Origin of the sequence: Pseudomonas sp. XWY-1 (assembly GCF_002953115.1) — a bacterium.
In the GTDB taxonomy this organism is placed as follows: domain Bacteria; phylum Pseudomonadota; class Gammaproteobacteria; order Pseudomonadales; family Pseudomonadaceae; genus Aquipseudomonas; species Aquipseudomonas alloputida.
This window is the reverse complement of record NZ_CP026332.1, coordinates 3,868,986-3,924,581: the sequence shown is the minus strand read 5'-3', so window position 1 is coordinate 3,924,581 and position 55,596 is coordinate 3,868,986. Positions and strand designations below refer to the sequence as shown.

54 protein-coding genes, 4 tRNA genes and 1 pseudogene (2 of these 59 running past the window's edge) are annotated in these 55,596 nt (G+C 62.1%); 38 read left to right on the top strand and 21 right to left on the bottom strand.

The genetic code is table 11. The features are described 5' to 3' along the window. On the bottom strand, nt 1–272 hold the 5' end (the start) of the coding sequence (locus PRJ_RS18210) for a LysR family transcriptional regulator (protein ID WP_104962153.1). Its footprint begins 607 nt before the window's first position; 272 of the gene's 879 nt are visible here — the first part of the coding sequence; the start codon lies at nt 270–272; its stop codon lies beyond the left edge, outside the window. A gap of 102 nt (nt 273–374) precedes the next feature. Between PRJ_RS18210 and PRJ_RS18205 the strand changes: the two genes are divergently transcribed. After that, entirely contained in the window at nt 375–803 is a 429-nt protein-coding gene (locus PRJ_RS18205; protein WP_014591695.1) for a PACE efflux transporter, read from the top strand. A 39-nt stretch (nt 804–842) separates the two neighbouring features. On the opposite strand, the gene PRJ_RS18200 is transcribed toward PRJ_RS18205, so the two are convergent. The 5 genes from PRJ_RS18200 to PRJ_RS18180 form a co-directional block, all read right to left on the bottom strand. Next, the gene (locus tag PRJ_RS18200) at nt 843–1,892 is read right to left on the bottom strand and encodes a hypothetical protein (RefSeq protein WP_104962152.1); all 1,050 of its coding nucleotides are present in this window, start codon (nt 1,890–1,892) and stop codon (nt 843–845) included. Between the two features lie 151 nt (nt 1,893–2,043). Then, on the bottom strand, nt 2,044–2,712 hold the full coding sequence (locus tag PRJ_RS18195) for a GntR family transcriptional regulator (RefSeq protein ID WP_010953229.1): 669 nt from the start codon (nt 2,710–2,712) through the stop codon (nt 2,044–2,046). Between the two features lie 16 nt (nt 2,713–2,728). Then, a complete protein-coding gene (locus PRJ_RS18190; protein WP_010953230.1) occupies nt 2,729–3,427 on the bottom strand; it encodes a FadR/GntR family transcriptional regulator in 699 nt (232 codons plus the stop codon). A gap of 43 nt (nt 3,428–3,470) precedes the next feature. Continuing rightward, nucleotides 3,471–4,781, bottom strand: a complete 1,311-nt coding sequence (locus PRJ_RS18185; RefSeq protein WP_012053078.1) for a C4-dicarboxylate transporter DctA — start codon at nt 4,779–4,781, stop codon at nt 3,471–3,473. Between the two features lie 227 nt (nt 4,782–5,008). Continuing rightward, nucleotides 5,009–5,323 (bottom strand): helix-turn-helix domain-containing protein, encoded by a 315-nt coding sequence (locus tag PRJ_RS18180; RefSeq protein WP_010953232.1) that lies wholly within the window; start codon nt 5,321–5,323, stop codon nt 5,009–5,011. A gap of 266 nt (nt 5,324–5,589) precedes the next feature. On the opposite strand from PRJ_RS18180, the pseudogene PRJ_RS30720 reads away from it, so the two are divergent. The 3 genes and pseudogenes from PRJ_RS30720 to PRJ_RS18170 form a co-directional block, all read left to right on the top strand. Then, nucleotides 5,590–5,919: pseudogene (locus PRJ_RS30720) on the top strand (PAS domain-containing protein); the annotation flags it as partial. Between the two features lie 360 nt (nt 5,920–6,279). Further along, on the top strand, nt 6,280–7,155 hold the full coding sequence (locus PRJ_RS30715) for a methyl-accepting chemotaxis protein (RefSeq protein WP_371264237.1): 876 nt from the start codon (nt 6,280–6,282) through the stop codon (nt 7,153–7,155). Nucleotides 7,156–7,168: 13 nt separating this feature from the next. After that, entirely contained in the window at nt 7,169–8,857 is a 1,689-nt protein-coding gene (locus PRJ_RS18170) for a bifunctional diguanylate cyclase/phosphodiesterase (RefSeq protein WP_104962150.1), read from the top strand. Nucleotides 8,858–8,965: 108 nt separating this feature from the next. Here the strand turns inward: PRJ_RS18170 and PRJ_RS18165 are convergent, their stop codons facing one another. After that, entirely contained in the window at nt 8,966–10,714 is a 1,749-nt protein-coding gene (locus PRJ_RS18165) for a sigma-54-dependent Fis family transcriptional regulator (protein WP_104962149.1), read from the bottom strand. A 223-nt stretch (nt 10,715–10,937) separates the two neighbouring features. Between PRJ_RS18165 and PRJ_RS18160 the strand changes: the two genes are divergently transcribed. The 6 genes from PRJ_RS18160 to PRJ_RS18135 are packed head-to-tail and all read left to right on the top strand — an operon-like array spanning nt 10,938 to nt 16,860. Continuing rightward, nucleotides 10,938–12,032: an ABC transporter ATP-binding protein gene (locus PRJ_RS18160; RefSeq protein ID WP_104962148.1), complete on the top strand. Its 1,095-nt coding sequence runs from the start codon at nt 10,938–10,940 to the stop codon at nt 12,030–12,032. After that, on the top strand, nt 12,032–13,129 hold the full coding sequence (locus PRJ_RS18155) for an ABC transporter ATP-binding protein (RefSeq protein ID WP_104962147.1): 1,098 nt from the start codon (nt 12,032–12,034) through the stop codon (nt 13,127–13,129). The genes PRJ_RS18160 and PRJ_RS18155 overlap by 1 nt, the downstream gene beginning before the upstream one ends. Then, entirely contained in the window at nt 13,126–13,992 is an 867-nt protein-coding gene (locus PRJ_RS18150; RefSeq protein WP_049587533.1) for a carbohydrate ABC transporter permease, read from the top strand. Before PRJ_RS18155 ends, PRJ_RS18150 begins: the two co-directional genes overlap by 4 nt. A gap of 3 nt (nt 13,993–13,995) precedes the next feature. Further along, the gene (locus tag PRJ_RS18145; protein ID WP_003250228.1) at nt 13,996–14,796 is read left to right on the top strand and encodes a carbohydrate ABC transporter permease; all 801 of its coding nucleotides are present in this window, start codon (nt 13,996–13,998) and stop codon (nt 14,794–14,796) included. A gap of 12 nt (nt 14,797–14,808) precedes the next feature. Continuing rightward, complete coding sequence (locus tag PRJ_RS18140) at nt 14,809–15,081, top strand: DUF2160 domain-containing protein (RefSeq protein ID WP_003250230.1); 273 nt, start codon at nt 14,809–14,811, stop codon at nt 15,079–15,081. A 39-nt stretch (nt 15,082–15,120) separates the two neighbouring features. Then, nucleotides 15,121–16,860 carry an ABC transporter substrate-binding protein gene (locus PRJ_RS18135; protein ID WP_104962146.1) on the top strand — a complete coding sequence of 580 codons (1,740 nt, stop codon included), beginning with the start codon at nt 15,121–15,123 and terminating at the stop codon, nt 16,858–16,860. Nucleotides 16,861–16,985: 125 nt separating this feature from the next. Here PRJ_RS18135 and folD read toward each other — a convergent pair whose 3' ends face one another. Beyond that, on the bottom strand, nt 16,986–17,840 hold the full coding sequence (gene folD, locus PRJ_RS18130) for a bifunctional methylenetetrahydrofolate dehydrogenase/methenyltetrahydrofolate cyclohydrolase FolD (RefSeq protein WP_003250234.1): 855 nt from the start codon (nt 17,838–17,840) through the stop codon (nt 16,986–16,988). A gap of 269 nt (nt 17,841–18,109) precedes the next feature. Between folD and PRJ_RS18125 the strand changes: the two genes are divergently transcribed. The 11 genes from PRJ_RS18125 to PRJ_RS18075 all read left to right on the top strand — a co-directional run bounded on the left by PRJ_RS18125 (nt 18,110) and on the right by PRJ_RS18075 (nt 27,765). Continuing rightward, nucleotides 18,110–18,186, top strand: a tRNA-Arg gene (locus PRJ_RS18125). A gap of 41 nt (nt 18,187–18,227) precedes the next feature. Further along, a tRNA-His gene (locus tag PRJ_RS18120) sits at nt 18,228–18,303 on the top strand. Between the two features lie 52 nt (nt 18,304–18,355). Next, nucleotides 18,356–18,440, top strand: a tRNA-Leu gene (locus tag PRJ_RS18115). Between the two features lie 36 nt (nt 18,441–18,476). After that, nucleotides 18,477–18,552, top strand: a tRNA-His gene (locus PRJ_RS18110). A 188-nt stretch (nt 18,553–18,740) separates the two neighbouring features. Further along, entirely contained in the window at nt 18,741–19,040 is a 300-nt protein-coding gene (locus PRJ_RS18105; protein ID WP_104962145.1) for a DUF6388 family protein, read from the top strand. Nucleotides 19,041–19,288: 248 nt separating this feature from the next. After that, a complete protein-coding gene (gene tig, locus PRJ_RS18100) occupies nt 19,289–20,602 on the top strand; it encodes a trigger factor (RefSeq protein ID WP_014753846.1) in 1,314 nt (437 codons plus the stop codon). A 91-nt stretch (nt 20,603–20,693) separates the two neighbouring features. Beyond that, nucleotides 20,694–21,335 (top strand): ATP-dependent Clp endopeptidase proteolytic subunit ClpP, encoded by a 642-nt coding sequence (gene clpP / locus PRJ_RS18095; RefSeq protein WP_003259400.1) that lies wholly within the window; start codon nt 20,694–20,696, stop codon nt 21,333–21,335. Nucleotides 21,336–21,443: 108 nt separating this feature from the next. Next, a complete protein-coding gene (clpX, locus tag PRJ_RS18090; protein WP_003250242.1) occupies nt 21,444–22,727 on the top strand; it encodes an ATP-dependent Clp protease ATP-binding subunit ClpX in 1,284 nt (427 codons plus the stop codon). A 163-nt stretch (nt 22,728–22,890) separates the two neighbouring features. Further along, a complete protein-coding gene (gene lon, locus PRJ_RS18085; RefSeq protein ID WP_010953272.1) occupies nt 22,891–25,287 on the top strand; it encodes an endopeptidase La in 2,397 nt (798 codons plus the stop codon). Nucleotides 25,288–25,439: 152 nt separating this feature from the next. Continuing rightward, nucleotides 25,440–25,712 (top strand): nucleoid-associated protein HU-beta, encoded by a 273-nt coding sequence (gene hupB, locus PRJ_RS18080; protein ID WP_003250246.1) that lies wholly within the window; start codon nt 25,440–25,442, stop codon nt 25,710–25,712. 181 nt (nt 25,713–25,893) lie between these two features. Beyond that, a complete protein-coding gene (locus PRJ_RS18075; RefSeq protein WP_019438678.1) occupies nt 25,894–27,765 on the top strand; it encodes a SurA N-terminal domain-containing protein in 1,872 nt (623 codons plus the stop codon). Nucleotides 27,766–27,881: 116 nt separating this feature from the next. Here the strand turns inward: PRJ_RS18075 and PRJ_RS18070 are convergent, their stop codons facing one another. Then, nucleotides 27,882–28,922 (bottom strand): patatin-like phospholipase family protein, encoded by a 1,041-nt coding sequence (locus PRJ_RS18070; protein ID WP_026031953.1) that lies wholly within the window; start codon nt 28,920–28,922, stop codon nt 27,882–27,884. Nucleotides 28,923–29,099: 177 nt separating this feature from the next. Here PRJ_RS18070 and PRJ_RS18065 point away from each other — a divergent pair, with 177 nt between their 5' ends. From PRJ_RS18065 to PRJ_RS18055, 3 genes are all read left to right on the top strand, one after another. Further along, nucleotides 29,100–29,378, top strand: a complete 279-nt coding sequence (locus PRJ_RS18065; protein WP_003250254.1) for a lipoprotein — start codon at nt 29,100–29,102, stop codon at nt 29,376–29,378. Nucleotides 29,379–29,392: 14 nt separating this feature from the next. Then, nucleotides 29,393–30,172, top strand: a complete 780-nt coding sequence (locus tag PRJ_RS18060; RefSeq protein WP_104962144.1) for a CHAD domain-containing protein — start codon at nt 29,393–29,395, stop codon at nt 30,170–30,172. Between the two features lie 77 nt (nt 30,173–30,249). Next, nucleotides 30,250–31,047 (top strand): acyl-CoA thioesterase II, encoded by a 798-nt coding sequence (locus PRJ_RS18055; protein WP_104962143.1) that lies wholly within the window; start codon nt 30,250–30,252, stop codon nt 31,045–31,047. 41 nt (nt 31,048–31,088) lie between these two features. Here the strand turns inward: PRJ_RS18055 and PRJ_RS18050 are convergent, their stop codons facing one another. The 3 genes from PRJ_RS18050 to PRJ_RS18040 form a co-directional block, all read right to left on the bottom strand. Next, nucleotides 31,089–31,457: an Mpo1-like protein gene (locus PRJ_RS18050; RefSeq protein ID WP_004576795.1), complete on the bottom strand. Its 369-nt coding sequence runs from the start codon at nt 31,455–31,457 to the stop codon at nt 31,089–31,091. Nucleotides 31,458–31,532: 75 nt separating this feature from the next. Beyond that, nucleotides 31,533–33,011 (bottom strand): methyl-accepting chemotaxis protein, encoded by a 1,479-nt coding sequence (locus tag PRJ_RS18045; protein WP_064493428.1) that lies wholly within the window; start codon nt 33,009–33,011, stop codon nt 31,533–31,535. A gap of 126 nt (nt 33,012–33,137) precedes the next feature. Then, entirely contained in the window at nt 33,138–33,935 is a 798-nt protein-coding gene (locus PRJ_RS18040; protein ID WP_104962142.1) for a TatD family hydrolase, read from the bottom strand. 157 nt (nt 33,936–34,092) lie between these two features. Between PRJ_RS18040 and PRJ_RS18035 the strand changes: the two genes are divergently transcribed. From PRJ_RS18035 to greB, 4 genes are all read left to right on the top strand, one after another. Continuing rightward, nucleotides 34,093–35,499: a transglycosylase SLT domain-containing protein gene (locus PRJ_RS18035; RefSeq protein WP_104962141.1), complete on the top strand. Its 1,407-nt coding sequence runs from the start codon at nt 34,093–34,095 to the stop codon at nt 35,497–35,499. A 112-nt stretch (nt 35,500–35,611) separates the two neighbouring features. Continuing rightward, the gene (locus tag PRJ_RS18030; RefSeq protein WP_010953281.1) at nt 35,612–36,049 is read left to right on the top strand and encodes a DoxX family protein; all 438 of its coding nucleotides are present in this window, start codon (nt 35,612–35,614) and stop codon (nt 36,047–36,049) included. A 248-nt stretch (nt 36,050–36,297) separates the two neighbouring features. Beyond that, complete coding sequence (locus PRJ_RS18025) at nt 36,298–36,606, top strand: hypothetical protein (protein ID WP_014591670.1); 309 nt, start codon at nt 36,298–36,300, stop codon at nt 36,604–36,606. An 11-nt stretch (nt 36,607–36,617) separates the two neighbouring features. Next, nucleotides 36,618–37,106 (top strand): transcription elongation factor GreB, encoded by a 489-nt coding sequence (gene greB / locus PRJ_RS18020; protein ID WP_010953283.1) that lies wholly within the window; start codon nt 36,618–36,620, stop codon nt 37,104–37,106. A gap of 63 nt (nt 37,107–37,169) precedes the next feature. Here the strand turns inward: greB and PRJ_RS18015 are convergent, their stop codons facing one another. Beyond that, entirely contained in the window at nt 37,170–39,677 is a 2,508-nt protein-coding gene (locus PRJ_RS18015; protein ID WP_104962140.1) for an ABC transporter permease, read from the bottom strand. Then, nucleotides 39,674–40,360 (bottom strand): ABC transporter ATP-binding protein, encoded by a 687-nt coding sequence (locus PRJ_RS18010; protein ID WP_020192892.1) that lies wholly within the window; start codon nt 40,358–40,360, stop codon nt 39,674–39,676. Before PRJ_RS18010 ends, PRJ_RS18015 begins: the two co-directional genes overlap by 4 nt. A gap of 10 nt (nt 40,361–40,370) precedes the next feature. Here PRJ_RS18010 and PRJ_RS18005 point away from each other — a divergent pair, with 10 nt between their 5' ends. The 3 genes from PRJ_RS18005 to PRJ_RS17995 all read left to right on the top strand — a co-directional run bounded on the left by PRJ_RS18005 (nt 40,371) and on the right by PRJ_RS17995 (nt 42,416). Continuing rightward, nucleotides 40,371–40,976: an arylesterase gene (locus tag PRJ_RS18005; protein WP_020192893.1), complete on the top strand. Its 606-nt coding sequence runs from the start codon at nt 40,371–40,373 to the stop codon at nt 40,974–40,976. 58 nt (nt 40,977–41,034) lie between these two features. Then, nucleotides 41,035–41,325 carry a hypothetical protein gene (locus PRJ_RS18000; protein WP_014591666.1) on the top strand — a complete coding sequence of 97 codons (291 nt, stop codon included), beginning with the start codon at nt 41,035–41,037 and terminating at the stop codon, nt 41,323–41,325. Nucleotides 41,326–41,438: 113 nt separating this feature from the next. Beyond that, entirely contained in the window at nt 41,439–42,416 is a 978-nt protein-coding gene (locus tag PRJ_RS17995) for a L,D-transpeptidase family protein (protein ID WP_020192894.1), read from the top strand. 133 nt (nt 42,417–42,549) lie between these two features. Here PRJ_RS17995 and PRJ_RS17990 read toward each other — a convergent pair whose 3' ends face one another. After that, nucleotides 42,550–42,801: an Lpp/OprI family alanine-zipper lipoprotein gene (locus PRJ_RS17990; protein WP_003250288.1), complete on the bottom strand. Its 252-nt coding sequence runs from the start codon at nt 42,799–42,801 to the stop codon at nt 42,550–42,552. Nucleotides 42,802–43,308: 507 nt separating this feature from the next. Here PRJ_RS17990 and PRJ_RS17985 point away from each other — a divergent pair. Next, nucleotides 43,309–43,590, top strand: coding sequence for a GNAT family N-acetyltransferase (locus PRJ_RS17985; RefSeq protein ID WP_003250290.1), 282 nt, complete (start codon nt 43,309–43,311; stop codon nt 43,588–43,590). A 69-nt stretch (nt 43,591–43,659) separates the two neighbouring features. On the opposite strand, the gene PRJ_RS17980 is transcribed toward PRJ_RS17985, so the two are convergent. Then, entirely contained in the window at nt 43,660–44,736 is a 1,077-nt protein-coding gene (locus PRJ_RS17980) for a 3-deoxy-7-phosphoheptulonate synthase (protein ID WP_014591663.1), read from the bottom strand. Nucleotides 44,737–44,968: 232 nt separating this feature from the next. Here PRJ_RS17980 and PRJ_RS17975 point away from each other — a divergent pair, with 232 nt between their 5' ends. The 3 genes from PRJ_RS17975 (at nt 44,969) to cysB (ending at nt 47,641) form a co-directional block, all read left to right on the top strand. Then, entirely contained in the window at nt 44,969–45,916 is a 948-nt protein-coding gene (locus PRJ_RS17975) for a putative 2-dehydropantoate 2-reductase (RefSeq protein WP_104962895.1), read from the top strand. A 124-nt stretch (nt 45,917–46,040) separates the two neighbouring features. Beyond that, nucleotides 46,041–46,538, top strand: a complete 498-nt coding sequence (locus PRJ_RS17970; RefSeq protein WP_003250295.1) for a universal stress protein — start codon at nt 46,041–46,043, stop codon at nt 46,536–46,538. 128 nt (nt 46,539–46,666) lie between these two features. Then, the gene (gene cysB / locus PRJ_RS17965; RefSeq protein ID WP_010953293.1) at nt 46,667–47,641 is read left to right on the top strand and encodes an HTH-type transcriptional regulator CysB; all 975 of its coding nucleotides are present in this window, start codon (nt 46,667–46,669) and stop codon (nt 47,639–47,641) included. Nucleotides 47,642–47,810: 169 nt separating this feature from the next. On the opposite strand, the gene PRJ_RS17955 is transcribed toward cysB, so the two are convergent. The 5 genes from PRJ_RS17955 to PRJ_RS17935 all read right to left on the bottom strand — a co-directional run bounded on the left by PRJ_RS17955 (nt 47,811) and on the right by PRJ_RS17935 (nt 53,232). After that, on the bottom strand, nt 47,811–48,545 hold the full coding sequence (locus PRJ_RS17955; protein ID WP_003250299.1) for a phosphoadenylyl-sulfate reductase: 735 nt from the start codon (nt 48,543–48,545) through the stop codon (nt 47,811–47,813). A gap of 80 nt (nt 48,546–48,625) precedes the next feature. After that, the gene (gene pabB, locus PRJ_RS17950) at nt 48,626–49,966 is read right to left on the bottom strand and encodes an aminodeoxychorismate synthase component I (RefSeq protein WP_104962138.1); all 1,341 of its coding nucleotides are present in this window, start codon (nt 49,964–49,966) and stop codon (nt 48,626–48,628) included. A gap of 208 nt (nt 49,967–50,174) precedes the next feature. After that, nucleotides 50,175–51,155, bottom strand: a complete 981-nt coding sequence (locus PRJ_RS17945) for an alpha-L-glutamate ligase-like protein (RefSeq protein ID WP_104962137.1) — start codon at nt 51,153–51,155, stop codon at nt 50,175–50,177. Then, nucleotides 51,155–52,690, bottom strand: a complete 1,536-nt coding sequence (locus PRJ_RS17940; RefSeq protein WP_014591660.1) for an inactive transglutaminase family protein — start codon at nt 52,688–52,690, stop codon at nt 51,155–51,157. Before PRJ_RS17940 ends, PRJ_RS17945 begins: the two co-directional genes overlap by 1 nt. Nucleotides 52,691–52,695: 5 nt before the next feature. Next, a complete protein-coding gene (locus PRJ_RS17935) occupies nt 52,696–53,232 on the bottom strand; it encodes an ATP-dependent zinc protease (RefSeq protein ID WP_010953297.1) in 537 nt (178 codons plus the stop codon). A 306-nt stretch (nt 53,233–53,538) separates the two neighbouring features. Here PRJ_RS17935 and PRJ_RS17930 point away from each other — a divergent pair, with 306 nt between their 5' ends. The 3 genes in view from PRJ_RS17930 to prpC are tightly spaced (at most 60 nt apart) and all read left to right on the top strand, a layout consistent with a single transcriptional unit that may run on beyond the window. After that, nucleotides 53,539–54,255, top strand: coding sequence for a GntR family transcriptional regulator (locus PRJ_RS17930; RefSeq protein ID WP_003250308.1), 717 nt, complete (start codon nt 53,539–53,541; stop codon nt 54,253–54,255). Next, a complete protein-coding gene (prpB, locus tag PRJ_RS17925; RefSeq protein WP_012053054.1) occupies nt 54,252–55,142 on the top strand; it encodes a methylisocitrate lyase in 891 nt (296 codons plus the stop codon). Before PRJ_RS17930 ends, prpB begins: the two co-directional genes overlap by 4 nt. 60 nt (nt 55,143–55,202) lie before the next feature. Next, a protein-coding gene (gene prpC / locus PRJ_RS17920; protein WP_003250313.1) for a 2-methylcitrate synthase crosses the window boundary here: on the top strand, nt 55,203–55,596 show its 5' end (the start). It continues 734 nt past the right edge of the window; only the first 394 of its 1,128 coding nucleotides appear in the window; it begins with the start codon at nt 55,203–55,205; the stop codon falls past the right edge of the window.

The window sequence follows — 55,596 nt, the reverse complement described above, 5'->3', positions numbered from 1 at the left end:
AGCCCTTGGGACAGCTCCAGGGCATGAACCTGCAGCAGCCCCAGTTGTTCGGCAATCAGCCTGGCGTGTGGCTCCAGGGCCAAGGCCTGTGCGGTTGGGCGAACTTCACGCGGGCCACGTTCGAACAGGCTGTAGCCAAGTTCTGCTTCAAGGTTGCCAATGGCCATGCTCACGGCTGAAGGCACCCGCTTGAGGGCGCGCGCTGCGGCAGAAAACGAACCGTGGTCGAGCACGGCCAGAAACAGCTGGATGTTGTCGCTGGAAAAGTTCATGGCAGCCTCCTGTCAGTTGATCTGACAGCTGCTGACTTTTGCTGTCAAGTGCGTTGAAGCATGATCGCCCCCATCGCTTTTTGTCTTTGGAGGTAACCCCGGGTGCAGGGATTGAAACGCAAGTTGGTCTACGTGACTTTCTATGAACTGATCGGGCTGTGCATGTCGACCCTCGGGCTGGCCTACCTGTCAGATACGCAGGCGTCGCATACCGGGCCGCTGGCGGTGATGATCACCACCATCGCCATGCTCTGGAACCTGATCTACAACACCCTGTTCGAGTACTGGGAGAGCCGCCAGGCCAAGCGTGGGCGCAGCGTGGCGCGGCGGGTGGTGCATGCCATCGGCTTCCAGTTGACCCTGGTGGTGTACTTGATTCCGCTGATTGCCTGGTGGCTGGACATGACATTGCTGGAGGCGCTGCTGGTGGATATGGCGTTCATCATCCTGGTGCCGTGCTACACCTTTGCCTACAACTGGGCGTTTGATCGTGTGTTTGGCCTGCCACGTTCTGCCCTGGCCACAGCTTGATACAGCCTTGCGCTGCGAAAACGCCGGCACAGGCCGCCACTAAGGTGGCAGGCGAATGATCAAAGGCGCCTGCTGCTGCTCGACCTGCTGCTCCACCGGCCGCGGCGCACTGGCCAGCAAGCTGTCCTCAACCTGCCCCGACAGGTAATAAACCCCCGCCATGGCCCCGCTCTGGCGGTTCTCCATCAACTCCTGCCATTCCTGGTTCAACGCCACGTTCAGGATCACCCGCAGTTGTTCGACCATCTGCGGGTGGTCACGGTCATGGGTCATCACCCCGTAACCGGCTGCAGCAATCGAAATCATCGCCCCTGCCACCTTGCCCACTGCCGATGCCACGGCACTGGCGATACCGCGTGGGGCCAGGGTGGCGCCAAGCTTTTCGCTGGCCTGGGTGGCCACCGAGTTGAGCCCGACATCGGTCCGGCCAGGGCCTTTGCTGGCCTGCTGATGCAAGTGCTGGCGCATGGCTTGCCAGGCCGGCTGCTGGTCCAGTGACTTGGCCCGCAGCAGCTGATACAGGCTGGCATTGCGCGCATCCGGTGGCCCCAGGGCGATGGCGGGGATACGGTTGAGGCGCTGGCTGAACTGCTCGGGCGGCGCGTTGTACCGGCTGATGATCGCCGGCAGTTGCTGGCCGAGCAGTTGCAGGTACAGTTCGCAGGCGCGGTCGCGGATGTCCTCGGGGTTGATCTGCTCGGCTACCGGCTCGATCACCCGCGCGCGATACTGCTCCTGCAGGTACAGGGCCAGGCGTTTTTCTGCCGGTTCCCGACCCTCGCCACTGTCGAGCTTGTACCAGGCCACCTTGAGGGTCAGCCACTGCTGGGTCCAGTAACCCGTGAACCAGGGGATGAAGTCGCGCTCGGTGCGTTGTTGCACCTGCTCCTTCCACACCCGCATGGAGCGCCGGGCATAGTCGTTGGCCGAGCCGGCGGCACCGACCGAGGCATCGATCAGTTCCTGGTCGATGCGTTGCCAGGCCGCGGGGGTGAGTATTGTGGGCGGCGGCGGGGCAGGGGGGCGCTTGCTCGCACAACCGCCGAGGGCCAGCAGAAGGCAGAGCAACAGGAGGACTCGAGAACTCACGCGACCGCCTCCCTGGTAGAGGCTGGGGGGGTTCTCGAAGTATAGGGTGGGGTTGTTGGGGCTGCTTTGCAGCCCATCGCCCGCTCAGCAGCGCTGCAAATGGTTGCGTGAGCGCGGCCTGCGTCAGAGCGATCGCGTCAGCCTGGTCGGGTTATTCCAGGTCCAGCTTTTCTTCCAGTCGGTCAAGGTGCCTGTGCATCAACTCCAGGGCCGCTTCGGCATCACCTTGCTCCACGGCATCGATGATTGCCGCATGCTCTTCCCACGCGCAGTGATCGCAGCAAGGCGATTCGTAGCGAGCGATGATCAGCGAGGTCATCGGCACCAGTCCATTGAGAAATCGCGCCAGTGGCGCATTGGCCGCCACCTGCGCCAGTTTCAGATGGAACTCGCCGCCCAGGCGGATCGCCGCGCAGCGTTCGCCACGCTCATGGTGCTGGCGCTCGCGCTCTACCAGTTGCCGTAACTGGCGTACCTGCGCCGGCCGGGCGCGTTGCGCGGCCAGGGTGATCAGCGTGGTTTCGGCCAGACGCCGGGCACTGAGCACCTGACGTGCCTGGTCCGGGTCAGGCGCAGCCAGATGCGCGGTGTGGCTGGGGCGCTGGACTACCACCTGCTGGTCGGACAGGCGCCCGAGCACACGGCGGATCACCGTGCGGCTGACACCAAAGGCATGGCCCAGCGCCTGTTCGGGCAACAGACTGCCCGGCGGCAGGCGCTGTTCGAGAATGGCGTCGAACAGCCGCGGATAAATCTGCTCGGCCGACAGGCGGGTTTCGCCGGCCGCGAGCAGGGTAGGCAAGTGGGGGACGGCGTTCATGGGCACTCTCCTGAGGTCATGGATGCGGATGTTCGTCCGGGATATTCAGCGCGATGCCCATGCGCAGCCCTTCGGCCACGATGTGCTGACGCATCTGGGCACTGGCCTGGGCGCTGCTGCGTTCGCGAATGGCGCGCACCACCGCTTCGTTTTCCTTCAGCCGCGCGGCCAGGTGCTCGGGCGAGTTGCGCAGCATGTCGGCGCTTTGCTTCAGGGCATTGCCGGTCTGCTGCACCACGCTCTGGAAAATCGGGTTGGTGGTCAGGGCGAACAGCGCTTCATGGAAGGCAATGTAGGCTTTGACCCCGGCCTCGCTGTCATCGGCCTCCAGCGCTTCGCGCATGTCCATCAGGGTCAGGCGCAACTGGCCGATGTCCTGGCTGTTGGCCGACTGCGCCACCAGGCCGACGATGAACGGTTCGAGTGTGTAGCGCAGTTCCAGCACGTCGGCCAGGCTGGCCGCAGCACTGGTTTCCACGCCCGACGGCTGGGCATCGGCATCGAGCACCAACACGCCCTTGCCGGGTAACGAGCGCACCAGGCCCAGTGTTTCCAGCACGGTTACCGCTTCGCGCAGGCTGGGGCGGCTGATGCCCAGTTGTTCGGCCAGTTCGCGCTGGCCTGGCAGCATGTCGCCGGTGCGCCATTGGCCGCGGGCCAGGGCCTGGCGGAGTTTTTCCACCACTGAGTTGACGACGGTTGATGAGCTGATCACGGTTCGCTCCTGGAAGGGCCGGCGTCATGCCGGCCACGTTCGCTCAGAATTCCTGTTGATGGGCGTTGGGTTGCTTGCGTGGCGTGGGGGCAAAGCCAGGCTTGCCGTCGAGCACGTTCTGCGCACGTTCCAGGTCAATGTCCTTCTCCCAACGGGCGATGGCCACGGTGGCCACGCAGTTGCCGATCAGGTTGGTCAACGCCCGGCCGATACCCATGAACCAGTCCACCGCCAGCACCAGTACCAGGCCTACCACGGGAATCGCCGGTACCGCAGTCAGGGTGGCGGCAAGAATCACCAGTGCCGAGCCTGGGATGCCGTGAGCCCCCTTGGAAGTCACCAACGACACCAGCAGGATGGTCAGCAGGTCGGTCATTTCCAGTGGCGTGCCGGTGGCGTTGGCGATGAACACGATTGCCAGGGTGAGGTAGATGGAAAAACCATCGAGGTTGAACGAGTAGCCGGTAGGGATCACCAGGCCGACCGTGGAACTGCCGATGCCCAGGTGCTCAAGCTTGCGCATGATCTGTGGCAGCACGGCGTCGGAAGAGGCGGTGCCCAGGACGATGGTCAGCTCTTCGCGCAGGTACTTGATCAACGGCAGCAGTTTCAGGCCCGACAGGCGCATGACGGTGCCCAGCACGATCAGCACGAAGCCGGCACAGGTGAGGTAGAACAGCGCCACCAGCCCGCCCAGGTGCTGCAGCGACGCCAGGCCGTACTTGCTGGTGGTGAAGGCGATGGCACCGAACACGCCGATTGGCGCCAGGCGCACGATCATGCCCATGATGCGGAAGATCACATGGCTCAGTTCGTTGATCAGTCGCGAAATGCCGGCGGCTGAGTCACCCACCAGGTTCAGGGCGCTGCCGAACAGCACCGAGAACAGCAGCACCTGAAGAATGTTGTTGTCGGCGAAGGCACCGATCACCGAGGTGGGGATCAGGTCCATGAAGAATGCCGTGGCGCCATGGATGTGCTGGCCGCGCTCGGCCAAGCCGTTGGCATCGGCGGCGGACAGTTGATCGAGGTGAATGTTGGCACCGCTGCCAATGCCACTGGTGAAGGCGAACACCAGGCCGATCACCAGCGCCAGGGTAGTCAGCACTTCGAAGTAGATCACCGACTTCAGGCCGATGCGCCCGACCTTTTTCAGGTCACCCGCACCCGAAATGCCGCTGACCACCACGCAGAACACGATCAGGCCGATGAGCATCTTGATCAGCTTGATGAAGCCGTCGCCGAGGGGTTTGAGTTGCAGGGAGAGGTCGGGGAAGCTCAGACCGCAGGCGATGCCGAGGGCAAGGCCGAGTACGACTTGCAGGAAAATCGAACGCGAGCACCATTTGAGCATGGGAGGAGTCTCTGATCGGTGTCCTTGCTTCGGTAGCCGCACGGGGCGAAAGAGCGCAGGACTTAATTATTGTGGTCTTACCGGTTTGTTCAGCGCGAGGCCATAAAAGCGCGAAAAATCCCTGATTGCAAGGTTTTTTGGCCTTACCGGTCTGACCAGTTGTGGGGCAATCCGGCCTGCCATGCTCTAGTTCGGTGCGTGCCGTGAAAGGGGGCGCGTGAAATAGCTCAGGGCTTGGCCAGTGCCTGGTCCACTGCTGCAATCAGCTTGCCAAGATCTTTGGGTGGGGCGTTGTGGATGACGCCGAACAGGTAGGCGCGCTGCTCCTCTTCGTCGTCCGGTTCAGCGAAGAAGTCCTTGGTCTTGACGCCCAGCACCTGGGCAAACGCCATGATTGCATCGATGCTGGGGGTGTAGGTGCTGGTTTCGAAACGGCTGATGGTCTTGGGGTCGAAGCCGGTCCGTTCGGCCAGTTGTGCCTGGGTCAGGCCCGCCAGCTTGCGGTAGCGGCGCAGGGCGATACCCAAAGCTGATCTCGTCATCGCTTAATTCCCATTTAGAATCAAGAACTTAACGATATCTATCAATGTGGCGCAACGCCATGATCGATCACCTTTGTTTTATTTATGTGATGAATTTCGTAGAATTCATGGCTTGACCGGTCAGTCATCGTCACCTTCCTTGTACCGTTCGGCCTCGTGCCGTAACGGCAGGAAGCGCTTTTGCCCATTGGAACGGATCCTCATGATTCGGTTCCGATGGCCGTCGATGAACTGGGTGCCGGCTTGTCATTGAATGGAGTCTCATCGTGCGCCTCAACTTGCCGGTAACCCCGGTCGAGCAACGTTTTCCCCCCCATCAGCGGCTGATTTCTGCTACCGATACCGCCAGCCTGATCACCTACTGCAACCCAGAGTTTGCCGCCATCAGTGGCTACAGCGAGGCCGAACTGATCGGCAGCCCGCACAACCTGGTGCGCCACCCGGATATGCCGCCGGCGGTGTACGAGTTGATGTGGCGCTACCTGAAAGCCGGCAAGAGCTGGATGGGTATCGTCAAGAACCGCTGCCGTAACGGCGACTACTACTGGGTCAATGCCTACGTCACGCCCATCCTCGAAGGTGGACGGGTAGTGGGTTACGAGTCGGTGCGCGTATGCCCTACGCGCGAGCAAGTAGCCCGTGCCGAAGCCCTGTATGCGCGGCTGCGCAACGGCCAGGCGGCATTGTCGGCGCCGCGCCGGCTGAGCTTGCTGACGCAGGCCTTGGCCTTGCCACTGGCCGGTGGGCTGCTGGCAGTGGGGGCCAACCAGCTGTGGCCTGGCCTGGTGGGGCAGGGGGTGACCCTGGGGCTGTTCGTGGCCTGCGGCCTGTGGGCGCGCAATGCCCTCGGGCGGCAGCTGCAGCAGATTGTGCAGGGTGCCGACGGTGCCTTCGCCGACCCGATTGCAGCCTTGACCTACAGCGACCTGTCGGGTGCTGCCGGGCAGTTGCAACTGATGCTGATCAGCGAAGAGGCACGCCTGAAAACCGCCTTGACCCGGCTAAGCGATCTGGCCGGGCAAATGGCCGTGGCCGCTCGCGATGCCGGGCAGTTGTCGCGCAGCACCGAGGCGGCATTGCTGGAGCAGCGTGCCGAAACCGACCTGAGCGCCACTGCAATGAACCAGATGGCCGCCTCCATTGGCGAAGTGGCCAACCACGTGCAGTTGACCGCCGCCGAGGCACACACGGCGCACCTGCTGGCCGAGCAAGGTAGCCAGGTGGCCGATGCCAGCGGTGCGGCCATTCGTAACCTGGCCAGCACCGTGACGCAGATCAACCAGGCGGTCAGCCACCTGGCGGGTCAGACCGGCGCCATCGCCGAGGCCGCCGGGATGATCCGCGGCATTGCCGAGCAAACCAACCTGCTGGCCCTTAACGCCGCCATCGAGGCTGCCCGTGCGGGCGAGCAGGGCCGGGGCTTTGCCGTGGTCGCCGACGAGGTGCGGGCACTGGCCGACAAGACCCGCCAGTCCACCCTGCACATCCAGGCCATCATCGATGCCCTGCGCAGTGGCGCCGAGGAAGCCGTGGCGATCGCCAGCCGAGGCATCGACGGTGCCGAGCAGGGCGTTGCCCAGGTGCAGGAAGCCCGGCAGGCGCTGCATGGCATTCGTGACGCGGTACAGCGCATCAGCGATATGAGCCAGCAGATGGCCACCGCCTCGCAGCAGCAGTCGGCGGTGGCAGAAGACGTTTCGCGGCAGATCAACGGCGTAGCCGGTATTGCCCAGCACAGCGCCCATAGCGCCAACGCCGCCGCCTCGCGCGGTACCGAACTGGAACACGTGTGCGCCGGATTGCGCGCCCTGGTGGAGCGCTTCAACCGCTAAGGCAGGATGCTTTATGGATGATAACTATCGCGCGGCCGTGGACGCGGCCGCGATCTTTTCGGAAACCGACCTGCGTGGGAACATCACCTACGTCAATCAGCAATTCTGCAGCATCTCGGGCTACAGCCGTGAGGAACTGTTGGGGGCCAACCACCGCATCCTCAATTCCGGGCTGCATGAACCGACGTTCTTTGTCGGCATGTGGCGGGCGTTGGTCGCCGGGCGGGTGTGGAAGGGCGAAATCTGCAACCGGTCCAAGGACGGTTCGTTGTACTGGGTCGACAGCACCATGGTGCCACTGGTCGATCCGCTGACAGGCCAGGTGCGCAAGTATGTGTCGATCCGCTTTGACGTCACCGAGAAGCGCCAGCTGCTGCATACCTTGCAGTGGCGGGTGGGCCACGATGTGCTCACCGGCCTGCCCAACCGTGCCTACCTGTCCGACCTGCTGAACCAGGCCCTGGCCTACTCGCGCCGCGAAGGCATCTCGCTGGCGGTGTGCATGCTCGACCTGGATGGTTTCAAGGCGGTCAACGACGGCTACGGGCATGCCGTGGGTGACCTGCTGCTGGTGGAAGTGGCGCAGCGCTTGAAGAGTATCCTGCGCGGTGGTGATGCCGTGGCCCGGCTGTCGGGCGACGAATTCGTGCTGACCTTGCGCGATGTCGATGATGAGCACCAGCTGCATGCAGCCCTGCAGCGGGTATTGCGTGCATTGGCGGCGCCTTGTGTGGTGCGTGAGCATACGCTGTCGCTCAGCGCCAGTATCGGCGTGACCCTGTACCCGCAGGATGACGAAGATGCCGACACGTTGGTGCGCCATGCCGACCAGGCCATGTATGTGGCCAAGCAGCGCGGGCGCAACCGTTACCACCTGTTCGACGTGTCGCAGGAACAGGAACTCAAGGCCACCCACCAGACCGTGGCGCGCGTGCGCCGGGCGCTGCGCAACGGTGAGCTGTGCCTTTACTACCAGCCCAAGGTCAACCTGCGCAGTGGCAAGGTACTGGGCTTCGAGGGTTTATTGCGCTGGCAGCGGCCAGGCCGTGGCGTGGTGCCGCCTGGCGATTTCCTGCCCTGGGTAGAGCAGACCGACCTGATCGTCGAAATCGGCGAGTGGGTGATCGGGCAGGCGTTGAGCCAGTTGCAGGCCTGGCAGCGCCAAGGGCAGCCCTGGTCGCTGAGCGTGAATATTGCCGCGCGGCATTTGCAGCGCAATGACTTTGCCGAGCGCCTGCAGCAGTTGCTGGCAGCGTACCCGGCGGTGGACCCGGCGCTGCTGGACCTGGAAATCGTCGAGTCGGTGGCCATCGACAACCTGCAGCATGTCAGCCGCTGCCTGGATGCCTGCCGTGCGCTGGGTGTGCGTTTCTCGCTGGACGATTTCGGCACCGGTTATTCGTCCTTGAGTTACCTGAAACGCTTGCCGACCCAGACGATCAAGATCGACCAGTCGTTCGTGCGTGACATCCTTCATGACCAGGACGACCTGGCGCTGACGGAGGCGGTGATCGGCCTGGCGCGGGCGTTTGGCCGCGAGGTGATTGCCGAGGGGCTGGAGAGTGTCGAGCACGGCCGGGTACTGATGGGCCTGGGCTGCGAGCTGGCGCAGGGTTACTGCATCGCCCGGCCGATGCCCGCCAGTGACGTGCAAGCCTGGGCACAGGCCTACCGGCAGCCAGTGCAGTGGCGTGACCCTTGAAGGTCATCAGCGGGCCGTGGTCTTGACCTGCACGGGGGGCGCCACCTGCTTGTCGATCAGGGGTGGCTTCGACAACCTGCTGTGCGGCGCGCTTCAGGGCCAATCGATTCATCGCCCACGCAACCGCTTGTACAGTGTGGTGCGGCTGATACCAAGTCGGCGGGCCACCGCCGACAGGTTGCCATTGGCTTGCTCGACCAGGCTCTGCAGGTCCGTCTCTTCAGTCGCTATCGGCACCGGTGTTTTCGACTCGGCCAGAAAGCCCGCTGGAAGGTGCTCGACGCCGACCGGCCCGTTGGCCGCCAGGGCCAACGCGACCTGTAGCACGCTCACCAGTTCGCGCAGGTTGCCCGGCCAGGGGTGTTGATCGAACAGGTCGATAATGGCCGGCGGCAGCCGCGCAGGTTGCCCGGGCTCGCGGTAGCGGGCATGCACCTGGTCAATCAGCTGGCGCCGGTCAGCGCGTTCGCGCAGGGGAGGCAGCACCAGCGTCAGGCCGGCGATGCGGTAGTACAGGTCCTGGCGAAAGCGCCCGGCGCGCACTTCTTCGGCCAGGTTGCGATTGCTCGCCGACACCACGCGGATATCCACCGGCACCGGTTCGCCACTGCCCAGCGGCTGGATGCTGCGCGACTGCAGTACGCGCAGCAGGCGGGCCTGGGTGGGCAGTGGCATGTCGCCAATCTCATCCAGAAACAGGATGCCGTGGTCGGCCTTGCGGATCAGCCCCGGGTTGCCCTTGTGGTGGGCGCCGGTGAACGCGCCTTTGTCATAGCCGAACAGTTCCGACTCCACCAGTTCGGCCGGGATCGCCGCACAGTTTACGGCGACCAGCGGCTGCCTGGCGCGGCTGCTGGCCCGGTGCAGGGTGTCGACGAACACTTCTTTGCCTACGCCTGTTTCGCCCTCGACCAACACCGGGATGTCCTTTTCCAATAGCAGGCCGGCTTGTATCAAGGCTTTTTCCAGGCGCGGCTCGGCACTGCCGGCTTCGGGGCGGCGAGTGGTTTCGCGTGGGGGGTGCCACTGGCAGTGAAAGCGGTTGCGCCCGGTGGCCTGCAGAGCGAAGGGCTGTTGTCGGGGATGGCTGAGCAGCTGTTGCAGGGGTAACTGGAACAGTTGCTCGATGTTTTGCTCCAGCGGGTTTACGCCGAGCAGGCTATCGGCCCGGTGATTGGCGGCCAACACCTGCCCGCGTTCATCGAACACCAGCAAGCCGGCCCAAGGGCTGTCGAGGTTGTCGGAGGCGCTGTTGAAGATCAGTTGTGCATGCTGGTCAGCATGTTCGGCGAGGATCAGGCGGTTCTCCAGGCTCTGGCCCATCATGCGCACCAGCCCAAGCGTCTGGCTGGCCGGCAGGTAGCCGTCGCTGGCTACGTCGAGCGCCCCGACCAGCTGCCGTGCGGCGTCGAACAGGGGGGCGGCGGCGCTGGACATGTAGCGGTTCTGGCGCAGGAAGTGTTCGTCCTGGCCGACGTGAACCGCTTCGGCGCAAATCAGTGTGGTGCCCAGGGCGTTGGTGCCGACGCCACGTTCGTGCCAATGGGCGCCGGCGCTGAAACCATGGTGCTGGCGCGGTTCGATGAAACGCCGCGAGCCCCAGCTGTCGAGCAGGCAGCCACTGGCATCGGCCAGCATCACCAGGTAGCTGGCGTTACCCAAGAGGTGCGCATAGTGCGGTAGCACTTCCTCGCGGGTCAGGCGCAGCAGGTTTTGGCGCCGCTCCAGCAGGGCACTGAGCTCGGCGCGGGACAGGCAGTCAAAGTCTGGCGCATGCTGCGGCTGCAGGCCGTGGGCGCGGCAGCGGTCCCAGGACGCCTGGATCAGTTGGGTGTGGGTCGAAGTGGATGCGGCCATGGGCCTGTCCTGTGTGATTGTTGTCATGGGTCGACCGCCGTTCAGTGTTGTTCACGGCTGTTCATTGTCAAACTGGCCAGTGTCCAGTTGTGCAGTGATTGTGTTCACGTGCGAGCCCGCGATTTGCCAGCGCTGCCACCCAGGCCCCGAACCAGAGCATCGGGCAAGGACTGGCACGGAACTGGCTGTACCCGGCAGACAACAATCACAAAAAGGCCACGCCATGTCCCTGGTGCTGGAGCAGGTCAGCCGTAGCGTCGACAACCAGCCGTGGATCGTCGATGCGTCACTGCGTTTCGAGCCCGGCTCGTTCAATGTGCTGCTGGGTCGCACCCTGGCCGGCAAGACCAGCCTGATGCGCCTGATGGCCGGGCTGGACCGTCCGGACCGTGGGCGGGTGCTGATGGATGGCCAGGACGTCACCGGTGTGCCGGTACGCCAGCGCAATGTGTCGATGGTGTATCAGCAATTCATCAATTACCCGACCTTGAGCGTGTACGAAAACATCGCCTCACCGCTGCGCCAGGCGCGCATGGCCGAGGACCAGATCCGACGGCGGGTGCAGGAAACTGCCGAGATGCTGCGCATCGAAACCTACCTGCAACGCCTGCCACTGGAGCTCTCCGGCGGCCAGCAGCAACGCACGGCGATGGCCAGGGCACTGGTCAAGGATGCCTCGTTGATCCTCTTCGACGAGCCATTGGTCAACCTCGACTACAAGTTGCGCGAAGGCCTGCGCCAGGAGCTGCGCGAGCTGTTCGCGGCGCGCCATTGCATTGCTGTGTACGCCACCACCGAGCCCAACGAGGCGCTGGCGCTGGGCGGCACCACCACCCTTGTGCACGAAGGCCGTATCGTGCAGAGCGGGCCCACCGCCGCGGTCTATCAGCGACCCAGCAGCGTGCTGGCTGCCGAGCTGTTTTCCGAGCCGCCGATCAACCTGGTGTCTGGCCGTATCACGGGTAACGAGGTAAGCCTGGCCCAGACCGTGCACTTTGCCCGCAATGCCGACCTGGAGCCGCTGGCCGAGGGTGACTACCGCTTCGGCGTGCGCCCCAGTCATATCGCGCTGGTGCCGGCCCACGACGATGACCTGGAGCTGGCGGTACTGGTGGAGTTGGCCGAGATCAGTGGGTCAGAAACATTTCTGCATGTGCGCAACGAATACTGGCGCATGGTTCTGCACCTTCCCGGGGTGCACGAGTACCAGGTGGACACGCCGATACGCGTGTTCATCCCCACGCACAAGCTGTTCGTTTTCGACAGCGCCGGGGTGTTGGTGCAGGCCCCGGGGCTGCGCCAGGCGAGGAGAGGGTGATGGCCGAAATCCGCCTGCGCCAGCTGGCGCACAGTTACAGCCGCCAGCCCGCCAGCGAGGCAGACTATGCCCTGCATGCACTCGAACATGTGTGGGAGCAGGGCGGTGCCTATGCGTTGCTCGGTCCGTCGGGCTGTGGCAAGTCAACCTTGCTCAATATCATTTCCGGGCTGCTGACGCCGTCTCATGGCGAGGTGCTGTTCGACGGCAAGCCGGTCAACCAGCTGTCCCCGCAGGCGCGCAATATCGCCCAGGTGTTTCAGTTCCCGGTGGTGTACGACACCATGACGGTGTTCGACAACCTGGCCTTCCCCTTGCGCAACCAGGGGCTCGATGAAGCCCGGGTGCGTGCCCGGGTGGAAGAAATTGCCGAAGTGCTCGAACTGACTGCCGTGTTGCGCAAGAAGGCACGCAACCTCACCGCCGATGAAAAGCAGAAAGTCTCCATGGGGCGTGGCCTGGTGCGCGATGACGTGTCGGCGATCCTGTTCGACGAGCCGCTGACGGTGATCGACCCGCATCTGAAGTGGAAGCTGCGGCGCAAGCTGAAGCAGATTCATGAGCAGTTCAATATCACCATGATCTACGTCACCCACGACCAGTTGGAGGCCTCCACCTTCGCCGACAAGATCGCGGTGATGCACGGCGGACGCATCGTCCAGTTCGGCACACCGCGCGAGCTGTTCGAGCGACCGCGGCATACGTTCGTTGGTTATTTCATCGGTAGCCCGGGCATGAACTTGATCGACGTGCGTGCCGAGGCGGGCGCAGTGGTGTTCGGCGATGTCCAGCTGGTGCTGCCCGATGGCCTGTGCGAGCGCCTGGCCTCACTGGCGGGCGGGCGGCTGCAGGTGGGCATTCGCCCGGAGTTCGTGCAGCTATGGGACAGCCCGTTCGAGGGGGCCTACCCGGCGCGGGTGCTGGACATCGAAGACCTGGGTACCTATCGCATCGTCACCCTCGAACTGGGCGGTGTCGCGCTCAAGGCGAGGCTGGGCGAGGACCGCCCGTTGCCTGTGGACCAGGCCTGGGTCAGCCTGCCGGCGCAGTGGCTGATGCTGTATGTCGACGATGTGCTGCTGGAGACCGGGCCATGAACAACAAGGTGTCGAACAACAAGGCCTGGTGGCTGGTGCTGCCGGTGTTCCTGCTGGTCGCGTTCAGCGCGGTGGTGCCGATGATGACGGTGGTCAACTACTCGGTGCAGGACATCTTCGACCAGTCCAGCCGCTACTTCGTCGGTGCCGACTGGTACCGCCAGGTACTGCGCGACCCGGCGCTGCACGATGCATTGCTGCGCCAGTTCATTTACTCGGCCTGCGTCCTGCTGATCGAAATTCCATTGGGTATAGGCATCGCTCTGGCCATGCCAACCAAAGGCCGCATGGCCTCGGTGTGCCTGATCGTCATGGCTATCCCGTTGCTGATCCCGTGGAACGTGGTCGGCACTATCTGGCAGATTTTCGGCCGTGCCGATATCGGCCTGCTCGGCGCTTCCCTGGCCAAGCTCGGGGTCAGCTACAACTACGCCGGTGACCCGTTCGACGCCTGGCTCACCGTGCTGGTGATGGATGTGTGGCACTGGACTTCGTTGGTGGCTTTGCTGTGCTATTCGGGGCTGCGTGCGATCCCCGACGTGTACTACCAGGCCGCGCGCATCGATCGGGCCTCGGGTTGGGCGGTGTTTCGCCATATCCAGCTGCCCAAGCTCAAGAACGTGCTGGTGATCGCGTTGATGCTGCGCTTCATGGACAGTTTCATGATCTACACCGAGCCGTTCGTGCTGACCGGCGGCGGGCCAGGCAACGCGACCACGTTCCTCAGCCAAACCCTCACGCGTATGGCTGTAGGGCAGTTCGACCTGGGGCCGGCGGCAGCGTTTTCACTGGTGTACTTCCTGATCATCCTGCTGGTGTCGTGGCTGTTCTACACAGCCATGACCCATGCCGACAAGGACTAGGCCATGAGCACACGCAAATCAATGGCTCTGCTGCTGTACTTCTTCTTCCTGCTGGTGCCGATCTACTGGTTGCTGAACATGTCGTTCAAGAGCAACGCCGAGATCCTTGGCGGCCTGACCCTGTGGCCGCAGGCGTTCACGCTCGACAACTACCGAGTGATCTTCACCGACGCCAGCTGGTACAGCGGCTACATCAACTCGCTGTACTACGTGTGCCTGAACACGCTGATTTCACTGCTCGTGGCGTTGCCCGCGGCCTATGCCTTCTCGCGCTACCGCTTTCTCGGCGACCGCCACCTGTTCTTCTGGCTGCTGACCAACCGCATGGCGCCACCGGCGGTGTTCCTGCTGCCGTTCTTCCAGTTGTACTCGTCGATCGGGCTGTTCGATACCCACATTGCCGTGGCGCTGGCCCATTGCCTGTTCAACGTACCGCTGGCGGTGTGGATCCTGGAGGGCTTCATGTCGGGTGTGCCAAGGGAAATCGACGAAACCGCCTACATCGACGGCTACAGTTTTCCGCGCTTCTTCGTGAAGATCTTCATTCCGCTGATTGGCTCCGGCATCGGCGTCACGGCGTTTTTCTGTTTCATGTTCTCTTGGGTCGAACTGCTGCTGGCGCGCACCCTGACCTCGGTGAATGCCAAGCCGATTGCCGCGGTGATGACCCGCACGGTGTCGGCATCGGGCATCGACTGGGGTGTGCTGGCGGCGGCGGGGGTGCTGACCATCTTGCCGGGCATGCTGGTGATCTGGTTCGTGCGCAATCATGTGGCCAAGGGCTTCGCCCTGGGCCGGGTGTGAGGAGGGCAACGCATGGAGTGGATGGCCTGGACCCTGCCGACAGCGCTGTTCTTCGCCGCTGTGGGCCTACTGCTGCTGGGCATGACCCTGCTTGAACTGCGTCGCCCCTGCGTAGAGCGACGGGGCTTTTTGCCGCTGGTCACCAGCCGTGGTGACCGTTTGTTCATCGGCCTGCTGGCCAGCGCCTACCTGCACCTGCTGGTGGTCGGTGTCAGCGACTGGCCATTGTGGGTGGCCTCGCTGCTGTCGCTGGCGTGGCTGGCGGTGGTGTTGCGCTGGGGCTGAGCGAGCGGCCCTGTGGGATAACTGAAACGGGAGATCACAATGTTCGACAACAAACACAACAGGCGACATTTGACCCTGGCCGCGTTGCTGGTACTGGCCAGCGTGCAAGGCACAGCCTGGGCCGACCAGTACGAAGAGGCGGCAAAGAAATGGATCGGCAGCGAGTTCAAGCCTTCGACCCTTACCCCCGAACAGCAGTTGGCCGAATTGCAGTGGTTCATCAAGGCAGCCGAGCCATTTCGCGGGATGAAGATCAACGTTGTGTCGGAAACCATCACCACCCATGAATACGAATCCAAGGTGCTGGCCAAGGCTTTCAGTGAGATCACCGGCATCCAGCTGACCCACGACCTGCTGCAGGAAGGCGACGTGGTGGAAAAACTGCAGACGCAGATGCAGTCGGACAAGAACATTTATGACGGCTGGGTCAACGACTCCGACCTGATCGGTACGCACTTTCGCTACGGCAAAGTGGAATCGATCACCGACCTGATGGCCAGCGAGGGCAAAGCCTATACTTCGCCGACCCTCGACCTGAAGGACTTCATCGGTATTTCCTTCACCACCGCGCCCGATGGCAAGGTCTACCAACTGCCCGACCAGCAGTTCGCCAACCTGTACTGGTTCCGCGCCGACTGGTTCGAACGGCCTGAGTTGAAGGCCAGGTTCAAAGAGAAGTACGGCTATGAACTGGGGGTGCCAGTGAACTGGTCGGCGTACGAGGACATTGCCAAGTTCTTCACCGAAGACGTCAAGGAGATCGACGGCAAGCGCGTCTACGGGCACATGGACTACGGAAAGAAAGACCCGTCACTGGGCTGGCGCTTCACCGATGCCTGGTTCTCGATGGCCGGCGGCGGCGACAAGGGCCTGCCCAATGGTTTGCCGGTCGATGAATGGGGCATACGCGTGGAGGACTGCCATCCGGTGGGTTCCAGCGTGACCCGCGGCGGCGATACCAATGGGCCGGCCGCCGTCTATGCCACGCAGAAGTACGTGGACTGGATGCGTGCTTACGCGCCCAAGGAAGCGCAGGGCATGACATTCTCCGAAGCCGGCCCTGTGCCGGCGCAAGGCAACATTGCCCAGCAGATATTCTGGTACACCGCATTCACCGCCGACATGACAAAGCCCGGCTTGCCGGTCGTGAATGCCGACGGCACGCCGAAGTGGCGCATGGCGCCTTCACCGAAGGGGCCTTACTGGGAAGAGGGTATGAAACTCGGCTACCAGGACACTGGCTCGTGGACCTTCTTCAAGTCCACCCCCGAGAAGCAACGCTTGGCGGCGTGGCTGTACGCCCAGTTCGTCACCTCAAAGACCGTATCGCTGAAAAAGACCATCGTCGGCCTGACGCCTATTCGGGAGTCGGACATCAACTCCCAGGCCATGACCGAGTTGGCGCCCAAGCTCGGTGGGCTGGTGGAGTTCTATCGCAGCCCCGCGCGGGTGCAGTGGACGCCGACCGGCACCAACGTGCCGGACTACCCGCGGCTGGCACAGCTGTGGTGGAGCCATATCGCCGAAGTCGCCAGTGGCGAAAAGACCCCGCAGGAGGCCCTGGATGGGCTGGCCCGCGATCAGGACCGCATGATGGAGCGTCTGCAACGCTCCAGCGCCCAGGCGACGTGTGCACCCAAGCTGAATCCGGAGAAGGATGCCCAGTACTGGTTCGACCAGCCGGGTGCGCCGAAAGCCAAGCTGGTCAACGAAAAGCCCATGGGCGAGACAGTCAGCTACAACGAACTGCTGAAGTCCTGGGAGGCGGCCAGGAAGTGATCGGCTGAACGCCGGGGTGGTTTCACCGACCGCGGGGGGCGTGCAACCGCTCGCTCGCGAAGAGTCCATTAGACACGGGCAAAAAAACGGCACCTGCAAAGGTGCCGTTTTCGCATCACGCGGTATTACTTGTGCAGCTCTTCTGCCGCATACAGCGTGTTCTCGAGCAGGCACGCCCGGGTCATCGGCCCGACGCCGCCCGGCACCGGTGTGATCCAGCCGGCGCGGGGCAGGGCGGTCTCGTAGACCACGTCGCCGACCAGCTTGCCGTCTTCCTGGCGGTTGATGCCCACGTCGATGACGATGGCGCCTTCCTTGACCCACTCACCCTTGACCAGGCCCGGCTTGCCGGCAGCCACGACCACCAGGTCGGCACGCCCGACATGGCCGGCCAGGTCCTTGGTGAAGCGGTGGCAGACGGTCACGGTGCAGCCGGCCAGCAGCAGTTCCATGGCCATCGGGCGGCCAACGATGTTGGACGCGCCGACGATCACCGCGTTCATGCCGTACAGGTCCTGGCCGGTGCTTTCCAGCAGGGTCATGATGCCTTTCGGTGTGCACGGGCGCAGCAGTGGAATACGCTGGGCCAGGCGGCCGATGTTGTACGGATGGAAGCCGTCCACATCCTTGTCCGGGCGAATGCGCTCGAGCAGCAACGAGGCGTCCAGGTGTGCCGGCAGCGGCAGTTGCAGCAGGATGCCGTCGACGGCCGGGTCGTCATTGAGACGGTCGATCAGCTCGGTCAGGGCTTGTTGCGTGGTCTCGCTGGGCAGGTCGAAAGCCTGCGAAATGAAGCCGACCTCTTCGCAGTCCTTGCGCTTGTGCGAGACATAGACTTGGGAGGCGGGGTCGGTGCCGACCAGGATCACTGCCAGGCCCGGCGTACGCAGGCCTTGCTGGCGACGCTCCACGACACGTTGAGCGATCTGCTGGCGCAGGCTGGCGGCGATAGCCTTGCCATCGATTAGGTGTGCAGTCATAGACGCGTGATTAACCATCGAGAAGGAACAATAAAGAACGTGCATTCTCGCACGACATGGGCCAAGGGCAAAGGCGGGTGGTCGGGCAAATCCTCTAACCCCTTAAATAATTTAAATTTTTTCGAAAAAGGTGTTGACGACTTTCGGGGTCGACTATAAGATTCGCCGCACTTGTCGGGCACAGCCTAGCACTGGTTGGCTAAGTCGGGCAGAATGAGTGGTTTAACAGTTCCTTGTTAGCGTCTCGTTCGGTTAGGCTTCAAGCTTAAGCGCCCGTAGCTCAGCTGGATAGAGCATCCGCCTTCTAAGCGGATGGTCGCAGGTTCGAGTCCTGCCGGGTGCGCCATTAGGCAGCTTTGGCAAGCAAGTAGGCTGTAATGCAATATGGTGGGCGTAGCTCAGTTGGTAGAGCGCTGGATTGTGATTCCAGTTGTCGTGGGTTCGATTCCCATCGTCCACCCCATATTTTTCAAGGGCGCCTCGATAGCATCTGGCGCCTTTGTTTTAAGCGTTACGCGGACGTGGTGAAATTGGTAGACACACTGGATTTAGGTTCCAGCGGCGCAAGCTGTAAGAGTTCGAGTCTCTTCGTCCGCACCATGCTTCTGTAAGGTTGTACAGCAAGACCGCAATATGGTGGGCGTAGCTCAGTTGGTAGAGCGCTGGATTGTGATTCCAGTTGTCGTGGGTTCGATTCCCATCGTCCACCCCATATTCCTGAAAGGCGCCTTGATCGTGAGATCGGGCGCCTTTTTGTTTTGGGTCTGCGTAGCGGTGATGAGCCGCGCCCCAGCCAAAACACTTCCTGCCCCTTGTAATCCACTGGTGGCACCCCAATAAAAGCTGTTAGATTTCAGCCGGTTGAAACACCGGCCCGTTTGGCCGGCAAAGGACACCACGATGATTGCAAAAGAAGCCCGTCAGGCCTTGGCGCTGCAGCGCTTTGCCGAAGCCAATCCGCAGTTGATCGAGGAGATCCGCGAGCTGGATGCGCGTGAGCAGGCCCAGCAAATCGAGTGGGCGTTCGAGGATGCCGCCGAGGAGCAGGGTATTGAGCCTTGGGAGCTGGCGCTGCAATTGATTGCCGAGTCCCCGGAGCAGCTGCAGGCCATGCGCCTGGAAACGCACCGTGAAGTGGCCGAGGCGCTGGGGCTGGAATGGGAGGAGTACTGCCAGTTCAACGACATTGATCCTGAATAAAGGAAGCGAATGCGTTGCGGGTAGTTGTTTGACAAAGTATTTCGGCTGCAGGCCGCCCCCGGCGCCGCGCAGCCCCTGTTGGAAGCAGGCCTGGCGCTGTGCCGTGCGGGCCTTGAAAGTTAATCGACCGGCGTTGTTTTCAGTCGTCCCGTGTGGGGTGACTTCTGCTGCGTGACTCACTAGAATGTTTGCCCTTGATTCTGGAGTCGGGCTAACGCCGGCTAACGTCTGTGCAACGAGGAATATCCATGCAAGTTTCTGTTGAAAACACTTCCGCTCTCGAGCGCCGCATGACCATCGCCGTTCCGGCCGAGCGCGTCGAGAACGAAGTCAACAAGCGTCTGCAGCAGACTGCCAAGCGCGCCAAGATTGCGGGCTTCCGTCCTGGTAAAGTACCGATGACCGTGATCCGTCAGCGTTTCGAGGCGGACGCCCGTCAAGAGGCTTTCGGTGACCTGGTCCAGGCCTCCTTCTACGAAGCCATCGTCGAGCAGAAGCTGAACCCGGCTGGCGCCCCGGCTGTAGAGCCCAAGTCCTTCGAAAAGGGCAAGGATCTGGAGTTCGTCGCCATCTTCGAAGTGTTCCCTGAGTTCACTGTTGCGGGCCTCGAGTCGATCAAGGTCGAGCGCCTGAGCGCCGAAGTGGCTGACAGTGACCTGGACAACATGCTGGAAGTGCTGCGCAAGCAGAACACCCGCTTTGAGGCCGTCGAGCGCGCTGCGCAGAACGACGACCAGGTCAACATCGACTTCGTCGGCAAGGTCGACGGTGAAGCGTTTGCCGGTGGTTCGGCCAAGGGCACCCTGCTGGTGCTGGGTTCCGGCCGCATGATCCCAGGCTTCGAAGAAGGTCTGGTGGGCGCCAAGGCTGGCGAAGAGCGCGTTGTCAACGTGACCTTCCCAGAGGACTACCAGAACCTGGACCTGGCTGGCAAAGCCGCTGAGTTCACCATCACCGTCAACAGCGTTTCGGCACCTGTACTGCCAGAACTGAACGAAGAGTTCTTCGCCCAGTTCGGCATCAAGGAATCGACGCTGGAAGGCTTCCGCGCCGAAGTTCGCAAGAACATGGAGCGTGAGCTGCGTCAGGCGATCAAGACCAAGGTCAAGAACCAGGTCATGGACGGTCTGCTGGCCGCCAACCCGATCGAAGTGCCAAAGGCTCTGCTGGAAAACGAAGTCAACCGTCTGCGCGTGCAGGCTGTTCAGCAGTTTGGTGGCAACATCAAGCCTGAGCAGCTGCCAGTCGAGCTGTTCGAAGAGCAAGCCAAGCGCCGCGTCGTGCTGGGCCTGATCGTGGCCGAAGTGGTCAAGCAGTTCGAGCTGAAGCCGGACGACGCCAAGGTTCGCGAGATGATCGAAGAAATGGCGTCGGCTTACCAGGAGCCTGAGCAGGTCATCGCCTGGTACTACAAGAACGACCAGCAACTGAACGAAGTGCGTTCGGTTGTGCTGGAAGAACAAGTTGTAGATACTGTTCTGCAGAAAGCGACTGTGACCGACAAGTCGGTCTCGTACGAAGAAGCCGTTAAACCAGCCGAGGCTCCTGCCGCTGCTGAGTAACGGGCTTCTCTCGTAGGAAACCTCCACAAGCCAGCCTTCGAGCTGGCTTGTGCGTATTCAAGCCATGACTATTTGGGAGTGAGCGCAGGACATGTCCCGCAATTCTTATATTCAGCAGAGCTCTGACATCCAGGCCGCAGGCGGCCTGGTCCCGATGGTTATCGAGCAGTCCGCCCGTGGCGAACGCGCTTACGACATCTACTCGCGCCTGTTGAAGGAGCGTGTGATCTTCCTGGTTGGCCCGGTAGAGGACTACATGGCCAACCTCGTCGTTGCGCAACTGCTGTTCCTTGAGGCGGAAAACCCGGACAAGGATATCCATCTGTACATCAACTCGCCGGGCGGTTCCGTCACCGCCGGCATGTCGATCTACGACACCATGCAGTTCATCAAGCCGGACGTTTCGACCATCTGCATCGGCCAGGCCTGCAGCATGGGCGCCTTCCTGCTGGCGGCAGGTGCCAAGGGCAAGCGTCATTGCCTGCCTAACTCGCGCGTGATGATCCACCAGCCGCTGGGCGGCTTCCAGGGTCAGGCCACCGATATCGAGATCCACGCCCAGGAAATCCTCAATATCAAGGCCCGTCTGAACGAGCTGCTGGCCTATCACACCGGCCAGGACCTCGAGACCATCAAACGTGACACCGAGCGTGACAACTTCATGAGCGCCTCGCGCGCAGCCGAGTACGGCCTGATCGACTCGGTCTACGACAAGCGGCAACTGGCCTCCTGAACCGGGGGGTCAGAGCAGGTGGGCGTCGAAAGCGCCTACCTGCGGACTTGAAAAAGCCCGCAATTGCCTTCATCTTGTGTTGCAAGCCTACCGGATTGGATCGATCGAATGACTGACACCCGTAACGGCGAGGACAGCGGCAAATTGCTTTATTGCTCCTTCTGCGGCAAAAGCCAGCACGAAGTGCGCAAACTGATTGCCGGGCCCTCGGTATTTATCTGCGACGAGTGCGTCGACCTGTGCAACGACATCATCCGAGAGGAGGTGCAGGAAGCCCAGGCCGAGAGCAGCGCGCACAAATTGCCTTCGCCGAAAGAAATCAGCGGCATCCTTGACCAGTACGTCATTGGTCAGGAACGCGCAAAGAAGGTGCTGGCCGTAGCGGTGTACAACCACTACAAGCGCCTGAACCAGCGTGACAAGAAGGGTGACGAAGTCGAACTGGGCAAGAGCAACATCCTGCTCATCGGGCCGACCGGCTCGGGCAAGACCCTGCTCGCCGAAACCCTGGCACGCCTGTTGAACGTACCGTTCACCATTGCTGACGCCACCACCCTGACCGAAGCCGGTTATGTGGGTGAGGACGTCGAGAACATCATCCAGAAGCTGTTGCAGAAGTGCGACTACGACGTGGAAAAGGCCCAGATGGGCATTGTCTACATCGACGAAATCGACAAGATCTCGCGAAAGTCGGACAACCCGTCCATTACCCGTGATGTGTCCGGTGAGGGCGTGCAGCAGGCGCTGCTGAAACTGATCGAGGGCACCGTGGCCTCGGTTCCGCCGCAGGGCGGCCGCAAGCACCCGCAACAGGAATTCCTGCAGGTTGATACCCGCAACATCCTGTTCATCTGCGGTGGTGCGTTCTCGGGCCTGGAAAAGGTCATCCAGAACCGTTCCACCAAAGGTGGCATCGGTTTTGGTGCCGAAGTGCGCAGCAAGGAAGAGGGCAAGAAGGTTGGCGAGTCCCTGCGTGAGGTCGAGCCGGACGATCTGGTCAAGTTTGGCCTGATTCCGGAATTCGTCGGCCGTCTGCCGGTACTGGCTACCCTTGACGAGCTGGATGAGGCTGCGTTGATGCAGATCCTCACCGAGCCGAAGAATGCCCTGACCAAGCAGTATGCCAAGCTGTTCGAGATGGAAAGCGTCGACCTCGAGTTCCGCAGCGATGCACTCAAGGCCGTTGCACGCAAGGCCCTGGAGCGCAAGACTGGCGCTCGTGGACTGCGCTCGATCCTCGAAGGCGTGTTGCTCGATACCATGTATGAGATCCCTTCGAAAAAGGATGTCAGCAAGGTGGTTATCGACGAGAGCGTCATCGAGGGCACCTCGCAGCCGCTGATGATCTACGAAAACAGCGAACCGCAAGCCAAGGCCGCGCCAGACGCCTGATTCAGGCAATGGCCGGTTCTCGGTTGCAAGCAAGAGGGGGCCTACGGGCCCCTTTCTGCTTTTCCTGTGCAAGCGCTTGTAATTTCCCAAGCGTGCCCCCACATTAGGTCCAAGCATCATTTCCACCGGTTTCCGGCCATAAGGCCGCTGTAGAGGCGAAATCATGAAGACCACCCTCGACTTGCCTCTTTTGCCATTGCGCGATGTCGTTGTTTACCCGCACATGGTTATCCCGCTGTTCGTGGGGCGCGAAAAGTCCATCGAAGCCCTCGAGGCGGCGATGACGGGCGAAAAGCAGATCCTTCTGCTGGCCCAGAAGAATCCAGCCGACGACGATCCGGGCGAGGACGCCCTGTACCGTGTCGGTACCGTTGCCACCGTGCTGCAACTGCTGAAGCTGCCTGATGGCACCGTCAAGGTGCTGGTCGAGGGCGAGCAGCGTGGTGCGGTCGAGCGCTTCTCCGAAGTTGAAGGGCACATCCGTGCTGAAGTCTCCCTGATCGACGAAACCGACACTGCCGAGCGCGAGTCGGAAGTGTTCGTGCGCACGCTGCTGTCGCAGTTCGAACAGTACGTTCAGCTGGGCAAGAAGGTGCCTGCCGAAGTGCTGTCTTCGCTGAACAGCATCGACGAGCCAGGGCGCCTGGTCGACACCATGGCCGCGCACATGGCCCTGAAGATCGAGCAGAAGCAGGAAATTCTTGAAATCGTCGACTTGACTACCCGTGTCGAGCACGTGCTGGCACTGCTGGATGCCGAAATCGACCTCCTGCAGGTCGAAAAGCGCATTCGCGGCCGGGTCAAGAAGCAGATGGAGCGCAGCCAGCGCGAGTACTACCTGAATGAGCAGATGAAGGCCATTCAGAAAGAACTTGGCGATGGTGACGAAGGCCACAATGAAGTCGAAGAGCTGAAAAAGCGCATCGAAGCCGCAGGTCTCCCTAAGGATGCCTTGGCCAAGGCTCAGGCGGAGCTGAACAAGCTCAAGCAAATGTCTCCGATGTCGGCCGAAGCTACCGTGGTGCGCTCGTACCTCGACTGGTTGGTGCAGGTGCCGTGGAAGGCTCAGAGCAAGGTGCGTCTGGACCTGGCCAAGGCCGAGGAAATCCTCGATGCCGACCACTATGGCCTGGAAGAGGTCAAGGAACGCATCCTCGAGTACCTTGCCGTGCAGAAGCGCGTCAAGAAGATCCGCGGTCCGGTGCTGTGCCTGGTCGGGCCACCCGGCGTCGGCAAGACTTCGCTGGCCGAGTCGATCGCTGCCGCCACCAACCGCAAGTTCGTGCGCATGGCCCTGGGTGGCGTGCGTGACGAGGCCGAGATCCGTGGCCACCGCCGTACCTACATTGGCTCCATGCCGGGTCGTCTGATCCAGAAGATGACCAAGGTGGGTGTGCGCAACCCGTTGTTCCTGCTCGACGAGATCGACAAGATGGGCAGCGACATGCGCGGCGACCCAGCCTCGGCACTGCTGGAAGTGCTCGACCCTGAGCAGAACCACAACTTCAACGACCACTACCTGGAGGTCGACTACGACCTCTCGGACGTGATGTTCCTGTGCACCTCGAACTCGATGAACATCCCGCCGGCGCTGCTGGACCGGATGGAAGTCATCCGTCTGCCTGGCTACACCGAGGACGAAAAGATCAACATCGCGGTCAAGTACCTGGTGCCCAAGCAGGTCAAGGCCAACGGCTTGAAGAAAGAAGAGCTGGAAGTCGACGTCTCGGCGATTCGCGACATCATCCGCTACTACACCCGTGAAGCCGGTGTGCGGGGTCTGGAACGGCAAATTGCCAAGGTCTGCCGCAAGGTGGTCAAGGAACATACCGGGCAGAAGCAGGTCAAGGTCAAGGTGGCCAGCGAGCAGCTGGAGCACCTGCTGGGCGTGCGCAAGTTCCGCTATGGCCTGGCCGAGCAGCAGGACCAGATCGGCCAGGTAACCGGCCTGGCCTGGACCCAGGTGGGCGGCGAGTTGCTGACCATCGAGGCCGTGGTCATCCCCGGCAAGGGTCAGTTGATCAAGACCGGCTCGCTGGGCGATGTCATGGTCGAGTCGATTACCGCCGCGCAGACCGTGGTGCGCAGCCGCGCCCGCAGCCTGGGGATTGCCGCCGACTTCCACGAGAAGCATGACGTGCACATCCACATGCCTGAAGGTGCCACGCCGAAGGACGGCCCAAGTGCCGGTATCGGAATGTGCACCGCACTGGTGTCGGCGCTGACGCAGATTCCGGTACGTGCCGATGTGGCCATGACCGGCGAAATCACCTTGCGTGGCCAGGTATTGGCCATTGGCGGGCTGAAGGAAAAACTGCTGGCGGCACACCGTGGCGGGATCAAGACGGTGATCATTCCCGAGGAAAATGTTCGCGATCTCAAGGAGATTCCTGAAAATATCAAACAGGATCTTCAGATCAAACCGGTCAAATGGATTGACGAAGTCCTGCAAATTGCGCTGCAATACGCCCCGGAGCCCTTGCCAGATGTGGCTCCGGAGATTGTCGCGAAAGACGAGAAGCGCGACGGCGATGCTAAGGAAAGAATCAGCACGCATTAGTAGTTTTTGGCTGGGGGGCTTTCCTTGACAGTATTTTCGGCGCCTTGCTATAAAGCGGCACGTTATTGTCGCCATGCCTCCCAGCACACGTTTCATAAGCTTTTCATTACATACTTAGAAACAAACTCAATAGAGAAATAAGGGGACTTAGAGTGAACAAGTCGGAACTGATTGACGCTATCGCCGCATCTGCAGACATCCCGAAAGCTGTAGCCGGCCGTGCGCTGGACGCAGTCATCGAATCCGTCACCGGCGCCCTGAAGCAAGGTGACGATGTGGTACTGGTTGGCTTTGGTACCTTCTCGGTCAAGGAGCGCGCCGAGCGTACTGGCCGCAACCCGCAAACCGGCAAGGCAATCAAGATCGAAGCCGCCAAGGTTCCAGGTTTCAAGGCTGGCAAAGGCCTGAAAGACGCCGTCAACTAAGTCGTCTTTCAGCCGGACCCGGCCTGGCCTGGTCCGAGCACGGTGATGGCGGGGCGCAAACGTTCCCGCCTGACACGTTTGCTAAGAAAAGGCGCATCCTCGGATGCGCCTTTCTTTTATCAGGATTCTACCCACGCTCCGCGGTTGTCGACGCAGTGGTACAGCCGTTTCTGGGGGACGCATGCTGCAAAATATCAGGGACAATTCACAAGGTTGGATTGCCAAGACCATCATCGGCCTTATCGTCGTGTTGATGGCATTGACCGGTTTCGAAGCCATTTTCCAGGCCGCCACTCATAGCCAGGACGCCGCCAAGGTGAACGGCCAGACCATCAGCCAGAACGAACTGAGCCAGGCGGCCGACATGCAGCGCCGTCAACTGATGCAACAGTTGGGCAAGGATTTCGACCCGGCGCTGCTGGATGACAAGTTGCTGCGTGAGGAGGCACTCAAGGGGCTGATCAGCCGCAAGCTGCTGCTGCAAGGTGCTGAGGATGCCAAGTTCGCATTCTCCGAGGCCGCGCTGGATCAGGTTATCTTGCAGACCCCTGAGTTCCAGGTGGACGGCAAGTTCAGCGCTGAGCGTTTCGACCAGGTGATCCGCCAGATGGGCTACGGTCGCATGCAGTTCCGCGAGATGCTCGGCGAGGAAATGCTCATCGGCCAACTGCGCACCGGCCTGGCCGGCAGCAGCTTCGTCACCGATCAACAGGTCGATGCCTTCGCTCGCCTGGAGAAGCAGACCCGCGACTTCGCCTCCCTGACGTTCAAGGCCGACCCGGCCGCAGTCAAGGTCAGCGACGAAGAGGTCAAGGCGCACTACGACCAGCACGCCAAGGAGTTCATGTCGCCTGACCAGGTCGTGATTGACTACATCGAGCTGAAGAAGTCGGCGTTCTTCGATCAGGTCAAAGTGACTGACGAAGAGCTCAAGGCCCAGTACGAGAAGGAAATCGCCAACCTGGCCGAGCAGCGCCATGCCGCGCACATCCTCATCGAGGTCAACGACAAGGTCACCGACGCCCAGGCCAAGGCCCGCGCCGAAGAGATCGAGCAGCGTCTGGCCAAGGGTGAGGACTTTGCCGCTTTGGCCAAGGAGTTCTCTCAGGACCCAGGCTCCGCCAACACCGGTGGTGACCTTGGCTTTGCCGGCCCGGGCGTATACGACCCGGCCTTCGAAGAGGCGCTGTACAAGCTGCAGGATGGGCAGGTATCTGCCCCGGTGCGCACCGAGTTTGGCTACCATCTGATCAAGCTGCTGGGCGTCCAGGCGCCAGAAGTACCGAGCTTCGCCAGCCTGAAGGACAAACTGACCCGCGATCTGAAGATGCCGCTGGTCGAGCAGCGTTATGTCGACGCCAGCAAGCAACTGCAGGATGCTGCCTACGAGGCTTCCGACCTGGCCCAGCCGGCCCAGGACCTGAACCTCAAGGTGCACACCTCCGCCGCCTTCGGCCGCGAGGGCGGTGAAGGCATTACCGCCAACCGTGCGGTGGTGCAGGCTGCGTTCTCTGAAGAAGTGCTGGATGAGGGTGCCAACAGCACCGCCATCGAGCTCGACCCTGAGACCACCGTGGTGCTGCGCGTCAAGGAACACCGCAAGCCAGAGCAACTGCCGCTGGACGCTGTGGCCAAGAATATCAGGGAGCACCTGGCCAAAGAGAAGGCGACTGCCGAACTCAAGGCCAAGGCAGACAAGCTGATTGCCGGCCTGCGTGACGGTTCCATCGCAGCAGGCAGCGTGCACGAAGGCCAAGGCTGGAAAGCCTATGAAGCCGTCACCCGTGGTGAGGACGGTATTGACCCGGCCGAACTGCAGGCACTGTTCCGTCTGGGCAAGCCGCAAGCCAAGGACAAGCCAGTGTATGGCAGCGTCGTGCTGCGTGACGGTAGCCTGGTGGTGTTGCAGCTCAAGGGCGTGAACGAAGGCGCTGCCGCCACCGACGAAGAGAAGCAGCAGATTCGCCGCTACCTCGCGTCACGTGCTGGCCAGCAGGACTTTGCCGCTTACCGCAAGCAGCTGGAAGCCAATGCAGACATCACCCGTTACTAAGGTGTTCGTTGCATGAAGAAACAGGCCGCCTCGTGCGGCCTGTTTCGTTTTCGCCAGCCGCGAGCACGGTCATTGTCGAAGGTCACAGCGCCTTCAGGGGTGGCGCTAACCAGGTGCTACCGCTTCACCCCTTCATAACTGTCCAGCGTATCGCGTGCAATCTCTCGCCCCAGGGCGATGAGCTCCGGCGCCTTGTAGAACTCGAAAAACCGGCACACCCGCTTGGGTACGTTGATCAGCACATCCGGTGGATAGCCGGCAATCTTGTACTGTGCCAGCGAAGTCTGCATGACCTCGAAGCTCTGGTTGATCAAGTCCAGGAGTGAGGCCGGCCCCACGTTGTCGATGATGAAAGAACCGGTGGCAGACTTCGGCGCGCCCTCGCGCTCCGGGGCCGCTGCCGGTTGCTGGCTTTCCGGGTCGGCGCTGTCGGCAAGCCACGGGCTTGGCGGTGCCAACCCCTCGGCGACGATCTCCTTTTCGATGCGGATCAGCTCTTCCGCCGGTTTGCGCCGGAATGGCAAGCGTGAACCCAGCGAGCTCAACAAGGCGTCAAAGCGCATCTTGAACGCCGCCGGGCGCTCGATCACCGGCAACTGGTACTGCTTCTGGTTGGTGGCGTTTAGGTTTACCGCGATGATCAGGTCGCAATGGCTGGACACCACCGGCACGATTGGCAGCGGGTTGAGGATGCCACCGTCGACCAGCATGCGGTTGCCTTGCATCACCGGCGTGAACAGGCTGGGAATGGCCGCCGAGGCGCGCATGGCCTGATGCAGGCAACCTTCCTGGAACCAGATTTCCTGCTGGTTGGTAAGGTCGGCGGCCACTGCGGTGTAGGGTATGCGCAGTTGCTCGATGTTTATCTCGCCGACGATCTTGCGGATCTGCCCGAACACCTTGTCGCCGCGAATCGCACCGAGGCGAAAGCTGACGTCGACCAGGCGCAGCACATCGAGGTAGTCGAGGCTTTCGATCCAGTTGCGATAGTCGTCGAGCTTGCCGGCGGCATAGATACCGCCAATCACCGCGCCCATGGAACACCCCGCGACGCAGGCTATGTCGTAGCCGCGGCGCTCGATTTCCTCGATCACGCCGATGTGCGCATACCCTCGGGCTCCGCCCGATCCCAGTACCAGTGCCACACGTTTACTCATGAACATTCCCCGGCCAGTGCCATCATGGTCCTACAATGCACCCATCGCTGCCTGTGCTTCAATGTAGATCGTGCTGAGCTACTGTAATAAAACTGGCCAGGCAAAGCCGGCTGGGCATGGCACTTTCCAGCTGTCGGAGCGTCGAACAGCCACCGTTTTTCCATAGAGGTATTACTGATGAAAGCCTGGATTTGCCTTCCACTGATTGCCCTGGCCCTTGCTGGCTGCGCGGGCAAGACGGCCTACCGTGACAGCTGCGCGACCCAGCTGGATGCCGCCTGGAAGGAGCTGGACCTGGCCAAGGCCGAAGGCTTCGCCGGTGCCGTAAGTTATTCCAAGGCCTTGTCATTGCTGACCGGGGCCAAGACCCAGCAGCAGTTCGAAGGCTACGAAAGCTGTACCCGCAAAGCCGAAAAGGCGCGGTTCTACATTCGTGAATCTCGCGCCGGGCGCTGAACAGGGAGCATCGTATGTCTGCCATGCTCGACCATGTCGTTGCCCAGATACTGACCTTGCAGGTGCGCTTGCTGGCCTGTCGTGAACGCCTGGCTGCCAATACCGACAGCGAGGCCTTGCACGACTTGCGTACCACCTTGCGGCGCCTGCGCAGTCTGCTGAGGCCGCTGCGTGGGCTGCCTGGCGTGGAGCAGTTGGAGGATGCTGCACGTTCGCTGGGGACCCTTACCACGCCGCTGCGTGATCGCGAGGTGCTGGCGGCCGAGCTGATCGGGCGCGGTCACACAGCAGCCGGGCAGCGGCGTCTGGAGGGGCGTGACAGGACTTTCGCCAGTGTCGCTGCCAGCCCACAGCTGGCCAGGGTATTGGCGATTCTCGACGCCTTTCCATTGTTCCTGCGGGCGGCGGGCCGGGAGGGGCTGGTCAAGTCGCTAAGCAAACGTATCGACAAGCGCTTGGTCAAGCAGTGGCGCAAGTTGCACAAAGCGTTGCAGGACCCTGCTCACGATCGACACCGCCTGCGTTTGCTGATCAAGCGTGCACGCTATGGCGATGAGGCCTACCCGCAACTCGATCACGCAGGGAAGAAACTGCAACGTCTGCTGAAAAAGGCACAGGGCAACCTGGGTGATTGGCACGACCGCCTGCAATGGCTGCTGCAAGCGCGCGACCATGCCGACTTGCTCCCCTGCAAAGCCGATTGGGAGCAGGAGCTGCATGAGGCGGAGCGCCAGTCGGATGTGACGCTGGATGCCCTGCAAGAGGCGCTGGCGCGGCGTTATCACGGAAAATGACCGATATGCGGGCTGAATGCTTGGCGTTTGCTGGCTAGGATGAACGGACCTTTTTCTTTGCAGGCAGGAGCCGGCCAATGACTTTCAACCAACTGCTCGACGCCGTGCGGGCCAACCCGGATTCCGTCAGCATTCCGCCCAGCTGGGCCCAGGGGCGTGCTGCCTTTGGCGGGCTGATGGCGGCCATGGTCTATGAAACCATGCGCCTCAAGATCAGCGACAACCGCCCGGTACGCTCATTGGCCATCAGCTTCGTGGCACCCGCGGCGGCGGATGTGCCCATCCGCTTCGAGGTGGAGGTTTTGCGCGAAGGCAAGGCGGTTAGCACGTTGCTGGGCCGCGCTGTTCAGGATGGCCAGGTGGTGACTTTGGTGCAGGGCAATTTCGGTGCGGGCCGCCCTTCGGTGGTCGAAGTGCCGGCGTTGCCGGCCATCGAAATGCCTGCGCTCGATGAGGCGGCCCCGGAGTTGCCCTATATCAAAGGCGTTACCCCTGAGTTCATGCGGCACGTGGCCCTGCGCTGGGCAGTAGGTGGGCTGCCGTTCAGTGGCAATCAGTCGCGCAAGATGGGCGGCTGGGTGCGCTTGCGGGATGTGGTGGAAGAACAGGTGAGCGAGGCGCACCTGTTGGCGTTGGTCGATGCCTGGCCGCCCAGCCTCATGCCGTTTCTCAAGCAGCCCGCTGCGGGCAGTACGTTGACCTGGACCATCGAGTTCATCCAGCCAACGGCGAAGCTGTCGACCCTGGATTGGTGCCGGTACTGTGTGGAGACCGAGCATGCGCGGGATGGCTATGGGCATGCTGCTGCGGCATTGTGGACGGCGCAGGGCGAGTTGTTGGCGTTGAGCCGGCAGACCGTCACCGTTTTCGCCTGACCCTTGCAAGGCTGCTCACAAGCAGCGCTCCGGCAGCTGGCTCAGTGCCGGTGCTTGTGCCGCTCCCGCCAGGCCCTCCACCAGGCCCCGCTCACCACAAAGCGCGGAAAGGTGATGAACTGCTCGGTCAGTAAGCGCTGCACGGCATCCTGGCGGTTGGCGAACGGTTCGGGCTGCTGGGCTTCAAGGCGGTGGCCTTGGCGCTGCAGGCCCAACGCTGCGACCAGGGCAATCACACCCACCGCGATCTGGCCGAGGTCGAAACCAAACAGACCGGACAGCACCAGCAGTGTCCCCAGAATGAACAACGGCACAGCGATCAGGTGCAACACCAGGTTGGCCGGGTGGCGGTGATTGTGGTGGTAGCCGCGCCATTGCCAGGCGGGAAGATTGGGCAGGCGTTTGCTCATGGGGATTTCCTCTCGGTCATGCCCAAAGCTTAGTGCGGCCCCCAAGCGGGGGCCAATCGAACCTGGCTATGGTGACTATAGCTTGAGCTGGCCAATGGCCTTGTTCAGTTCGCCGGCCAGGGTCGCCAGTTCGCTGCTGGTGGTCGCCGAACCGACCGTTTGTTGCACGGTCCGCTCGGTGACATCGCGGATGCTGACCACCGCGCGGTTCATTTCCTCGGCTACCTGGCTTTGCTGCTCCGCCGCTACAGCGATCTGGGTATTGCTTTCGCGCATCTGCGCCACGGCACCGGTAATTTCCGCCAGAGCCTCACCGGCTTCCTGTGCCTGACGTACGCAGTCGTCGGCCTTGTACGAACTTTCCTGCATGAACTCCACCGCATCGCGGGTGCCCGACTGCAGGGCCGAAACCATGGTGGTGATCTCATCCGTGGAGGTTTGTACGCGTTTGGCCAGGTTGCGCACTTCATCGGCCACCACGGCAAAGCCACGGCCCAGGTCACCGGCGCGCGCGGCTTCGATGGCAGCGTTAAGCGCCAGCAAGTTGGTCTGTTCGGCAATACTGTGGATCACACTGACTACACCGTTGATCTTCTGGCTGTCCTCGGCTAGCTGTCGAATCATCTCGGCAGTTTGTTGCACGCCGCTGGAAAGCCCGGAAATCGAATCCTGCACTCGGCTGACCACCGCTTGACCGCTGCCGGCCAAGGTGTCGGCGGTTTGTGACAAATCGCGGGTGGCACCGGCGTGCTGGGCAATGTGGTGCACGGTCGCCGACATTTCGTTGATGGCAGTGGCGGCCTGGTCGGTTTCACTCTGCTGGCCGAGCATGCCATGGCGTACGTCGCTCATGCTGGCGGCCAGGCGTGCAGCGCCCGAGTCCAGCTGTGCTGCGCTGTGGGCGACGGTGCTGACCACGCGGTGATAGGTGGACTGCATGGCGTTGAAGGCCCCGGCCATCTGGCCGACCTCGTCGCCACTGGCTAGCGGTACGCGGGCCGACAGGTCGCCGGTTTTTTCCACGTGCAGCATCACGTCCTTGAGGGTGTTGAGTTGGCTGAGCAGGAAGCGGATCAGCAGTTGCGAGGCGCCGAGCATGGCCAGCATCAGGATCAGCACACACACCGCGTAATTGCTGAAGCGATCGAAGAAAACCTGGCGCAGGCTGGGTGACTGGGCCAGCACAGCCAACTGCTGGTCGCCATTGCGCAATACCTGTGCGCCACGCAGCGGGTTTTCACCGAGGATCCAGGCGCTCGGCAATGCTACCCAGCCTTGGGCGTTGCGCAGGGCATCGAGCGCCTCTCCGGCGTAGGTTGGCGTTTGCCCGGTTGACCAACTGATGACGTTGGCCGGGCGTGGCAGTGCTTGCCCGGCTGGCCAGGCGGCCAGCAACTGGGCTTGTGCGACCGCCAGGCCCTGAGCCGCCTCGGCACGTGCGCGTTGCTCCAGGTGCACGGCGTACAGCACCAGCAGCAAGGTGGTGACAAAGGCCACTGCGTTGACGGCCCAGAATTTGTACTTCAGGGAAACATTGCTAAGCCAGGCACCCATGGGCAGGTCTTCTCTGAGTTGAGCGGAAACAATATTGGCAAGGTGCCATCATTGTGCCCACATCCACCTGGGCATGTGTTGATGCATATCAACTGTGTTCACCCGCCCCGCGGAAACACGCGAGATTCAGGGGAGCTGGAAAAAAGCCCGCGCCGTTGCCGTGGTATGCGCCGCCGTGTGCTCGGCGGATTCACCGCGATGCAAGGCCACCTCGCGCAGTACCTCCGGCAAGAACGCCGGCTCGTTGCGCCCGCTCTTGGGCTTGGGCCGCAAGCTGCGCGGCAGCAGGTAGGGCGCGTCGCTTTCCAGCATCAGCCGGCCTTCAGGGATGTTGCCCACCAGCGGGTGCAGGTGAGTGCCGCGGCGTTCGTCGCAGATCCAGCCGGTAATGCCGATGTGCAGGTCCAGGTCCAGGTAGGCGAACAGCGCCTCGCGCTCACCGGTGAAGCAGTGCACCACCGCGCCGGTCAGGTGGTCGCGGTAGTCCTTGAGAATCGCCAGCAAGCGCTCGCTGGCATCGCGCTCGTGCAGGAACACCGGCAGGCGCAGCTGCGCAGCCAGTGTCAGCTGGGCTTCCAGGGCTTTTTCCTGCAGCGGGCGAGGGGAAAAGTCGCGGTTGAAATCCAGGCCGCATTCGCCTACCGCGCGTACGCGCGGTTCGCTCAGCAACAGTCGCAGCTGGCGCTCGCTGTCGGCATCCCAGGCCTTGGCATCATGAGGGTGCACGCCGGCCGTGGCGAACAGGTGCGCGCCGCTGGCATCCAGTTGTTGGCACAGCTCCAGCGCTTGTTCGCTGACCGCCAGGCTGGTGCCTGTCAGCAGCATTTGCGTAACGCCGGCCTCCAGTGCGCGCTCGACGATTGCGGCCTGTTGGTCGTGGAAACTGCTGTTGGTCAGGTTGACGCCGATATCGATCAGTTGCATGGTGCTATCTCGTGCCGCGGGGCGGCCAGCATAGCAAAAACCGCGTTTTTCTGAAAAAACCAAGAACTTCATGCTGTTGCCGTGGTCTTTTACCGTCGTTTATCACTTGGCGGTGCAACCCATGGATGCCGCTCACCGACCACGGAAACGTTTTCGCATGCAGCGATGCTGGCTCATTTTTCTGCTGACGCTGGGGTTGGCCTTTGCCGGTCCCGCCCAGGCGCGCTCGCCGGGGCCGCAGCAAAACATACCGCCTGCCAAGGTGCGTGACCTGGCGCAGATTCGCACCAGCAAAGTACTGCGAGTGCTGGTCAACCAGAGCCGCAACAGTTCTGGTGAGGTCAAGGGCGAGCCAGTCGGCATCGAGTATTATCGCCTGCGTGCCCTGGAGCATTTCCTCAATGCTCGTACCGCCGACGACCAGCAGATCCAGCTAAAGCTCATCCCGCGGGCCAAGGAACAGTTGCTGGGCGCCCTGGCCCGCGGTGAGGGTGACCTGGCCGCGCCAGGCGAGCTGCTTGACCCCACTACGGTGAGCGGTGTCCGCGGCAGTGCGCCGATACTCGACCAGGTGCCGCTGATGCTTGTCGGGCGCAAAGGCGAGCGAAGTTTCAGCAAGGTCGAACAGCTGTCAGGGCGTACCGTGGCCCTGACCAGTGCCAGTGCCGCCGGGCCGCTGATCCAGCAGGTCAACCAGCAACTGGCACTGCGCAAGCGGCCGCCGATCAAAGTGGAGTGGGTCGATTCGACGCTGGCGGTGGAGGATGTGCTGGAGATGGTACAGGCAGGCATCTACCACCTGACCGTGGTCGAGCAGCCCATTGCCCGGCGTTGGGCCCGGGTTATGCCGCGCCTGCGCCTGGATAGCCGGGTGCGCCTGGGGGCGCCGCAAGCCATGCGCTGGTATGTAGGGCGTGAAGCGCCGCAATTGCTGGCCGCAGTCGATCACTTTCTGCAAGGTTACCGCGCGCCAGATAACCAGGATGCCGAATTCGAGCGCATCTACCGCCGCCAGTACCGGGTACACAACCCGTTGGCCAGCAAGGACCGCCAGCGTCTGGCATCGGTGCGGGCGGTGTTGCAGAAGCATGGCCAGGCGCAACAGATCGACTGGCTCAACCTGGCTGCGCTGGCCTTCAAGGAGTCGACGCTCAACCCGGCTGCACGCGGTACTGGCGGTGCCCATGGCCTGATGCAGATTACCCCTTCGGCGGCCCAGCGGGTGGGGGTGAGCAATACTGCGACGGTAGATGGCAATGTCCTGGCCAGTGCCCGTTACCTGGCGCTTATCCGGCGCAAGTTTTTTGCCAGTACCAAGATCAACGAGCGTGAGCGCATGGCCTTTGTGCTGGCAGCCTACAACCTCGGCCCCGAGCGGGTTCAGGCCATGCGTGCAGAGGCTCGACGGCGGGGGCTCAACGGCAACCAGTGGTTTTTCCAGACCGAACGCATCGCCATGGAGCAAGTGGGGATGGGACCGGTCAATTTCGTCAACAGCATCAACAAGTACTACCTGGCGTTCAACCGCGAACGCGCGGCACTGGAGCGTGTAGCGAAGCGTTAAGCATCGATTTTATCGATTGTTATGTTGGGTTTTTTGCGATTTTCATATCAAAAGAATTGATTATGATGGCGCCCATACCCACACAACTGCTTCACTTCAAGGACGCTTCGACATGAACAACACTACCCTCAACGCTCTGTTCTCTACACGTGCTGGCGCTGGCTTGAGCGTTATCCGCATCCTGGTCGGCATCATCTTCATGGCTCATGGTGCGCAAAAACTCTTCGGCCTGTTCGGTGGCTACGGCCTGGAAGGCACCGGCCAATGGATGGAAAGCATCGGCCTGGCGCCGGGTTACCTGATGGCCCTATTGTCCGGTAGTGCCGAATTCTTCGGCGGCCTGGCCTTGGTGGTCGGCCTGCTGGCTCGCCCGGCGGCCCTAGCGCTGACGGTGACCTTGATAGTGGCGATCGTTTCGGTGCACATCGGCAACGGCCTGTTCATGTCCAACAACGGCTATGAGTTCGCCCTGGCGCTGTTGGCCGGCACAGTTGCAGTCATGATCGAAGGCGCTGGCCGCTTCTCGCTCGACCGCCTGATCGCCCGGTAATCAGCTGCACGCTGTGAGCTACGAGCCGCAGGCAAGCGCGGGCCAGTACTCGGCTTGTTCTTGCTTGGGGCTTGTCGCTTGCAACTTGGGGCTCATCGCTCTAGCATACCGCCTGCGCCGATTTAAACAGCTACTTGCGGGGCGCAGGAAAGCCCCACCTCCGGGCCGTCCGAAATACCGCTAAAGCGCTGGTTCGGTGACGCCTCCCACCGCTGCCCAGCGGGATTCGCGAGGCGGAGAGAAGCTCCATGAGTTGCCCACGTACCAGTGTCTGTTTGAGCCCTTTGCCTGCCAACCAGGCGTCCCGCACACCGCGCATCCTGCTCGGCGGCCGGCATCAGCCCACCCTTTTGCGTCATCTTGAAGGCCTGTCACGGCGCAAGGGACAGGCGCGTGCCTTTCTGATCCAGTTCGCCGATAGCGGCTGTCATCTCGCGCAGTATGGCAATGACCGTTTCGACCTGGCTGTGATCCAGGCGCCGGCACCGGACGAAGCCGCCGAAGTTATCGGCCATCTCACCCGCATCGCGCGTCAAGGCCTGATTACCCGCCGCTGAGGAATGCGCTATTGAGCACCAATATCATCACCACAGAAGGCCATGAGGCGCTGAAGAAAGAGCTGGACCACCTGTGGCGGGTGTATCGTCCGGAAATCACCCAAAAGGTTGCCTGGGCGGCTTCGTTGGGTGACCGCAGCGAGAACGCGGACTACCAGTACAACAAGAAGCTGCTGCGCGAAATCGACCGCAGGGTGCGATACCTGCGCAAGCGGCTTGAAGATGTGAAAGTGGTGGCGTACTCGCCCGAGCAGGAAGGCAAAGTGTTTTTCGGTGCCTGGGTTGAGATCGAGAACGACGAGGGCGAGACCATGAAGTTTCGCATTGTCGGCTACGACGAGATCTACGGGCGCAACGATTACATCTCGATCGATTCGCCCATGGCCCGTGCCTTGCTGAAGAAGGAGGAGGGTGATGAGGTGGTGGTGCATACACCTACCGGTGAAGCGACCTGGTATGTGAGCAGCATCCGTTACGGCCAGGGCGTCTCGACGGACTGACTGGCCCGTCTTGCGTCAGCTTGAGGCATGTGCTGTCCCGGCAGAAGCGCTGACAGCAAGGCCTCAAGCCTCGCGCAACACCGCCAGCGGGCTGGCATTCAACGCCCGCCGTGTTCCCAGCACCCCAGCACCACCCACCAGCAGTGCCCCCGTCAGCGGCAACACCAGCAGCCACGGGTGCGGGCTCCACTGCAAGTCGAAGGCATAGCGGTACAGCACCCAGGTAATCAGTTCGCAGCCCACGGCCGCCAATAGCCCGCTGGCCGCACCCAGCAGGCCGAACTCGATACGCCGGGCCTTGACCAGCAACGGCCGCGCCGCGCCCAGTGCGCGCAACAGTGCGCCTTGGCGAATACGCTCGTCCAGCGTGGCCTGCAAGCCGGCGAACAGCACTGCCAGCCCGGCGGCCAGCACGAACAGCAACACATACTCCACCGCCAGGGTTACCTGGGCGAGAATGCTGCGCAGCTGGTCGAGCAAGGCATCCACCTGCAGGATGGTCACCGCCGGAAACGCCCGTGACAGCGCGACGACATCCAGGTCATGCCCCGGTGCCAGGTAGAAGCTGGTCAGGTAAGTGGTCGGCAGCCCCTGCAGCGTGCCAGGCTGGAAGATCATGTAGAAGTTCGGCTGGAAGCTGTCCCAATGCACGTTGCGCAGGCTGCTCACGCGGGCCTGGCGCTGCTGGCCGCCAATATCGAACGTCAGCAGGTCGCCCATCTGCAGTTTCAGGCTGCTGGCCAGCTCCGCCTCCACTGAAACCCCGGGGATGTCGTTGTCGGCTGGCAAGGCTTGCCACCAGTTGCCGGCGGTCAGCACGTTGCCTTCGGGCAACTCGGCGGCCCAGGTCAGGCTGAGGTCGCGCTGCACGGCGCGCTCGCCTGCCGAGTCCTTGCTGACCACCTGCTGTACCGGTTTTTCATTGATTTGCACCAGGCGCCCGGGCGTTACCGGGTACAGCGGCGCTGAAGCGGCATTGACCTGGTGCAGGTGTTGAATGAACGGCTCACGGTCATCTGGCAGGATGTTCAGGGCGAAGTGGTTAGGCGCATCCTTGGGTAGCTGTGCTTGCCAGGTATCGAGCAGCTCTGCGCGCAGCAGGGCGACCAAGGCCATGGCCAGCAGTATCAGGCCGAATGCCAGGGCCTGGCCTGCTGCCGCCATGGGGTGGCGCAATAGCTGGCCCAGCCCCAGACGCCAGGTGAGTGGCGCACCGGCCAGCAGCTGGCGCAGGCTGCGTAAACCGAGCAACAGCAGGCCGCCGAGCAGAAGTGCGGCGACCAGGCCGCCACCGAGCAGGGCGAAGGTGAGCAGCAGGTCGAGGCTCAGGCGCCACATGATCAGGCCCAGGGCGAGCAGGGCGGCGCCGTACACCAGCCAACTGCTCGCAGGTATCGGCAACAGGTCACGGCGCAGCACGCGCAGTGGCGGCACCTGGCCCAGCGCCGCAATCGGCGGCAGGGCAAAGCCAGCCAGTGCCACCAGCCCGGTACCGATACCTGCCAGCGCTGGAACGATGCCGCCAGCGGGCACCACGCTCGGCAGCAAGCCGTGCAGCAGGCGGAACAGGCCCAGCTGAGCCAGCCAGCCGAGCAAGGCGCCGGCCAGGGCAGCGACCAGGCCGAGCATGGCCAGTTGCAGGCAATACAGGCCCAATGCCTGGTGGCGCGACAGGCCCAGGCAGCGCAGCAGGGCGCTGGCGTCCAGTCGGCGTGCAGCATAGCGACTGGCCGACAGTGCCACGGCCACGCCTGCCAGCAGCACAGCTACCAGGCTGGCCATGTTCAGGTAGCGTTCGGCTTTGCCCAGCGCGCCGCCGATCTGTTGGTTGCCATCGCGGGTGTCACGCAGGCGCTGGTTGGCGGCCAGGTCTTTTTCCACGGCCTGACGGTACTGCGCCAGCGCCTCGGCATCGCCGCGCCACAGGTCACGGTAGGTGACCCGGCTGCCCGGCTGGATCACGCCGGTGGCTTCCAGGTCGGCCAGGTTCATCATCACGCGTGGGGTAAGGCTGTAGAAGTTGTTGGCGCGGTCCGGTTCGTAGGTAAGCACGCGGCTCATGCGCAGGGTTTTCATGCCCACGTCGATGCTGTCGCCGATCGCCAGCCCCAGTGCCGCCAACAGGCGCGGTTCGACCCACACTTCGCCAGGGGCAGGGCCGCCGCCGGGTGTTTCTTCGGCATAGGGTGCCGGAGCGCTGCGTACTTGCCCGCGCAACGGGTAGGCGCCGTCGGCGGCCTTGACGCTGGACAGCTGGATGCCATTGTCGCCGCCGACCACGCTGGTGAACTCGACCACGTGTGCGTGGCGCAAGCCCAGTGCCTTGCCGGCATCGAGTTGTTGCTCGCGGGCCGGGGCGCTGCCCTGCAGTACCAGATCGGCGCCCAGGAACTCGCTGGCGCGCAGCTGCATGGCGCCGTTGAGGCGGGCGCCGAAATAGCCGATGGCGGTGCTGGCGGCTACCGCCACCAACAGGGCAAAGAACAGCACGCGCACTTCGCTGGCGCGAACATCGCGCAGCAACTGGCGCAGTGCCAGGCCACACAGGCGGGACAGCGGCATATGGCTCACCAGACCTCCATCGGCGCCACAAGGCGGCCCGCGTCCAGGCGGATCTGGCGCCGGCAGCGGCGGGCCAGGCGTTCGTCATGGGTGACCAGCACCAAGGTAGTGCCGCGCTCCTTGTTCAGCTCGAACAACAGATCGCTGATGCGCTCGCCGGTGTGGCTGTCGAGGTTACCGGTGGGCTCATCGGCGAACAGCACCGCAGGCTGCGCGGCGAAGGCGCGGGCGATGGCGACGCGCTGTTGCTCGCCGCCCGAGAGCTGCCGAGGTGTGTGGCTCAGGCGCTTGCCCAGGCCGACCCGCTCCAGCAAAGTGCGAGCCTGTTCGCGAGCATCGCGGCGGCCGTCCAGTTCCAGTGGCAGCATGACGTTTTCCAGTGCATTGAGGCTGTCGAGCAACTGGAACGACTGGAACACGAAACCCACATGTTCGGCTCGCACACGGGCACGCTGGTCTTCATCCAGTGGCCCCAGGTCGTGGCCGGCGAGCATGACGCTGCCAGCGCTGGGCCGGTCGAGGCCGGCGAGCAAACCGAGCAGGGTCGACTTGCCAGAGCCCGAGGCGCCGACGATGGCCAGGCTGTCGCCTTGGGCCAGGTCGAGAGACAGTGCGTGGAGGATGGTAAGGTCACCTTCCGCGCTGGGGACCACTTTGCTAAGGTTCTGCGCAACGAGAATGCTGGGGCTCATGGAGAATCCGATGCGAGTGTGGTGGTTGAGTGCCGGTCTGGCCCTGTATTGCCTGGCCCAGAGCGCAGCGGCAGGAACACTGCTGGTTGTTGGCGATAGTATCAGCGCCGGTTTTGGCCTGGATAGCCGTCAGGGCTGGGTGTCTCTCTTGCAGGCCCGCCTCAGGGACGAAGGTTTTGACGACAAAGTGGTCAATGCTTCGATCAGTGGCGACACCAGCGCAGGTGGCCAGGCGCGGCTGCCGGCGCTGCTTGCAGCCCATAAACCGAGCCTGGTGGTGCTGGAGCTGGGCGGCAACGATGGCCTGCGCGGGCAGTCGCCTGCACAATTGCAACAAAATCTTGCCTCGATGATCGAGCATTCGCGTCAGGCAGGGGCCAAGGTGCTGCTATTGGGCATGCGCCTGCCGCCCAATTATGGTGTGCGTTACACCACCGCCTTTGCCAAGGTGTATGAACAGCTGGCAGCGGACAAACAGGTTCCTTTGGTGCCGTTTTTCCTCGAAGGGGTAGGGGGCGTACCTGAACTGATGCAGGCTGATGGCATCCATCCGGCCCAGGGGGCTCAGCAGCGCCTGCTGGAAAATGCCTGGCCAGCGATAAAACCCTTGCTGTGAAGCTTTAAACGGGGCCGCCTTTCGGCTAATGTTGCGCCCCCCGTTTCGAGTGCTCCAAATGCCGCGCCCTGCCTGGTCCCTGTATGCCTATCAACTGATCGAGCCCGACGAGCAGCTCGACCTGTTCGCCTGCCAGGAAAGCCGCGTCCACCTCGTGGCCCGCCAGCTCGAGCTGGGCGTGCCGGTCGACCGTACTTTGTGTGGCGGCCTGCTGCCAGCCCAGCCGCGTTGGTCGGGGGTGCCGCGATCGATCTACCGCGATGGTCGCCTGTGTGAGCTGTGCCGTGCCATCCTCGATGCCCAGCGACGTGGCATGCGTCCGGTGTGGCCAGAGCTGCACGGCAGCTGAACGAAAAGCACCTTTCATCATCTGAAACGCTTGCAACGTGCCAATGCCTCCCGCTTGCATCGACGCGGGTGTACAATCGATCCTCTTGACCCACCTTTCGAAGGATTTACCGGATGTTGCCGCGCTTTCCTGCCGTCACCCGTAGCCTGTCCCTGGCCGCCCTGTTGGTAGCGGGCCCCGCTGCTGCGCTGGAGCTGCCACTGCCACCGCCCGGTGAAGACATCGTCGGCCAAGTGCATGTGATCAAGGCAAAGTACGAGGACACGTTCGCCGATATCGGCACCGCAAACGACCTCGGCTACCTGGAAATGATTGCCGCCAACCCCGGCGTGGACCCTTGGCTGCCGGGCGCCGGCACCGAGATCATCCTGCCGACCCGTTTCGTCCTGCCGCCGGGCCCGCGCGAAGGCATCGTCATCAACCTGGCTGAGTACCGCATGTACTACTTCCCCAAGGGGGAGAGCGTGGTGTACACCTTCCCGCTGGGCATTGGTCGCGAGGGGTGGGGGTCGCCGATCGCCAACACCAGGATCACCGCCAAGACGCCCAACCCGACCTGGACGCCGCCCGCTTCGATTCGCAAAGAGCACGCCGAGGACGGTGACATCCTGCCGACTGTGGTGCCGGCTGGCCCGGACAACCCGCTGGGGCCGTTCAAGTTCACCTTGGGCGTACCGGGCTACCTGATCCATGGTTCGAACAAGAAGTTCGGCATTGGCATGCGCACCAGTCACGGTTGCTTCCGCATGTTCAACAACAACGTGCTTGAACTGTCGAAGATGGTGCCGGTGGGGACTCCGGTGCGCATCATCAACGAGCCTTACAAGTTCGGTATCAGCGCCGGCAAGGTCTATCTTGAGGCACACACGCCGCTGGATGATCAGGGTAACCCGTCGGTTGTCGACAAACACACCGCAGTTATCAATGCCTTGCTCAAGCGCGAAGACCTGGCCAATAACCTACGCATGAACTGGGACATGGTGCGTGACGTGGTGGCTGCAGAAGATGGTATGCCGGTAGAAATTGCCGTGCCGGTGGAAAACCAAGGGGCCGCACCGATGGTGACGAGCATTCCGCCCGAACTGCAGTAAGGTAATTTCGGCGTACCCAGGCCTGCCCTTAGTGCAGGCCTTTTCGTACCTGCTGACCGCGTTTGTCGGTTTCAAAGGCAATAAAAAAGCCGACCCACAAGTGGGTCGGCTTCTTAACAATCCGTGAGGATTATTACTTGCGGCTGGCTTTGTCCAGCATACGCAGGGCGCGCTCGTTGGCTTCGTCAGCGGTCTGCTGAGCCTTCTGAGCGGCTGCCATTGCGTCGTCAGCCTTACGGTAGGCTTCGTCAGCACGAGCTTGAGCGCGAGCTGCTGCGTCTTCAGTCGCAGTCAGACGAGCTTCGGTTTCTTTGGATACGCTGCTGCAACCGGTAGCCAGAACTGCGGCCAGAGCCAGAGCAGAGAATTTCAGAACGTTGTTCATCGTGTTCCCCTTCAAGGACTTTCTATTAAATAGCCATCTCTCAGGAAAGAGAAACTGGCCGGCGTACATAGTACCCATTACTTGTAGTAAGTAAACTGACAGAGCGCAAGAACTGCAAAAAAAATGTTGCTTGACTCCGTGGCGACAAGATTTGCGACGTGTCTGTGAAAAAAAACTGCAGGGTTCGCAAGCGGTTGTGGTACAGGAACTTTTTTGTTGAACTAAGGGTGACTTTAACTGTCGATCAGCGTCTTAAGCCCTAGTACATCCGGTGGCTGTTGGGCGGGCTTGGGAAAGTCGCCTAGGCGGCGGTTTAGCCTTTTTTAACCGCCAGCACCTTGAGCAATCCCGCTTGCGGTGCCTACTATCTTGTCAGTGCCAGACGATCCGAACGATTACAATCGTCCAATGGTCGAAGCGGCAACAGGTGGCGTAGAGGATTCTGTGCCGGATAAACCACCATCGGTTAAGGTAAGGGTCTGCCGAGAAGACCTGCGAGGAGTAGTGATGAGCGAAGCGCTGACCATCCACCATGACCAGGCCGGTCATCAGTTCGAGACCAACGTGGACGGTCATCGTGCCTACTTGACGTACATGGATCTGGGCAAGCAGACGCTGGACATCTATCGCACCTTCGTGCCCAACGCCCTGCGCGGCCGTGGGATCGCTGCCGCCCTGACCGAGCGGGCTCTGGAGTACGCCGAGCAGATGGGCTACACGGTGATCCCGTCTTGCTCGTATGTGGAGCGTTACATGGAGCGCCAGCAGCGGCATTCGAGCAAGGCCTGAGCTGACGACAGGCGCCAGACACAACAAAAAACGCCGGGCAGTGCCCGGCGTTTTTCATTCCCGCAATGTTCAGCCGCGCTTACGCTGCGGCAGCACATCCTTGAGCTTGGCATGCATGCTGCGCAGGGTTTTCTCGGTAGCCGACCAGTCGATGCAGGCGTCCGTGATCGACACGCCATACTGCAAATCGTCCAGGTTTTTCGGAATGGACTGACAGCCCCAGTTCAGGTGGCTTTCGACCATCAGGCCGATGATCGACTGGTTGCCCTCGAGAATCTGGTTGGCGACGTTCTCCATCACCAGCGGTTGCAGGGCCGGGTCCTTGTTGGAGTTGGCATGGCTGCAGTCGACCATGATGTTGGCCTTGATCTTGGCCTTGGCCAGGTCCTGTTCGCACAGGGCGACGCTGACCGAGTCGTAGTTCGGCTTGCCATTGCCGCCGCGCAGTACCACGTGGCCGTATGGGTTGCCCTTGGTGGTGACGATCGACACGCCGCCCTCCTGGTTGATGCCCAGGAAGCGGTGCGGCTTGGACACCGACTGCAGGGCATTGATGGCAACGGTCAGGCCGCCGTCGGTACCGTTCTTGAAACCCACCGCCGAGGACAGGCCCGAGGCCATCTCGCGGTGTGTTTGCGATTCGGTGGTGCGGGCACCGATGGCCGACCAGCTGATCAGGTCTTGCAGGTACTGCGGCGAAATAGGGTCGAGCGCTTCGGTGGCGGTCGGCAGGCCCATTTCGGCCAGGTCCAGCAGCAACTTGCGGCCGATGTGCAGGCCGTCCTGGATCTTGAACGAGTCATCCAGGTACGGATCGTTGATCAGACCTTTCCAGCCGACGGTGGTGCGCGGCTTTTCGAAGTACACGCGCATGACCAGGTACAGCGTATCGGACACTTCTTCGGCCAGCACTTTCAGGCGCTCGGCGTATTCGTGGGCTGCCTTGATGTCGTGGATGGAGCAAGGGCCGACCACGACGAACAGGCGATGGTCCTTGCCGTCGAGAATATTGCGCACCACTTCACGGCCGGCAGTCACGGTCTGCAGGGCCTTGGCGCTGAGGGGGATTTCCTTCTTGAGCTGATCAGGGGTGATCAGGGTCTCGTTGGAGGCAACGTTCAAGTCATCGATCGGTAAATCAGCCATCGTGTTACTCGTCAGGTCACGGGTGCCGGCCGCCAACTATCCCCGTGCGGCCCAGCAGCAAGAATAATCGCAGCGGGGAGCCGAACCTTAGCGCGTTACAGATGGCACGACAATGGGCTGAACCCAGTCATTGTGGGGTTTTTACCTGAGCGAGGGTGTTGCGCGCGAATGGACTGCCCAGCGCTACGTAACCTGTGTAAAAAGAGTGCTGACCCTTTACCTGGAGATTGGCATGCATTCGCACCCCCCTCGCATCGGCATCATTGGCAGTGGCGCCATTGGCGGCTTTTATGGGTTGATGCTGGCCCGGGCCGGTTTCGATGTGCATTTTCTGTTGCGCAGCGAGTACCAGGCCGTTTGTGAGCGCGGGCTGAGCCTGGACAGTGCCGTGCATGGCGCACTGCACATGCGGGTGCAGGCTTACGTCAGTGCCGCTGACATGCCGCCCTGTGACTGGCTCCTGATCGGGGCCAAGGCCACCAGCAACGAGCAGTTGGCACCGTTGATCGTCCAGGCTGCTGCGCCCGGCGCCAAGGTGGTGCTGTTGCAGAACGGCCTGGGTGTCGAGGAGCAGTTGCGTCCTGCCTTGCGCAGCGACATGCACCTGCTCGGCGGCCTGTGCTTCATCTGTGTCAACCGCCAGGCTCCAGGTGTAATCCGCCACCAGGCGCTGGGGGCGGTCAACCTGGGGTATCACAGTGGGCCGGCCACCGATTGCGGTGTCGCGCTGGTGAATGAAGGCGCCGGGTTGTTCCAGGCTGCGGGGATCGACTCGCAGGCCATGCCGAACCTGGCCTTGGCGCGCTGGCAGAAGCTGGTATGGAATGTACCTTACAACGGCCTGTCGGTGCTGCTGGGGGCCAGCACTTCGCCACTGATGGCCGACAGCAATAGTCGCGAGCTGATACAGGCCTTGATGGCCGAGGTGGTGCAGGGGGCGGCAGCCTGTGGCCATGTACTGCCCGCGGGCTATGCCGAGCACTTGTTCCAGGTGACCGAGCGCATGCCCGACTACTGGCCGAGCATGTATCACGACCATGTCCACAAACGCCCGTTGGAGCTGGAGGCCATTTACGCCGAGCCGCTGGCACGCGCACGGGCGGCAGGCTGCAGCATGCCGCGCATTGAAATGCTGTACCAAGCGCTGAGTTTCATCGACAGCAGCGGCCGGCCGGCCTGAGGGTGGCCGAGGCTTCGGCAGGGCCCTCCAGCCCACGGCAGCAGCGCGCCGGACGGCAAAGCGAGCGTCCGGCGCGCTGCTAAGCTGAAGCTTGCTCTGCCGCTGCGGCAGTCGAGGAGGTCGAATGATCCGCTCCATGCTGTACGCCACCGACCTCGGTGTCTATGCCCCTTTCGTGATGCAACACGCGCTGGCCCTGGCGCGCACGTTCGGTGCCGAGTTGTATGTGATCCACGCGGTCGAGCCGATGGGCCAGTTCGCCGAATCCCTCCTGCAAAGCTACCTCGATGAGCAGACGCTCGATCAATTGCACAGCCAGGGGGTGAACACGGTGATGGCGAACATAGAGCAGCGTGTACTGGAAAACTTTCGCGACGAGTTGGGCGAAGAGGCTGACCTGGCGGTGATCAAGGCCGTGCGTGTGCGACAGGGCGACCCCGCGCAGGTGATTCTCGACCAGGCCCAGCGGCTAAGCGTCGACCTGTTGATATTCGGTAGCCACAGTGCCGGTGCCGGGGTGGATGTACCGCTGGGGCGCACGGCGGTGCGGCTGCTGCAGCTGTCGCCGGTGCCGGTGTACATGGTGCCCTTGGCGCAGCATCTGGGGCGTAGGAAAACGTGAAGATAGGTGCAGTCCATTTCCGCGGGCATGTAACAAAATAGTTCTAGATTTATTTCAAGAACCACTAATATAGTTATATATCGTCGCTGCCTGCTGCCGCGGACTCACCGCTGAACCGAGGGAAACCTATGAAGCTTCAACAACTGCGCTACATCTGGGAAGTGGCGCACCATGACCTCAACGTCTCCGCGACGGCGCAGAGCCTGTATACCTCCCAGCCAGGTATCAGCAAGCAGATCCGCCTGCTCGAAGACGAATTGGGTGTTGAAGTCTTTGCCCGCAGCGGCAAGCATCTGACCCGCGTTACCCCGGCCGGTGAGCGCATCATCAATACCGCAGGCGAAATCCTGCGCAAGGTCGAGAGCATCAAGCAGATTGCCCAGGAGTTCTCCAACGAGAAGAAGGGCACGCTGTCCATCGCCACCACCCACACCCAGGCGCGCTATGCGTTGCCGCCGGTTATCAGCAGCTTCATCAAGCAGTATCCGGAGGTGTCCCTGCACATGCACCAGGGGTCGCCCATGCAGATTGCCGAGATGGCTGCGGACGGTACGGTCGACTTCGCCATCGCCACCGAGGCGCTGGAGCTGTTCGGCGACCTGATCATGATGCCGTGCTACAAGTGGAACCGTTGCGTTGTAGTGCCACAGGGGCACCCGCTGGCCAAGCTGCCAAAACTGACCCTGGAAGCCGTCGCCGAATACCCGATCGTCACCTACGTGTTCGGTTTCACCGGGCGCTCGAAGTTGGATGAGGCTTTCAATCACCGCGGCCTCACGCCAAAAGTGGTCTTCACCGCGGCTGACGCCGACGTGATCAAGACGTATGTGCGCCTGGGGCTGGGCGTGGGTATCGTTGCCGGCATGGCTGTGGACGCCAAGCTCGACAGTGACTTGGTGGCGCTGGATGCCAGTGAGCTGTTCGAAGCCAGCATCACCAAGATCGGCTTCCGTCGTGGCACCTTCCTGCGCGGCTTCATGTGCGACTTCATCGAGAAGTTTGCCCCGCACCTGACCCGTGAAGTGATGGCCAAGGCCATTCAGTGCCATAACAAGCAAGAGCTGGAAGAATTGTTCGAAGGCGTCGAACTGCCGGTGCACTGATTCGGGGGTGATGGGGTCGCTGTGGGAGTAACGGCCCTTGCTCAATGTCTAAAAGCTGGCGCGATCCCTGTGGGAGCGGGCTTGCCCGCGAACACGGGCGAAGCCCGTGCCAGCCACCGCGGTGTCTTCTTCGCGGGTAAACCCGCTCCTACAGGCCGCCCTAGCTATCTCAAGCCTTGCTGATCAGGTTGCCCGCATGCAACCCGCATTCCTTCTGCGTCGACTCTTCCCACCACCAGCGCCCTTCACGCTCATGCTGGTTTGGCAGCACCGGGCGGGTGCATGGCTCGCAGCCAATGCTGATGAAGCCACGCTCGTGCAGGCTGTTGTACGGCAGCTCGAGCATGCGGATATAACCCCATACCTCTTCACTGCTCATCTGCGCCAGTGGGTTGAACTTGTACAGCGTGCGCTCAGGCGTGGAAAAGGCGCTGTCGATTTCCAGTGCCGCCACCTGGCTGCGGGTGCCCGGGCTTTGGTCGCGGCGCTGGCCGGTGGCCCAGGCGCTGACGGTGGCCAGCTTGCGTCGCAGCGGCTCGATCTTGCGAATGCCGCAGCACTCGCCATGGCCGTCCTTGTAGAAGCTGAACAGGCCCTTTTCCTTGACGAACGGGTCGAGCTTGGCGCGGTCGGGGCTGAGGATCTCGATGGGCAGGTTGTACTGTTCGCGTACCTGGTCGATGAACCGGTAGGTCTCCGGGTGCAGGCGCCCAGTGTCGAGGCTGAATACCTTTACCTGCTTGTTCAGCTTCCAGGCCATGTCGACCAGCACCACATCCTCGGCGCCGCTGAAGGAGATCCACAGGTCATCACCGAAGTGCTCGAAGGCAAGCTTGAGGATGTCCTGCGGGGACTTGTTGGCATAGGTCGCGGCCAGGGCGGCGACGTCGAAGGGTTGGCTCATCAGGCGGTTTCCATCTTGGCTGTGGCGCTGTGCGCTCGTAGTAGGGGGATGGTAACAAAAAAATCGTGGTCTAGATGGGCTCACAAGCCCTGCAGGGTCTGCATCAGCACCCGCACTTTGGCGATCGACTCTTCATACTCGGCCTGCCACTGCGAGTCGGCTACCACCGCGCCGCCGCCCCAGCAACTGACCTGGCCATCTTTGATCAGCAAGCTGCGAATGGCGATCGAACTGTCCATTTCGCCGCGCACATCCACATACAGCAGCGAGCCGCAGTACAGCGCGCGGCGCGCGGGTTCCAGTTCGTCGATGATCTGCATGGCGCGGATCTTCGGTGCGCCGGTGATCGAGCCGCCAGGGAAGCTGTCGCCGATCAGGTCCAGCGCATCCTTGTCGCTGGCCAGCTGGCCGGTGATGCTGCTGACCAGATGGTGCACGTTGGGGTAACTCTCCAGGCTGAACAGTTCCGGTACCTTCACTGAGCCAATCTCGCACGTGCGCCCCAGGTCGTTGCGCAGCAGGTCGACGATCATCAGGTTTTCCGAGCGGTCCTTCGGGCTGTGCAGCAGCTCCTGGGCATTACGCTGGTCTTCCACCGGGTCGCTGGCACGTGGGCGGGTGCCCTTGATCGGCCGGGTTTCCACCTGGCCCTGGCTGACGCGGATGAAGCGCTCGGGCGAAAAGCTCAGCAGGGTACTGCCGTCGGCCAGTTGCTGGTAGCCGGAGAAGGGGGTCGGGCAGGCCTGGCGCAGGGCCTGGTAGGCCCGCCATGGATCGCCTTGGCAGGGTGCGCGAAAGCGTTGGGTGAGGTTGATCTGGTAGCAGTCACCGGCCTGGATGTAGCGTTGTACCTGGTCGAAAGCGGTTTTGTATTGCTCCGGCTCCAGGTCACCGGCCATCGGCGCGAGCAGCCGGAAGTCGCCGGTGGTGGCGCTGGTGTCCTGGAACAGGCTGATCAGGCGTTCGCGCTCGTCGCCGGTCAGGCTCGGGTGGAACACCAGCTGGCTGGTGCCGAGCAGATGATCGCTGACCAGTGCCCAGGCATACAGGCCCAGTTGTGCGTCTGGCAAGCCCAGGTCGTCCACGGCCAGACTTGGCAGGTGTTCCAGGCGGCGGCCGAAGTCGTAGCTCAGGTAGCCGATCAGGCCCCCGGCGAAGGGCAGCTCTACACCGTTGGGCAAGTCGGCGTGGCCCAGTTGTGCCAGGCCAGCGCGCAGGCGCTGGAGGAAGACGCGGCCATCTTCATCGGGCTGCGCCTGCAGTTGTTGCAGCGGCCAGGCGCTGAGCAGGTCGAAACGCCCGCGTTCGGCACCGGGGCGCGCGCTGTCGAGCAGGATCGCACCGGGGGCCTGGCGCAGGTGGGCGAAATAGGCGGCAGGGTCGGGCTGGTAGGGCAGGGGGTGTAGCGTGCAGGTCGGCATCAGTATGGACGGCGATGTAAAAGCGAGGAGGGCGATTGTAGACCTGTGCAGGAAAAGCGCCTAGCGCTGGGTACGACATTCAACATTGTGTTTGGCCCATACGCAGCACAAGGCAGTTCCTGCAGGTTGAGCGAAGCGCTTGAATCAACTGCAGTGCTTGCAAGAGCAACCTTGTGCTGCGAATGGGCTGCAAGGCAGCCCCTGTATTTCAGCGGTTGGGCACATGCCCGAACAGACCCTGTGCTACCCGTACCCGCTGCTCGGCGTCTTCGGTCACACCCTCCTTGGCCAGTGCTTCGATGTGCGCCTCGATGGCATGGGTGCGCTGAGTCAGGCCGCAGTCGTTGGCAATCTGGATGTTCAGCCCCGGGCGGGCGTTGAGCTCCAGAATCAGCGGGCCCTTTTCCTGGTCAAGCACCATGTCCACGCCGATATAGCCCAGGCCGCACAGTTCATAGCAGCCAGCGGCCAGCTTCATGAAACCGTCCCAGTTCGGCAGTTGCACGCCGTCCACCGCGTTGGTGGTGTCCGGGTGCTTGCTGATGATGTTGTTCAGCCAGGTGCCGCGCAGGGTCACGCCGGTGGCCAGGTCGACACCCACACCGATGGCGCCCTGGTGCAGGTTGGCCTTGCCGCCGGACTGGCGAGTCGGCAGGCGCAGCATGGCCATCACCGGGTAGCCCATCAGCACGATGATGCGGATGTCCGGTACACCTTCGTAGCTGATGCTCTTGAATATCTGGTCCGGGGTCACGCGGTACTCGATCAGCGCGCGGTCGCGGTGCCCGCCGAGGGAGTACAGCCCAGTGAGGATGCTGGAAATCTGGTGCTCGATTTCCTCATGGCTGATGATCTTGCCCGACACTGTGCGGTAGCGGTCCTCGAAGCGGTCGGCGATTACCAGGATGCCGTCACCGCCGGCGCCTTGCGCCGGCTTGATGACGAAATCGCTGCGACCGCCGATGATCTGGTCGAGCTTCTCGATCTCTTTTTCGGTCTCGATGATGCCGTACATTTCCGGCACATGGATGCCGGCCGCCAGTGCGCGCTCCTTGGTGATGATCTTGTCGTCGACGATCGGGTACAGGTTGCGCTTGTTGTACTTCAGCACATAGTCCGCATTACGCCGGTTGATCCCCATGATGCCCCGGGCCTCCAGGGCTTTCCACGTCTTGATGAGGCCAAACATCAGGTGTCTGCCTTGTTCAGGAAGGCCTTGAAGCGCACGAGCTCGGTCAGGCGGTAGCCGCGATAACGGCCCATCGCCAGCATGAAGCCCACCAGGATCAGCAGCACCGCCGGGAAGGTGAACACGAAGTACACCAGCTCCGGCACCATCATCAGCAGGTGTGCCAGGGAGGCGGCGAACAGGGTGCCGATGGCCACTTTCATGGCATGGCCGCCACCACGCTCCTCCCAGGTGATCGACAGGCGTTCGATGGTCATGGTCAGGATCACCATCGGGAACAGCGCTACCGACAGCCCGCGTTCAAGGCCCAGCTTGTGGCTGAACAGGCTGATGGCGGCAATCAGTACCACGACGAAGGTCAATACCACCGACAGGCGTGGCAGCATCTGCAGCTTGAGGTGTTCCAGGTACGAGCGCAGCGACAGGCCCAGTGCTGTGATCACCGTGAACAGCATGATACCGAAGCCCAGCTGGGTTTCGCGGAACGCCAGGGCGATCAGCACCGGGGTGAATGTGCCCAGGGTCTGGATGCCGATCAGGTTGCGCAGCACCAGGATCACCAGCACGCCGATCGGGATCATGACCATGATCATGAAGGTTTGCTGGGTTTGCAGCGGCAGGCCGTACAGCGAGTATTCGAGGAAGTCGGCGTCGGTGTTCTCGTCGGTCAGCTTGGCCAGGCGGATGGCGTTCATCTCGCTGTTGTTCATGCTGAAGGTGACGGTGGCCTTCTTGCCGCCATCGACGGTGATCAGGTTGTCGTCACCGGTCCACCACAGCAGGCGGTCGCTCGGCAGGCCTTGCTCACCGGTGTCCGGGTTGAAGTACAGCCAGTCGTCGCCGTTGAAGCTGCGCAGCCACAGCTCCGGGGTTTGCGGGGTGTCGGCCAGCAGGCGGATGGTGTGCACCTTTTCCATCGGCACGTGGGCGATGGACAGCAGCAGGTCGATGACCTGGGCCTTCTTCATTGCCGAAGTGTCGCCGGCCAGCAGCAGCTTGACGTTGTCGTCGTTGAGGTTGTTGACCCGCTTGATGGTCTCGCTGACGAAGGTCTCGACGTCGGCCGAGTGCTGACGTATAGGCGCCATCAGGGCTTCGGCGGCGATCTTCTCGGGGCCTTCGACGGCCAGGCTGTCACGGAAGGTCGGGCCTTTGACCTTGGTCTTCTCGTTGCTGTAGCGCTTGGTCAGTACCAGGCGGTAGTAGAGGGTCTGGTTGCCACTGGCGCGACGTGCCGACCAGGTAACCTTGCGGTTGCCGTCGGCACGGTTGATGCTGACCCCGTAGTTGTTGGAGATGAAGCTCTCGTTGAGGCTGACGTAGTCGCGGTTCAGCGGTGGCACGAACATCTGCACCTTGACCGGGTCCTTGCTGCTGGCCACGAACTCGACCTTGGCGTCGATGTTCCACAGGTCGTCGGTTTCATCCTCGGTCACCGGGATGCCGAGCACGAAGATCTGATAAGCCGTGACCGCCACGCCCAATAGCACCAGCACGGTGATCAGGACTTTCAGATGGAGGGTAAGAGAGCGCATCGGGATTACTCTGCTTTGGGAGCGTCGGTGGCACAGGCAGGTTTGCCGGCCGCATATTTAAGGCTTGGGTCAACCAGTGCGTCGAAGTGCTTGAGTGCCTCGGAACCGATCAGCAGCGGGAACTGGAACGCGCTGCGGTCGGTGAGGTTGACTTCGATGGTGCGCCTGGTCTGGCCCATGCAGATTTCGAGTTCGATGACCGGGCGGGCCGTGTAGGCCTTGCCCGATTCGGCATCATAGTCGCCAGCCCGGCGCTTGATCTTGCTGACACGTGCCAGTGGGCGTTCGATCGGGTGCGAATGGGCCGCATCGATGGCGAGGTAGAAGCGTACCCAGCTTTCGCCATTGCGCTTGAACCGCTTGATGTCGCGGGCACTGAGCGACGCGGTCTTGGCACCGGTGTCGAGCTTGGCGGCCACTTCCAGGTCCAGGTCGCCCAGATGTGCGTATTCGTTGAGACCATACACGGTCTTGCCCGCAGCCTGGCCAAGGGCCGGCAGCAGGGTGAGGCATAGCAGCAATAAAACGGGTGTAAGTCTCATATTCCTGGCGCGGTGCATTGCAAGGTTCTAGGCAAGGTTCAGGTCAAGGTGACTGGCAATTACTGCGCAAGCTTCCTCGTTTATCTGTCAACAGGCACGAATGCATGACAGACAGGCTATCCATACCCCATCGGAGGCGCGGCATTCTATCACGCCGACGTCTTGACGCCAGCGGTGCGCGATCTGACAGCGTTGAAGTGGTGATAGTTCGCGATTAGACGATTGTCGACAATGTTCATTTTGTCTTTGACTTGCAGGTCTTGTTTCGCTAGTTTCTGACCAAGAGTTTTAAAAGGTGTCGACAATATGCAGGACCTTTCCACCCCCGGCCCGGTGCTGACAGACGAAACGGAAACCCTCTCCGAAAACGTCTTCCGACGCATCCAGGCGGCCATTGTCAAGGGTGATATCGCCCCCGGCAGCAAGATTTCCGAGCCGGAGTTGGCGCGCACCTATGGCATCAGCCGCGGGCCGCTACGCGAGGCTATTCACCGCCTTGAAGGCCAGCGCCTACTGGTGCGCGTGCCGCATGTGGGCGCGCGAGTGGTATCGCTCAACCACGCCGAGCTGATCGAGCTGTACGAAATCCGCGAGTCGCTGGAAGGCATGGCCTGTCGCCTGGCCGCCGAACGCATGAGCCAGGCCGACATCGACGAACTGCGCCGGGTGCTCGACACCCATGAGCGCGATGCCGCGTTCCAGGCCGGCCTGGGCTACTACCAGCAGGAAGGCGACTACGACTTCCATTACCGGATTATTCAGGGTAGCGGCAACCAGACCTTGGTCAAGATGCTCTGCGGCGAGCTGTACCAGCTGGTGCGCATGTACCGTATCCAGTTCTCTGCCACGCCTAACCGGCCACGCCAGGCCTTTGCCGAACACCATCGCATTCTTGATGCCATCGCCGACCGTGACGGCGAACTGGCCGAACTCCTGATGCGCCGCCACATCGGCGCGTCCAAGCGCAATATCGAGCGTCACTACCTGGACGCCCACAACAACAGCACACGAGGTGAGAAATGACAGTCAAGAGCACCCCCGGTCAGCGTTTCCGTGACGCCGTTGCCGCTGAGCATCCGCTGCAGGTGGTTGGCGCCATCAACGCCAACCATGCCCTGCTGGCCAAGCGCGCCGGCTTCAAGGCCATCTACCTGTCAGGTGGCGGCGTGGCTGCCGGCTCCCTGGGCCTGCCAGACCTGGGCATCACTGGCCTGGACGACGTGCTCACCGACGTGCGTCGCATCACCGACGTGTGCGACCTGCCGCTGCTGGTGGATGTCGACACCGGCTTCGGCGCTTCGGCTTTCAACGTTGCCCGTACCGTGCGCTCGATGAGCAAGTTCGGCGCTGCCGCCATCCATATCGAGGACCAGGTTGGCGCCAAGCGTTGTGGCCACCGTCCCAACAAGGAAATTGTCAGCCAGCAGGAAATGGTCGACCGTATCAAAGCTGCCGTCGACGCCCGCAGCGATGACAGCTTCGTGATCATGGCGCGTACCGATGCGCTGGCCGTCGAAGGCCTGAACGCCGCTTTGGACCGTGCCGAAGCGTGTGTCGAAGCTGGCGCCGACATGATTTTCCCGGAAGCCATCACCGAACTGCAGATGTACAAGACTTTCGCTGATCGGGTGAAGGCACCGATCCTGGCCAACATCACCGAGTTCGGTGCCACGCCGCTGTACACAACCGAAGAGTTGGCCTCGGTCGACGTGTCGTTGGTGCTGTACCCGCTGTCGGCGTTCCGCGCCATGAACAAAGCAGCCGAGAACGTGTATACCGCGCTGCGCCGTGACGGCACGCAAAAGAACGTGATCGACACCATGCAGACTCGCATGGAGCTTTACGATGCCATTGGTTATCACGCCTTCGAGCAGAGCCTCGATGCACTGTTTGCCCAGAAGAAGGGCTAAGCGCTAGCGCCCGAATTAGCCAGAAAGCATCCATAACAAATTCAAGAAAGGAGAAACACCATGGCCGAAGCAAAAGTACTCAGTGGCGCAGGCCTGCGTGGCCAGGTGGCCGGCCAGACTGCACTGTCGACCGTGGGCCAGGCCGGTGCCGGGCTGACCTACCGTGGTTATGATGTGCGTGACCTGGCCGCCGGTGCCGAGTTCGAAGAAGTCGCCTACCTGCTGCTGTACGGCGAGCTGCCAACCCAGGCCGAACTGGCCGACTACAAGCGCAAGCTCAAGGGCCTGCGTGACCTGCCGCAAGCCTTGAAGGAAGTGCTTGAGCGCATCCCGCGCGATGCCCACCCGATGGACGTCATGCGCACCGGTTGCTCGGTACTGGGCACCCTCGAACCAGAACTGACCTTCGAAGCCCAGCGCGACAAGACCGACCGCCTGCTGGCGCTGTTCCCGG

Bases quoted from the DNA above. Each gene is read 5' to 3' on its own strand.
- PRJ_RS18195 (WP_010953229.1), bottom strand. From the start codon at position 2,712: ATGAACGCCGTCCCCCACTTGCCTACCCTGCTCGCGGCCGGCGAAACC.
- PRJ_RS18185 (WP_012053078.1), bottom strand. From the start codon at position 4,781: ATGCTCAAATGGTGCTCGCGTTCGATTTTCCTGCAAGTCGTACTCGGC.
- PRJ_RS18180 (WP_010953232.1), bottom strand. From the start codon at position 5,323: ATGACGAGATCAGCTTTGGGTATCGCCCTGCGCCGCTACCGCAAGCTG.
- PRJ_RS30715 (WP_371264237.1), top strand. From the start codon at position 6,280: ATGCTGATCAGCGAAGAGGCACGCCTGAAAACCGCCTTGACCCGGCTA.
- PRJ_RS18170 (WP_104962150.1), top strand. From the start codon at position 7,169: ATGGATGATAACTATCGCGCGGCCGTGGACGCGGCCGCGATCTTTTCG.
- PRJ_RS18165 (WP_104962149.1), bottom strand. From the start codon at position 10,714: ATGGCCGCATCCACTTCGACCCACACCCAACTGATCCAGGCGTCCTGG.
- PRJ_RS18160 (WP_104962148.1), top strand. From the start codon at position 10,938: ATGTCCCTGGTGCTGGAGCAGGTCAGCCGTAGCGTCGACAACCAGCCG.
- PRJ_RS18155 (WP_104962147.1), top strand. From the start codon at position 12,032: ATGGCCGAAATCCGCCTGCGCCAGCTGGCGCACAGTTACAGCCGCCAG.
- PRJ_RS18150 (WP_049587533.1), top strand. From the start codon at position 13,126: ATGAACAACAAGGTGTCGAACAACAAGGCCTGGTGGCTGGTGCTGCCG.
- PRJ_RS18145 (WP_003250228.1), top strand. From the start codon at position 13,996: ATGAGCACACGCAAATCAATGGCTCTGCTGCTGTACTTCTTCTTCCTG.
- PRJ_RS18140 (WP_003250230.1), top strand. From the start codon at position 14,809: ATGGAGTGGATGGCCTGGACCCTGCCGACAGCGCTGTTCTTCGCCGCT.
- PRJ_RS18135 (WP_104962146.1), top strand. From the start codon at position 15,121: ATGTTCGACAACAAACACAACAGGCGACATTTGACCCTGGCCGCGTTG.
- folD (WP_003250234.1), bottom strand. From the start codon at position 17,840: ATGACTGCACACCTAATCGATGGCAAGGCTATCGCCGCCAGCCTGCGC.
- PRJ_RS18105 (WP_104962145.1), top strand. From the start codon at position 18,741: ATGATTGCAAAAGAAGCCCGTCAGGCCTTGGCGCTGCAGCGCTTTGCC.
- tig (WP_014753846.1), top strand. From the start codon at position 19,289: ATGCAAGTTTCTGTTGAAAACACTTCCGCTCTCGAGCGCCGCATGACC.
- clpP (WP_003259400.1), top strand. From the start codon at position 20,694: ATGTCCCGCAATTCTTATATTCAGCAGAGCTCTGACATCCAGGCCGCA.
- clpX (WP_003250242.1), top strand. From the start codon at position 21,444: ATGACTGACACCCGTAACGGCGAGGACAGCGGCAAATTGCTTTATTGC.
- lon (WP_010953272.1), top strand. From the start codon at position 22,891: ATGAAGACCACCCTCGACTTGCCTCTTTTGCCATTGCGCGATGTCGTT.
- PRJ_RS18075 (WP_019438678.1), top strand. From the start codon at position 25,894: ATGCTGCAAAATATCAGGGACAATTCACAAGGTTGGATTGCCAAGACC.
- PRJ_RS18070 (WP_026031953.1), bottom strand. From the start codon at position 28,922: ATGAGTAAACGTGTGGCACTGGTACTGGGATCGGGCGGAGCCCGAGGG.
- PRJ_RS18065 (WP_003250254.1), top strand. From the start codon at position 29,100: ATGAAAGCCTGGATTTGCCTTCCACTGATTGCCCTGGCCCTTGCTGGC.
- PRJ_RS18060 (WP_104962144.1), top strand. From the start codon at position 29,393: ATGTCTGCCATGCTCGACCATGTCGTTGCCCAGATACTGACCTTGCAG.
- PRJ_RS18055 (WP_104962143.1), top strand. From the start codon at position 30,250: ATGACTTTCAACCAACTGCTCGACGCCGTGCGGGCCAACCCGGATTCC.
- PRJ_RS18050 (WP_004576795.1), bottom strand. From the start codon at position 31,457: ATGAGCAAACGCCTGCCCAATCTTCCCGCCTGGCAATGGCGCGGCTAC.
- PRJ_RS18045 (WP_064493428.1), bottom strand. From the start codon at position 33,011: ATGGGTGCCTGGCTTAGCAATGTTTCCCTGAAGTACAAATTCTGGGCC.
- PRJ_RS18040 (WP_104962142.1), bottom strand. From the start codon at position 33,935: ATGCAACTGATCGATATCGGCGTCAACCTGACCAACAGCAGTTTCCAC.
- PRJ_RS18035 (WP_104962141.1), top strand. From the start codon at position 34,093: ATGCAGCGATGCTGGCTCATTTTTCTGCTGACGCTGGGGTTGGCCTTT.
- PRJ_RS18030 (WP_010953281.1), top strand. From the start codon at position 35,612: ATGAACAACACTACCCTCAACGCTCTGTTCTCTACACGTGCTGGCGCT.
- PRJ_RS18025 (WP_014591670.1), top strand. From the start codon at position 36,298: ATGAGTTGCCCACGTACCAGTGTCTGTTTGAGCCCTTTGCCTGCCAAC.
- PRJ_RS18010 (WP_020192892.1), bottom strand. From the start codon at position 40,360: ATGAGCCCCAGCATTCTCGTTGCGCAGAACCTTAGCAAAGTGGTCCCC.
- PRJ_RS18005 (WP_020192893.1), top strand. From the start codon at position 40,371: ATGCGAGTGTGGTGGTTGAGTGCCGGTCTGGCCCTGTATTGCCTGGCC.
- PRJ_RS18000 (WP_014591666.1), top strand. From the start codon at position 41,035: ATGCCGCGCCCTGCCTGGTCCCTGTATGCCTATCAACTGATCGAGCCC.
- PRJ_RS17995 (WP_020192894.1), top strand. From the start codon at position 41,439: ATGTTGCCGCGCTTTCCTGCCGTCACCCGTAGCCTGTCCCTGGCCGCC.
- PRJ_RS17990 (WP_003250288.1), bottom strand. From the start codon at position 42,801: ATGAACAACGTTCTGAAATTCTCTGCTCTGGCTCTGGCCGCAGTTCTG.
- PRJ_RS17985 (WP_003250290.1), top strand. From the start codon at position 43,309: ATGAGCGAAGCGCTGACCATCCACCATGACCAGGCCGGTCATCAGTTC.
- PRJ_RS17980 (WP_014591663.1), bottom strand. From the start codon at position 44,736: ATGGCTGATTTACCGATCGATGACTTGAACGTTGCCTCCAACGAGACC.
- PRJ_RS17975 (WP_104962895.1), top strand. From the start codon at position 44,969: ATGCATTCGCACCCCCCTCGCATCGGCATCATTGGCAGTGGCGCCATT.
- PRJ_RS17970 (WP_003250295.1), top strand. From the start codon at position 46,041: ATGATCCGCTCCATGCTGTACGCCACCGACCTCGGTGTCTATGCCCCT.
- cysB (WP_010953293.1), top strand. From the start codon at position 46,667: ATGAAGCTTCAACAACTGCGCTACATCTGGGAAGTGGCGCACCATGAC.
- PRJ_RS17955 (WP_003250299.1), bottom strand. From the start codon at position 48,545: ATGAGCCAACCCTTCGACGTCGCCGCCCTGGCCGCGACCTATGCCAAC.
- pabB (WP_104962138.1), bottom strand. From the start codon at position 49,966: ATGCCGACCTGCACGCTACACCCCCTGCCCTACCAGCCCGACCCTGCC.
- PRJ_RS17945 (WP_104962137.1), bottom strand. From the start codon at position 51,155: ATGTTTGGCCTCATCAAGACGTGGAAAGCCCTGGAGGCCCGGGGCATC.
- PRJ_RS17940 (WP_014591660.1), bottom strand. From the start codon at position 52,690: ATGCGCTCTCTTACCCTCCATCTGAAAGTCCTGATCACCGTGCTGGTG.
- PRJ_RS17935 (WP_010953297.1), bottom strand. From the start codon at position 53,232: ATGAGACTTACACCCGTTTTATTGCTGCTATGCCTCACCCTGCTGCCG.
- PRJ_RS17930 (WP_003250308.1), top strand. From the start codon at position 53,539: ATGCAGGACCTTTCCACCCCCGGCCCGGTGCTGACAGACGAAACGGAA.
- prpB (WP_012053054.1), top strand. From the start codon at position 54,252: ATGACAGTCAAGAGCACCCCCGGTCAGCGTTTCCGTGACGCCGTTGCC.